Annotated in this window: 50 protein-coding genes (1 of these 50 only partly in view); 26 read left to right on the forward strand and 24 right to left on the reverse strand. The window is 67.1% G+C overall.

What is annotated here, in order from left to right; all coding sequences use genetic code 11:
• The 4 genes from KIT53_RS14405 to KIT53_RS14420 all read right to left on the reverse strand — a co-directional run.
• The coding region (locus KIT53_RS14405) for a phosphoglycerate kinase (protein WP_297753646.1) at positions 1-1193 on the reverse strand (1193 nt) is incomplete at its 3' end.
• Positions 1194-1249: 56 nt separating this feature from the next.
• Complete coding sequence (locus tag KIT53_RS14410; protein ID WP_297753649.1) at positions 1250-2950, reverse strand: phosphoethanolamine--lipid A transferase; 1701 nt, start codon at positions 2948-2950, stop codon at positions 1250-1252.
• A gap of 74 nt (positions 2951-3024) precedes the next feature.
• The gene (locus KIT53_RS14415) at positions 3025-4344 is read right to left on the reverse strand and encodes a HAMP domain-containing sensor histidine kinase (RefSeq protein ID WP_297753653.1); all 1320 of its coding nucleotides are present in this window, start codon (positions 4342-4344) and stop codon (positions 3025-3027) included.
• 29 nt (positions 4345-4373) lie between these two features.
• Positions 4374-5078, reverse strand: a complete 705-nt coding sequence (locus KIT53_RS14420) for a response regulator (RefSeq protein WP_297753656.1) — start codon at positions 5076-5078, stop codon at positions 4374-4376.
• Between the two features lie 195 nt (positions 5079-5273).
• Here KIT53_RS14420 and KIT53_RS14425 point away from each other — a divergent pair, with 195 nt between their 5' ends.
• A complete protein-coding gene (locus tag KIT53_RS14425) occupies positions 5274-5885 on the forward strand; it encodes a phosphatase PAP2 family protein (protein ID WP_297753658.1) in 612 nt (203 codons plus the stop codon).
• Positions 5886-6013: 128 nt separating this feature from the next.
• Here KIT53_RS14425 and KIT53_RS14430 read toward each other — a convergent pair whose 3' ends face one another.
• Genes KIT53_RS14430 through def form a run of 5 tightly spaced genes read right to left on the reverse strand, consistent with a single transcriptional unit; the run spans position 6014 to position 9169 of the window.
• Positions 6014-6349 carry an AzlD domain-containing protein gene (locus tag KIT53_RS14430; RefSeq protein ID WP_297753660.1) on the reverse strand — a complete coding sequence of 112 codons (336 nt, stop codon included), beginning with the start codon at positions 6347-6349 and terminating at the stop codon, positions 6014-6016.
• Positions 6342-7085 (reverse strand): AzlC family ABC transporter permease, encoded by a 744-nt coding sequence (locus tag KIT53_RS14435; protein WP_297753662.1) that lies wholly within the window; start codon positions 7083-7085, stop codon positions 6342-6344. The genes KIT53_RS14430 and KIT53_RS14435 overlap by 8 nt, the downstream gene beginning before the upstream one ends.
• Positions 7085-8092, reverse strand: coding sequence for a methionyl-tRNA formyltransferase (gene fmt / locus KIT53_RS14440; protein WP_297753664.1), 1008 nt, complete (start codon positions 8090-8092; stop codon positions 7085-7087). The genes KIT53_RS14435 and fmt overlap by 1 nt, the downstream gene beginning before the upstream one ends.
• A gap of 49 nt (positions 8093-8141) precedes the next feature.
• Positions 8142-8651 (reverse strand): hypothetical protein, encoded by a 510-nt coding sequence (locus KIT53_RS14445; RefSeq protein WP_297753666.1) that lies wholly within the window; start codon positions 8649-8651, stop codon positions 8142-8144.
• Positions 8648-9169 (reverse strand): peptide deformylase, encoded by a 522-nt coding sequence (gene def / locus KIT53_RS14450; RefSeq protein ID WP_297753671.1) that lies wholly within the window; start codon positions 9167-9169, stop codon positions 8648-8650. Before def ends, KIT53_RS14445 begins: the two co-directional genes overlap by 4 nt.
• A gap of 277 nt (positions 9170-9446) precedes the next feature.
• On the opposite strand from def, the gene KIT53_RS14455 reads away from it, so the two are divergent.
• Both KIT53_RS14455 and dprA read left to right on the forward strand, forming a co-directional pair.
• The gene (locus KIT53_RS14455) at positions 9447-10679 is read left to right on the forward strand and encodes a LysM peptidoglycan-binding domain-containing protein (RefSeq protein ID WP_297753674.1); all 1233 of its coding nucleotides are present in this window, start codon (positions 9447-9449) and stop codon (positions 10677-10679) included.
• Between the two features lie 7 nt (positions 10680-10686).
• Complete coding sequence (gene dprA / locus KIT53_RS14460; protein ID WP_297753677.1) at positions 10687-11784, forward strand: DNA-processing protein DprA; 1098 nt, start codon at positions 10687-10689, stop codon at positions 11782-11784.
• A gap of 167 nt (positions 11785-11951) precedes the next feature.
• On the opposite strand, the gene KIT53_RS14465 is transcribed toward dprA, so the two are convergent.
• From KIT53_RS14465 to KIT53_RS14485, 5 genes are all read right to left on the reverse strand, one after another.
• Positions 11952-14321, reverse strand: coding sequence for a DUF1631 family protein (locus KIT53_RS14465; protein WP_297753680.1), 2370 nt, complete (start codon positions 14319-14321; stop codon positions 11952-11954).
• Positions 14322-14404: 83 nt separating this feature from the next.
• A complete protein-coding gene (secF, locus tag KIT53_RS14470; protein WP_297753683.1) occupies positions 14405-15361 on the reverse strand; it encodes a protein translocase subunit SecF in 957 nt (318 codons plus the stop codon).
• A 15-nt stretch (positions 15362-15376) separates the two neighbouring features.
• Positions 15377-17254, reverse strand: a complete 1878-nt coding sequence (secD, locus tag KIT53_RS14475; RefSeq protein WP_297753686.1) for a protein translocase subunit SecD — start codon at positions 17252-17254, stop codon at positions 15377-15379.
• Between the two features lie 112 nt (positions 17255-17366).
• The gene (yajC, locus tag KIT53_RS14480) at positions 17367-17687 is read right to left on the reverse strand and encodes a preprotein translocase subunit YajC (protein WP_297753689.1); all 321 of its coding nucleotides are present in this window, start codon (positions 17685-17687) and stop codon (positions 17367-17369) included.
• Positions 17688-17794: 107 nt separating this feature from the next.
• Positions 17795-21391, reverse strand: coding sequence for an indolepyruvate ferredoxin oxidoreductase family protein (locus tag KIT53_RS14485; protein WP_297753692.1), 3597 nt, complete (start codon positions 21389-21391; stop codon positions 17795-17797).
• Between the two features lie 187 nt (positions 21392-21578).
• Here KIT53_RS14485 and KIT53_RS14490 point away from each other — a divergent pair, with 187 nt between their 5' ends.
• From KIT53_RS14490 to KIT53_RS14520, 7 genes are all read left to right on the forward strand, one after another.
• Positions 21579-22088, forward strand: coding sequence for an Lrp/AsnC family transcriptional regulator (locus KIT53_RS14490; protein ID WP_297753695.1), 510 nt, complete (start codon positions 21579-21581; stop codon positions 22086-22088).
• A 202-nt stretch (positions 22089-22290) separates the two neighbouring features.
• Entirely contained in the window at positions 22291-22881 is a 591-nt protein-coding gene (locus tag KIT53_RS14495) for a hypothetical protein (protein WP_297753698.1), read from the forward strand.
• A gap of 149 nt (positions 22882-23030) precedes the next feature.
• A complete protein-coding gene (locus tag KIT53_RS14500; RefSeq protein ID WP_297753701.1) occupies positions 23031-23666 on the forward strand; it encodes a hypothetical protein in 636 nt (211 codons plus the stop codon).
• The gene (locus KIT53_RS14505; protein WP_297753703.1) at positions 23663-24124 is read left to right on the forward strand and encodes a hypothetical protein; all 462 of its coding nucleotides are present in this window, start codon (positions 23663-23665) and stop codon (positions 24122-24124) included. Before KIT53_RS14500 ends, KIT53_RS14505 begins: the two co-directional genes overlap by 4 nt.
• An 8-nt stretch (positions 24125-24132) precedes the next feature.
• Complete coding sequence (locus KIT53_RS14510) at positions 24133-24954, forward strand: hypothetical protein (RefSeq protein WP_297753705.1); 822 nt, start codon at positions 24133-24135, stop codon at positions 24952-24954.
• Entirely contained in the window at positions 24951-26933 is a 1983-nt protein-coding gene (locus tag KIT53_RS14515) for a hypothetical protein (RefSeq protein ID WP_297753708.1), read from the forward strand. Before KIT53_RS14510 ends, KIT53_RS14515 begins: the two co-directional genes overlap by 4 nt.
• A gap of 187 nt (positions 26934-27120) precedes the next feature.
• A complete protein-coding gene (locus tag KIT53_RS14520; protein ID WP_297753710.1) occupies positions 27121-27609 on the forward strand; it encodes a hypothetical protein in 489 nt (162 codons plus the stop codon).
• Between the two features lie 15 nt (positions 27610-27624).
• Here KIT53_RS14520 and KIT53_RS14525 read toward each other — a convergent pair whose 3' ends face one another.
• Complete coding sequence (locus KIT53_RS14525) at positions 27625-28893, reverse strand: MltA domain-containing protein (protein ID WP_297753713.1); 1269 nt, start codon at positions 28891-28893, stop codon at positions 27625-27627.
• Between KIT53_RS14525 and KIT53_RS14530 the strand changes: the two genes are divergently transcribed.
• Positions 28826-28972, forward strand: coding sequence for a hypothetical protein (locus KIT53_RS14530; RefSeq protein WP_297753716.1), 147 nt, complete (start codon positions 28826-28828; stop codon positions 28970-28972). The two genes, KIT53_RS14525 and KIT53_RS14530, sit on opposite strands and share 68 nt — an antisense overlap.
• Here the strand turns inward: KIT53_RS14530 and KIT53_RS14535 are convergent.
• The 4 genes from KIT53_RS14535 to KIT53_RS14550 are packed head-to-tail and all read right to left on the reverse strand — an operon-like array spanning position 28967 to position 36600.
• Positions 28967-29596: a response regulator gene (locus KIT53_RS14535; protein WP_297753719.1), complete on the reverse strand. Its 630-nt coding sequence runs from the start codon at positions 29594-29596 to the stop codon at positions 28967-28969. The two genes, KIT53_RS14530 and KIT53_RS14535, sit on opposite strands and share 6 nt — an antisense overlap.
• Before the next feature lie 19 nt (positions 29597-29615).
• On the reverse strand, positions 29616-31646 hold the full coding sequence (locus tag KIT53_RS14540; protein WP_297753721.1) for a PAS domain S-box protein: 2031 nt from the start codon (positions 31644-31646) through the stop codon (positions 29616-29618).
• Between the two features lie 11 nt (positions 31647-31657).
• The gene (locus KIT53_RS14545) at positions 31658-32464 is read right to left on the reverse strand and encodes a carbon-nitrogen hydrolase family protein (RefSeq protein WP_297753723.1); all 807 of its coding nucleotides are present in this window, start codon (positions 32462-32464) and stop codon (positions 31658-31660) included.
• 50 nt (positions 32465-32514) lie between these two features.
• A complete protein-coding gene (locus tag KIT53_RS14550) occupies positions 32515-36600 on the reverse strand; it encodes a YhdP family protein (protein WP_297753726.1) in 4086 nt (1361 codons plus the stop codon).
• An 86-nt stretch (positions 36601-36686) separates the two neighbouring features.
• On the opposite strand from KIT53_RS14550, the gene glnE reads away from it, so the two are divergent.
• Both glnE and KIT53_RS14560 read left to right on the forward strand, forming a co-directional pair.
• The gene (gene glnE / locus KIT53_RS14555; RefSeq protein WP_297753729.1) at positions 36687-39527 is read left to right on the forward strand and encodes a bifunctional [glutamate--ammonia ligase]-adenylyl-L-tyrosine phosphorylase/[glutamate--ammonia-ligase] adenylyltransferase; all 2841 of its coding nucleotides are present in this window, start codon (positions 36687-36689) and stop codon (positions 39525-39527) included.
• Positions 39524-40135 carry a rhomboid family intramembrane serine protease gene (locus tag KIT53_RS14560; protein WP_297753732.1) on the forward strand — a complete coding sequence of 204 codons (612 nt, stop codon included), beginning with the start codon at positions 39524-39526 and terminating at the stop codon, positions 40133-40135. The genes glnE and KIT53_RS14560 overlap by 4 nt, the downstream gene beginning before the upstream one ends.
• On the opposite strand, the gene KIT53_RS14565 is transcribed toward KIT53_RS14560, so the two are convergent.
• Positions 40110-40964: a ferritin-like domain-containing protein gene (locus KIT53_RS14565; RefSeq protein WP_297753735.1), complete on the reverse strand. Its 855-nt coding sequence runs from the start codon at positions 40962-40964 to the stop codon at positions 40110-40112. The two genes, KIT53_RS14560 and KIT53_RS14565, sit on opposite strands and share 26 nt — an antisense overlap.
• Before the next feature lie 200 nt (positions 40965-41164).
• Between KIT53_RS14565 and KIT53_RS14570 the strand changes: the two genes are divergently transcribed.
• From KIT53_RS14570 to KIT53_RS14610, 9 genes are all read left to right on the forward strand, one after another.
• Positions 41165-41764, forward strand: a complete 600-nt coding sequence (locus KIT53_RS14570; protein ID WP_297753738.1) for a glutathione peroxidase — start codon at positions 41165-41167, stop codon at positions 41762-41764.
• A 376-nt stretch (positions 41765-42140) separates the two neighbouring features.
• Positions 42141-43493, forward strand: a complete 1353-nt coding sequence (locus tag KIT53_RS14575) for an FAD-dependent oxidoreductase (RefSeq protein ID WP_297753828.1) — start codon at positions 42141-42143, stop codon at positions 43491-43493.
• Positions 43490-44311 carry a DUF1365 domain-containing protein gene (locus tag KIT53_RS14580; protein ID WP_297753740.1) on the forward strand — a complete coding sequence of 274 codons (822 nt, stop codon included), beginning with the start codon at positions 43490-43492 and terminating at the stop codon, positions 44309-44311. The genes KIT53_RS14575 and KIT53_RS14580 overlap by 4 nt, the downstream gene beginning before the upstream one ends.
• Positions 44308-45540, forward strand: coding sequence for a cyclopropane-fatty-acyl-phospholipid synthase family protein (locus KIT53_RS14585; RefSeq protein WP_297753742.1), 1233 nt, complete (start codon positions 44308-44310; stop codon positions 45538-45540). Before KIT53_RS14580 ends, KIT53_RS14585 begins: the two co-directional genes overlap by 4 nt.
• Positions 45537-46103, forward strand: coding sequence for a chalcone isomerase family protein (locus KIT53_RS14590; RefSeq protein ID WP_297753744.1), 567 nt, complete (start codon positions 45537-45539; stop codon positions 46101-46103). Before KIT53_RS14585 ends, KIT53_RS14590 begins: the two co-directional genes overlap by 4 nt.
• Positions 46100-47443, forward strand: a complete 1344-nt coding sequence (locus KIT53_RS14595) for an MFS transporter (protein ID WP_297753745.1) — start codon at positions 46100-46102, stop codon at positions 47441-47443. Before KIT53_RS14590 ends, KIT53_RS14595 begins: the two co-directional genes overlap by 4 nt.
• A gap of 2 nt (positions 47444-47445) precedes the next feature.
• Positions 47446-48000, forward strand: a complete 555-nt coding sequence (locus KIT53_RS14600; protein WP_297753748.1) for a DUF3833 domain-containing protein — start codon at positions 47446-47448, stop codon at positions 47998-48000.
• Between the two features lie 71 nt (positions 48001-48071).
• A complete protein-coding gene (locus KIT53_RS14605) occupies positions 48072-48839 on the forward strand; it encodes an SDR family NAD(P)-dependent oxidoreductase (RefSeq protein ID WP_297753831.1) in 768 nt (255 codons plus the stop codon).
• A 6-nt stretch (positions 48840-48845) separates the two neighbouring features.
• The gene (locus KIT53_RS14610; RefSeq protein WP_297753751.1) at positions 48846-49298 is read left to right on the forward strand and encodes a nuclear transport factor 2 family protein; all 453 of its coding nucleotides are present in this window, start codon (positions 48846-48848) and stop codon (positions 49296-49298) included.
• Between the two features lie 72 nt (positions 49299-49370).
• Here KIT53_RS14610 and KIT53_RS14615 read toward each other — a convergent pair whose 3' ends face one another.
• A complete protein-coding gene (locus tag KIT53_RS14615) occupies positions 49371-49985 on the reverse strand; it encodes a glutathione S-transferase N-terminal domain-containing protein (RefSeq protein WP_297753753.1) in 615 nt (204 codons plus the stop codon).
• A gap of 116 nt (positions 49986-50101) precedes the next feature.
• On the opposite strand from KIT53_RS14615, the gene purB reads away from it, so the two are divergent.
• The gene (gene purB / locus KIT53_RS14620; protein WP_297753756.1) at positions 50102-51529 is read left to right on the forward strand and encodes an adenylosuccinate lyase; all 1428 of its coding nucleotides are present in this window, start codon (positions 50102-50104) and stop codon (positions 51527-51529) included.
• Between the two features lie 12 nt (positions 51530-51541).
• Here the strand turns inward: purB and KIT53_RS14625 are convergent, their stop codons facing one another.
• Positions 51542-51973: a DUF3717 domain-containing protein gene (locus tag KIT53_RS14625; RefSeq protein WP_297753759.1), complete on the reverse strand. Its 432-nt coding sequence runs from the start codon at positions 51971-51973 to the stop codon at positions 51542-51544.
• A 437-nt stretch (positions 51974-52410) separates the two neighbouring features.
• On the opposite strand from KIT53_RS14625, the gene KIT53_RS14630 reads away from it, so the two are divergent.
• Both KIT53_RS14630 and KIT53_RS14635 read left to right on the forward strand, forming a co-directional pair.
• Positions 52411-53163: a TerC family protein gene (locus KIT53_RS14630; protein ID WP_297753762.1), complete on the forward strand. Its 753-nt coding sequence runs from the start codon at positions 52411-52413 to the stop codon at positions 53161-53163.
• Between the two features lie 391 nt (positions 53164-53554).
• The gene (locus tag KIT53_RS14635; protein ID WP_297753765.1) at positions 53555-53905 is read left to right on the forward strand and encodes a phage holin family protein; all 351 of its coding nucleotides are present in this window, start codon (positions 53555-53557) and stop codon (positions 53903-53905) included.
• Here the strand turns inward: KIT53_RS14635 and KIT53_RS14640 are convergent.
• Complete coding sequence (locus tag KIT53_RS14640; RefSeq protein WP_297753768.1) at positions 53888-55531, reverse strand: M48 family metalloprotease; 1644 nt, start codon at positions 55529-55531, stop codon at positions 53888-53890. The two genes, KIT53_RS14635 and KIT53_RS14640, sit on opposite strands and share 18 nt — an antisense overlap.
• 57 nt (positions 55532-55588) lie before the next feature.
• On the opposite strand from KIT53_RS14640, the gene moaC reads away from it, so the two are divergent.
• Positions 55589-56080, forward strand: coding sequence for a cyclic pyranopterin monophosphate synthase MoaC (gene moaC / locus KIT53_RS14645; protein ID WP_297753770.1), 492 nt, complete (start codon positions 55589-55591; stop codon positions 56078-56080).
• A 22-nt stretch (positions 56081-56102) separates the two neighbouring features.
• Here the strand turns inward: moaC and KIT53_RS14650 are convergent, their stop codons facing one another.
• On the reverse strand, positions 56103-56859 hold the 3' portion of the coding sequence (locus tag KIT53_RS14650) for an O-antigen ligase family protein (RefSeq protein ID WP_297753773.1). 743 nt of this gene lie beyond the right edge of the window; only the last 757 of its 1500 coding nucleotides appear in the window; the start codon falls outside the window, past its right edge; the stop codon is at positions 56103-56105.

A 56859-nucleotide genomic window follows, 5' to 3' on the forward strand; every position in this document is an offset into this window, starting at 1 on the left:
GCGCGGCGGGCGAGGACCTCGAATGCGGGCAGGGTCTTGCCTTCAAGCACCTCCAGGAAAGCCCCGCCGCCGGTGGAGATGTAGCCCACCTCCTTCTCGATGCCGTACTTGGCGATCGCCGCCAGCGTGTCTCCGCCTCCTGCGATGCTGAACGCGCTGCTCTGCGCGATCGCCTGCGCGATCGCCTTCGTCCCGCCCTCGAACGCCGCGAACTCGAACACCCCCACCGGCCCGTTCCACACGATCGTGCCCGCCGCCTTGAGCTGCTCGGCCAGCCGCGCCGCCGTCTGCGGCCCGATGTCCAGGATCAGGTCGTCCGCCGCCACCTCGCTGGCCGCCTTCACCGTGGCCTCCGCGTCCGCCGCGAACGCCTTGGCCGTCACCACGTCCGTCGGTATCGGCACCTGCGCCCCGCGCGCGGCCATCGCATCGATCACCGCGCGCGCCTCGCTCACCAGCTCCGCCTCGGCCAGGCTCTTGCCGATCGGCAGGCCCTCGGCCAGCATGAAGGTGTTGGCAATGCCTCCGCCCACGATGAGCTGGTCCACGTTTTTCGCCAGGCTCTGCAGGATGGTCAGCTTGGTGCTGACCTTGCTGCCCGCCACGATCGCCACCAGCGGCCTCCTCGGATTCGCCAGCGCCTTGGCGATGGCGTCCATCTCGGCGGCCAGCAGCGGGCCGGCGCAGGCGATGGGCGCGGTCTCGGCGATGCCGTAGGTCGTGCCCTCGGCGCGGTGTGCCGTGCCGAAGGCATCGTGCACGAAGATGTCGCACAGCGCGCCCAGCTTCTTCGCCAGCTCCGGGCTGTTCTTCTTCTCGCCCACGTTGAGCCGGCAGTTCTCCAGCAGCACCACCTCGCCCGGGGCCACCGAGAAATCGCCCTCTATCCAGTTGGAGACCAGCCGCACCGGGCGGTCCATGAGCTCGCCCAAGCGCGCGGCCACCGGTGCGAGCGAGTCCTCGGGCTTGAACGCCCCTTCGCTGGGCCGCCCCAGGTGGCTGGTCACCATCACCGCCGCCCCCGCATCCAGCGCCAGGCGGATCGCCGGGATGCTCGCTCGGATGCGCGTGTCCTCGGTGATGCGCCCCGCTTCGTCCTGCGGCACGTTCAGGTCGGCCCGGATGAACACGCGTTGGCCTTTGACGCGGCCCTGGGCACAGAGGTCGGAGAAGCGAATGAAGGAGGAAGACATGGGATGCGGGGTTGGGATCGACAAGGAGGAAGCCCGCATTGTAGGAAACCCCTCGCTCAGCCGGTACGGCAGGGCTGCAGGGCGTCCAGCGCACGCTGGTGGGCCTTCGTCTGCACGTCCATCAGGCCCAGCACCGAGTGGAAGTAGTTGTCGTGCGAGATCGGCTCTGCGGCGCGCTGCCGCAGGCAGGCGGATGAGACGCCGCTGCGCTGCTGCAGGCCCGGCGAAAGCCAGGCGACCATGGGGACCCGGGTTTGCTGCTGCGGCGCCAGCGCATAGGGCACGCCGTGCAGGTAGAGCCCGTTCTCGCCAAGCGATTCGCCATGGTCGGAGACGTAAATCAGGCCAGTGTCGTACTGGCCGGCCTGGGCACGGGTCTTGAGCCACTGGAGCGAGAGGTCGAGGAAGTGGTCGGTGTAGGCGATGGTGTTGTCGTAGGCGTTGACCAGTTGGTCGGCCGGACACTCGGCCAGGTTGTTGCTGGCGCATTCGGGCTGGAAGGGCTTGCGATCGGCCGGCGTGCGCTTGAAGTAGGCCGGCCCGTGGCTGCCCATCTGGTGCATCACCAGCACCACGCCACGCGCACGGCGCGCCGGGTCGAGCGCGGCGATGCGCTCATCCAGCCCTTCCAGCATGGCCGGGTCGAAGCACTCGGAACCATCGCACAGTCCGGCCACCGGGGTGTCACCGGTGCTGGCGTGCGGCACGCGTTCGCACACGCCTTTGCAGCCCGCCTGGTTGTCGATCCAGAGCACGGCCAGGCCGGCACGTTGCAGCACGTCCAGCAGGTTCTCATGCCGCGCCGGCTTGTCCCCGCCTTCCGCACGCGACAGCGGCGAGAACATGCACGGTACCGAGACGAGGGTGTTGGTGCCGCAGGACTGCGCCTGGCTGAAGTTGGCCAGCCCCTCCTCGGCCTGCCAGCGCGCCAGGGCGGGTGTGTTGGCGCGCGCATAGCCATTGAGGCCGAAGTTCTGCGCACGCGCGGTCTCGCCCACCACCAGCAGCAACAGGGGTGGCCGCAGCTGGTGCTGGTAGCTGGCGCCCAGCTTCGCGTCCTCGCCAACCGGCAACAGCGGCTGCACCTGCTGCGGCAACCGATCGCTGGCGACGCGCACGCCCGCGTACACCGCGTTGAGCGGATTGACCATGTAGCGCAAGTCCCGGTGGTTGCGCATGAGCGAGGCCAGATCCTGGTAGCACAGCAGCGCCATGCCCACTGCCAGCGCCAGTCCGCCGAGCGCGCCCAGCAAGTTGCGCCCTGTCTGCGGCAACCAGTGGACGGCGTCAAAGGGGCGGCGCCAGATCCACCACAAAGGGGGGCCGGCCACCAGCAGGAGCGTCACCGGCAGGTGCCAGGACATCAGGTCGCGCACCTCGCGCACGTCGGTATGGACCACGTTGGCCAGCATGGTGGGGTCTATCACCACGCCGTACTGCCACATGAAATGGGTGTTGAAGGCCGTCACCACCACCAGCACGGTGGCACCCACCCGGAAGACGCGCGGCCAGGCCAGCAGGGAAAGCAGCGCCGCAATGCCTCCCACCAGAAGCAGGCCCAGCCCGACCATCAGCACCGGACGGGGCGCAGACCCGGCCAGAGTGCCCACGCGCTGCCACAGCGGCAGGTTGCCCACCGTCGCCAGCCACAGGGCCAGCAGCCAGACCGTGCGCGCGGGGCCCGACAACCACGGGCCGCGCACGGCAACGGCATCGGTGCGCCGGGAGGGTTGACGAAGCAGGAGTTGACCAGGCATGGCTGCGCGAGCAAGGCCGGCACATGCCGGCGCGCGCAGTGTGGGAAGCCCGGATTAAAGCCACCTTAAGGCGCCTACGGCCCAGGCGCGGGCCAGATCATGTTGAAACGGGTCGTCATGGGCGGCTCCCCGGTGTCGCGCTCCAGGCTGGCGCCCAGTTGCTCGGCGATGCGGGTCACCAGGCGCAACCCCAGACCCAGACCGTCCGACGGGCGCGCGGGCGCGGGGACACCAGCCCGCTGGCCATCGTCGCTGACCGAAATGCCTACGCCATCCGCCTGGCGCCACACCGCCACCACCACCTGGGTGCCAGCGGGCGTGTGACGCAGTGCGTTCTCGATCAGGTTGCGCAGAGCCAGCTCGAGCAGCAGAGGCTGGGCCCGCACGATCACCGCCTCCTTCGGCTGCTCCAGCGAAAGCTCGTGCCCGCTGCGGAAGCCGTCTGGCGCATGCAGGGCGACCTGGCGCTCGGCCAGTTCGCCCAGCGCCACGTCGGCCCAGGCCTGCTGGCCCGAGCCATCGGGCCCACCGCGCTGCGCACGCGCCAGGTCCAGCAACTGCGAAAGGATATGGCCTGCGCGCAGCGCGTTGTCTTCGACCTGGCTCAGGCGCGTGGAAGAGGGATCGCTCTGCGCAGCGCGCGCCTGCAGGGCGAGCGCCGCCAACGGCGTGCGCAGTTCGTGAGCCACGTCAGACGCGAATTCGCGTTCGCGCCGGGCACGCATCTGCAAGGAGTCGACCAGGGTGTTGATCGCCGAAACGGTGCTGGAGAACTCCCGGAAACGGTGTCCCTGGTCCAGCCGCTGGCCAGCCAGCACATCCAGACTGGCCACATCGCGGGACAGCCGGTTCAGGGGCCGCAGGCCGCGGCGCAGCGCCCACCACAGCAGCACCGCCACCAGCGGCAGCACCAGCAGCGCCGCGCGCGCCAGCTTGAACGACATGTCCCGCGCGAGGTTGATGCGGTGCCGCATGTCCATCAGCACGGCCACGCGCGCTGGGCCTTCGTCGGCCACGAAGACGCGCCAACGCACCTCGCCGGTGGGCGTGGTCTGCACGCGCTCGGAAAAGCCCAGCGACAGCGGGTAGCGATCCACGTCGAGCGCCTGCGCAAGCTGGTGGGTGTCGGTCACGAGCGCATCACCCTGCCAGCGGATGACGGCCACGTCCTGCACATAGGGGCGCGAACGCCGCTGCCCGATGGGTTCGGGCGCCACCGAGGTCGGCCCGGTAACCACGGGCAACCACAGGCGCGCCACCGCCTCCAGTTGGCCATCCGTCACCTCTTCGGCTTCGTGCTTGCCGGTGTACCAGGCAACCAGGAACAACGTGACCCACACGAGCAGCAAGACGCCGACCACCCAACCCCAGAGGTAGCGCCACAGTGTCGGCAAACGCGCAGAGGATGGATCCGCCGCTCCGGTCACGGGGGCGGCTCCTGTCTCGGCACGAAATAACCGACGCCTCGCACGGTCTTGATGAGCTGATCGCCCAGCTTGCGGCGCAGGTGGTGGATGTGGACCTCGATGGCGTTGCTTTCCAGCGCTTCGCCAAACCCATAGAGCGAGGACTCCAGGCGCGCCTTGGACAGCACCTGAGGCCGTGCCTGCAACAAGGTAAGCAGCAGGGCAAACTCCCGCCCGCCCAGGACCACCGGCTGCCCGGCGCGCAGCACGGTATGGGCGGCGGGATCGACCACCAGATCGCCATGTTCGATCACAGGACTGCTGCGTCCCCCTGCGCGGCGCAGCATGGCGCGCACGCGAGCCAGCAGCTCGCTGGCATCGAATGGTTTGATGATGTAGTCGTCCGCGCCACTGTCCAGGCCGCTGACGCGGTCGCTCACGCCATCTCGCGCGGTCATGATGAGCACCGGCATGTCACGCCTGGGCAGGCTCTGCCGCCCCGACACAGGCATGGGCTGGCGCCGCAACCGCCCCAGCAGATCCAGGCCATCGCCGTCGGGAAGGCCCAGGTCCAGGACCATGAAATCGAAAGGCTCGACCAGCAGCGCGGCCCAGCCGGCCGACAACGTGTCGCAGGCATCCACCGCATAGCCAGCCTCCCTCAGCGAAGCCTGCAGGCCGCTGGAGATGCCGGGGTCGTCTTCCACCACGAGTGCGCGCATGTCCGTTCGGGGTGTTCTTTCGAATGATCGGGTCAGAATGTCTCCGGCTCCATTATGGGCGGGTCTCTTAAGGAAGACTTAACCCGCTGGTCGCACAGTGCCGGCCTCATGCAGACCACATCCTTGCCCCCATCCGTACCATGGCGCGCCCGAGCCGGGTGGAGCGCCGCTTTCGCACTGCCCTTGGCGTGGGATATGAGCGGTCTGGACATGTCCGTGATGCGCCAGATTGGCAGCGCCAGCGGTTTTGCATTGCAGCATGACTGGCTGCTGGAGCGCATCCTTCACGAGGGCATGCGCCAGGCCGCCACGGTGGCCTTCGCCATCCTGTGGCTCTGGGCACTCTGGCCCAAGCGCTGGCGCAGCCGTGACGCGTTGCCGACCCGGGAACGGCTGACGGTGGCCGGCCTGGTGGTGCTGTCCCTGGTGGCCGTCAACCTGATCAAGAACGCCAGCCTCACCAGTTGTCCCTGGGACTGGCGAGCCTTTGGCGGCACGGCCGACCCGGTGGCACATTGGCGACTGGGTGTGCCCGACGGTGGCCCTGGACGCTGCTTTCCTGGTGGCCATGCCTCCAGCGGCTTCGCCTTCTTCGCCATATGCCTGCCGTGGCTCATGCCCCCACAAAGCGCTGGCCAACGGCGCCAGGCCATCGGCCTGCGCTGGCTGGCAGCGGTGCTTCTGGCCGGCTTCGTGGCCGGCGCCGTACAGACCCTGCGCGGCGCCCACCCACCCAGCCACACCCTCTGGACCCTGCTGATCTGCGCCGGAGTCTCGATCACAGGCTGGCGTGCCCTGCACACCTGATCAGCAGCGACCCGCGCAGCGGTGGAGCGTGGGGGCCACCGACCCCGCCGCAGGGCCGTTCCCAAGGCGGGGTCAGCCCCCTCGGGGGGCAGCGACCCGCGCAGCGGCGGAGCGTGGGGGCCTTCCCCTCACCACCCCAACCCCAGCCGCAACGGCAGGTACACCAGCATGCCGGTGACGATGGTGCCCAGCACACCGCGTTTCCAGAAGAACCAGGCCATGCCGGCCGCGGCGGCGAACAGCCGTGCGTCCTGCCAGGTCGGGACCAGCACGCCCTGGGTCGTGACGATCTCGGGAATGACCACCGCAGCGAGCGCCGCGATGGGCGCGTACTGAAGGCCGCGCTGCGCCCACTGCGGCAGTGTCCAGGGTTTGCTGGAGATGAAGAAAAAGCCGCGCGTGATGACGGTGATGCAGCCCAGAGCCACGATGGTGGCCAGGGTCATGGGGTCGATGTCAAGCATGGTGCCCCCCTTCCCCTGGACCGCCGGACCTCAGCTTGTCGATGGTCAGGCAGATGGCCACCGCGCTCGCAATGGCCACCAGGATGTTCAGCTTCAGAGGCAAGGCCCAGGCCGCGACCGCGGCCGCACCCGCCACGCCGGCCGACACGACGCGCAGCCGGGAGGTCGCCAAGGAACACAGCACGCCCAGCAGCGCCAGGATGCCGGCAAAGCCCAGGCCCCAGGACAATGGAATTACGTTGGCCAACGCGATGCCCAGCATGCTGGCGGATATCCACGCCACATAGTTCACCGCGCAATTGCCCATGAGGTAGGCCTGCTGCCGACCGAGTTCATCGGGTGTGCTGCCCACATGCGGATAGCGGCGCGAAAAGAAGACATAGCTCAGATCGCCGGTTACATAGCCGGAGACCAGTCGCTCCCAGCGCGGCAGGTGCATGAGGTAGGGCCGCAGGTGGGCGGAAAAGACCACGAAGCGCAGGTTGACACAGAACGCGGCCGCCAGGATCACCCACATGGGCGTGCCCGACACGATCATGGGAACCGCCGCAAGCTGCGCGCTGCCGGCATAGACGATGAGCGTCATGAGCACGGCTTCCGCGACCGACAGGCCGGACTGCACCATGGCCACGCCGGTCATCAGTGCCCAGGCCGCGATGCCCATGGCCACGTTGCCCTGGTCGCGCACGCCTTCCCAGAATTCGTCACGCACCCAGTGTTCGCGCAGGAAAAACATCAGCCGCCCTCCGCCTCTTGTGGTGGTGCATCGAACACCTGGCCCACCGCCAGACCAAAGCCCCGCAGAAAGTCCGCTGCCGCCAAGCGCTTGCCGCCCGCGCGCTGCAGTTCGGTCAACACCAGCACGCCTTGGCCGGTCTGCACGTGGATCCCGTCTTCGCCCAGAGCCAGCACCTCGCCGGGCTGGGCCATCGGGCCGTCGCCACCGGTGGGTGCCTGCACCTGTGCGGCCCACACCTTGATCGGCTCACCACCCAGCGCGGTGGACGCCCCAGGAAACGGATTGAAGGCACGCACCCGCCGGGCCAGCACGGGCGCCGCGGCCACCCAGTCCAGCGCAGCCTCGGCCTTCTGGATCTTGTGCGCATAGGTCACCCCGTCGGCTGGCTGAGCCTGCGCCTGGAGGCCACCACAGGCGGCCAGTTCGAGGGCCTCGACGATGAGGCGGGCACCCAGGTCGGCCAGGCGGTCGTGCAGGCTGCCCGTGGTGTCGTCGTCCTGGATGGACAGCGCTTCGTGAAGCAGCATGGCCCCGGTGTCCAGGCCCTCGTCCATCTGCATGATGGTCACGCCGGTCCGCGCATCGCCCGCCTCGATGGCCCGGTGAATGGGCGCGGCGCCGCGCCAGCGCGGCAACAGCGAGGCATGGATGTTCAGGCAACCCAGGCCGCGCCCCTGCTGCGTCATCAGCGTCAGCACCCACTGCGGCAGGATCAGGCCATAGGCCGCCACCACCATGGCGTCGGCCTTTGCGGCTTCGATGGCCTCGCGAGCACTGCGCGCATCGTCGGGGTAACGGCCGTCCAGTCGGAGGCTGCGCGGCTGGGCCAGCGTCAGGCCATGCGCCTGAGCAAGCTGCTTGACGGGTGAGGCTTGCAGCTTCATGCCCCGGCCTGCGGGGCGGTCGGGCTGTGTCAGCACCAGCGGCACCTCAAAGCCGGCGGCCAGCAACCGCTGCAGGGCGGCACGCGCGAATTCCGGCGTGCCGGCAAAAACCAGTTTCATGTGAACATTCAATGGAACCCGCCCGGACCCGCAAGCGGGGCGTGGCGGATCAGGAGCGGTCGGGCGGATCCTCGGGCGTGGGCTCGTCGGTGAACATCAGGCGCCGCACCACCCCTTCAGGATCGATGTGCACGTGCACCTGCCGGGGGGAATTCGCCTCCAGGAAACGGTAGGTCCAGACGTCGCCGCGAAAGCTGGCCACGCGTTCGATCAAGGCAGGCCGCCCGAGGTTGCGCAGCACGTCGTCGCGGGTCCAGCGATCGAGCGCGATGTTCTGCTGCAGCCAGTGGATGTCCATTACCTGCTCGACCCGGCGCAGGCGGCCACCCGCGTCGAGATCGAGGTTGTAGACCTGTTGCCCCGCCGGCTGGCGCGAGTACTGCAGGCGCAGGCCGTCGGTCAGCGGGTACACCGCGCTCGGCGCACCGAGGCGTTTTTCGATCTCCGCGCGGGGCGTACCCGGCTCGACGCGCTCCGGCATGCCCGCGCAGCCCGCGAGCAGCGCGGCGACGAGGCCGAGCCACAGCACGCGCAGCACACGGGACGGCAGCGTTCTCATGCGCGCTGCACCTCGCGCTGGGCCTTGACCAGCTTGGTCTTGATGCGCCCCTGCTTGAGCGGTGAAAGGTACTCCACGAAGACCTTGCCCAGCAGGTGGTCCATCTCGTGCTGCATGCACACCGCCAGCATGCCTTCGGCTTCGATCACCCGCTCGTGGCCATCGCCATCGAGCGCACGCACACGCACCGCGATCGAGCGCTCCACGCCGTCATAGATACCGGGCACGGAAAGGCAACCCTCTTCACCCTTGCGTTTCTCGGGGCTGGCCCATTCGATGACCGGGTTGATCAGGACCAACGGCTGATCGCGCGACTCGCTCACATCGATCACGATCACGCGTTCGTGCACGTCGACCTGCGTGGCCGCCAGGCCAATGCCATTGGCGTCGTACATCGTGGCGAACATGCTGGCAATCAGTTCACGGATGCGCGCGTCCACCGCCACCACTGGCCTTGCCACGGTGTGCAGGCGCGGATCGGGGTAGCGCAGGATAGGCAGGATGGGCGGCGGATTCATGGTCGAGATGCGACGGGGCGGGCCTTGGGCAAAAGGGGGTTCCGGGGTCGCCGGGCGACGGCTGGCGGCATGCCGGTGACAGGCGGAAGACGATGTCGCTATTTTCGCCAATTTTGCGACGGGGCGTGAAATGCCACCGCCATAAACATTGCCTAATCAATGGCTTGGGCGCAAAATCAAAAGCGACTTGTCAAGACACGAGCACCGTCGGCAAACGGCTGGCAGCCCCTCCAGGGCCCTGCCAGCGACTCCGGAGGTTGCCGCCCAGGGGCCCCAAATGCCATCGAACACCCGACCGTCCGCCGAATTCCGCGCCCCGAGCGCGCTGGCCTGCTGCACCGCGGTCGCCGCGCTGTTGCTGACCGGCGCTGCATCGGCCCAGAACTACCCCATCACGCCAGCCCAGCGGGCCACCGCCGATCAAGTGGCTCAGAGTGGCGTGCCACTGTCGGAGTTGGCACCCAATGCACCGGACAGCTACACCATCAAGCGCGGAGACACCCTCTGGGCCATTTCCGGCCTGTTCCTCAAGAGTCCGTGGCGCTGGCCCGAACTCTGGGGCATGAACCGCCAGGACATCCAGAATCCGCACCGCATCTACCCAGGTCAGGTGCTGTACCTGGACAAGTCGGGCGGTCGCGCCCGACTGACGACCCGCGCACCGGGCGAGGGAGACACCACCACCGTGCGCGTGAGCCCGCGCACCCGCTACGAGAGCCTGAGCGAGTCGGCCATCCCGCCGGTGTCGCTGCAGGCCATAGAAGCCTTCCTGAGCGAACCGATGATTGTGGACGAGGCCACATTCGCCCGCGCGCCGCGCATCGTCGCCACGCAGGAACACCGCGTGCTGCTCAGCCGTGGCGACCGCGCCTATGCGCGCGCGCTGTCGGGTGATGACATGCAAGGCGAACCGCTCACGGTGGCCGATGGCAAGTCGATCGACTACCGGGTGTTCCGCAACGCCGTTCCGCTGAAGGACCCGACCACCGGCGCCATCCTGGGCTACGAAGCCCAGTACGTGGGCAAGGCCCAGTTGGTGACCAGCGAAACGCGCCGCGACACCACCGACAGCAGCGGCAAGACCCAGAACGAACTGGTGCCCGCCGCGCTCGACGTGTTGCAGGCCAAGGAAGAAATGCGTGTGGGTGATCGCCTGCTGCCCGAGCCGGAGCGCGAGCTGTCGAACTACGTACCGCGCGCACCCGAGACCGCGCAGAGTGGCCAGATCGTCTCCGTCTATGGCAACGCCGTGCGCTACGCGGCGCAGAACCAGGTCGTGACCATCAACCGAGGCCGCGCCCATGGCATCGAGCGCGGGCATGTGCTGGCGCTTCAGCGCGAAAGCGACACACTGACCGACACCACCGACAGCGCCCGTCCGCAGATCCGGCTGCCCGGCGAGCGCAACGGTCTGATGATGGTCTTCCGCACCTTCGACAAGGTGTCCTACGCCATCGTGCTGCAGATCACCGACGGCGTGAAGGTCGGCGACCGTTTCGTCAACCCCTGAAACGGGCATGCTCAGGGAGGAGCTGGCCGCCTGGCTGAGGCTGCTGCTCACGCCAGGCGTGGGCAGCGAAACCGCGCGCAAGCTGCTGGCCGCCTGGGGTTTGCCCCAGGACATCTTCGATCAAGACGTGACCGCCTGGCAGACGGTGGTGGGACCCCACCTCGCGCGCGCGCTCGACACGCCCCCGGCCGACCTTGATGCCACGCTGGATCGCCTGCAGGCATGGCTGGCCGAACATACGCAACGCCATGTCTTGACGCTCGGCGACACGCTCTATCCGCCCGACCTGCTGGAAATGGCCGACCCGCCCTTGATGCTGTACGTGCAGGGCGACGTGCAGGCGCTGCACCACCCGCGGCGCCTGGCCATCGTGGGCAGCCGCAATCCGACACCCCAGGGGGAAGCCCACGCCCGGCAGTTCGCACAGGCCCTGGGTGAAGCGGGCCTCTGCGTGGTCTCCGGACTGGCACTGGGGATCGATGGCGCAGCGCACGAAGGCGCGCTGCTGGCTGGCGCCCCGACGGTCGCGGTGATAGGCACCGGGCTTGACCGCGTGTACCCCAAACGCCACCTGGATCTCGCCCACCGCATCGCCGAGCACGGGGCGATCGTGAGCGAATACCCCTTGGGTACACCGCCACTGGCCGCGAATTTTCCGCAGCGCAACCGCATCATCGCGGGCCTCTCACAAGGCACACTGGTGGTGGAGGCCGCGCTGAAGTCCGGCTCCCTGATCACGGCGCGTCTCGCCGCCGAACAAGGCCGTGAGGTCTTCGCCATCCCGGGCTCCATCCACTCACCGCAAGCGCGTGGCTGCCACGCGCTGATACGACAGGGTGCCAAACTGGTCGAATCGGCGCAGGACATCCTGGAGGATCTGCAGATCGCGCCTCCCCAGACACCCAGCCAAACCGTTGAGGCCAGCAGCGACAACGGTGACCCTCTACTCAACGCCATGGGCTACGACCCCGTCAGCCTCGACGCCTTGCAGGCTCGCACCGGCCTGGACACCCCACACCTGCAGGCCCGCCTGCTGGAACTGGAGCTGCAGGGCGACCTGAGTCGCCTGCCCGGAGGCCTGCTCCAACGCATGGGCAAGGCCTGACCATCCCAGAAGGCCGCCACCCCAAGGCCACCGAGCCAGCGAAGCGAGGCGCCCGACCCAAAGATGCCGAGGGTCCGGCTCCGCCGGCCCAAGGCATCGTCCCCCCTCCCAGCGCCGAAGGCGCGCAAGAGAGGGGGGAAGCCGCGCAGCGGCGCAGGGGGGAGCCCTCAGTTCAACAAACGTTCGGGATTGGCGTCGAGCTTGGCCAGCGCATCGCGGGTGGCCCGCACAGTCAGCGCTTCTTCCTCACTTGGCACCAGCAGGCCGGCCTGCAGATAGGCCGCCACACGGTTGGCCTGCACCAGGAAGCAGCGCCCGCCATTGGTGACGAAGAGGTAAAGCTGCCCCCGTTCGCTGCGCCAGGCGAGCTGCACGCTGTTGAGCTTGCCGTTGTGGTCCAGACCGAACCAGGAGCCGATCTGCAACTCGACGGCCCAGGCCCGCATGGCTTCGGTAGGCTGGCTGCCGCCCTGGTTGATCACTTCGATGTTGCCGGCGTCCACGCCGGTGATCATTTCGATGCTTTCGTTGTCCAGGTCCAGGTCGCCAACGCCGTTGGCGGGCAGGTAGTCCTCGAGATTGGCCAGGCGCTCGGACAGGTTGTCCAGGCTTTCCTGCGAGATCGCCTCGGTGCGCGACATGAAAGCGTCGGCCAGCGTGTCGCTGACCGACTTGATGTGCTGGTCTTGCAGGCCCGGTGGGAAACCCAGCAGCCCCATGCCCTGACGAAGGCGTTGCAGCAGACCCGGCAGTTGCTGAATCACGCGGGCGCGGTCATTGCGGTTGGGCTTGGCACTGGCGGCCCAGAGCAGGTCGGACGCCACCTGCTTGAGGGCGGCGGTCTCTTCGTGGCGGAGACCGTACTTCACGCTGGCCACGGCCAGCACGTCGACCCAGACCTTGAAGAGGAAATCACGCACCTCGTCGCGCACCGGCACCTCGTCGAGCAGCTTGCGCAACTCGATCGTGTACTGCACGGACAGCGTCTCCTTCTGTTCCACCTGCTGGGCCACGCTGACAAACCGGCTGGCCGTGCCCTGCTCGCTGAGGTAGGTGGAGAGAAATTTCTGGAACTCGTCGAGCACGAGCTGAAAGACGCGCCGGCCGGTTTCGGGGTATTGCTCAATGACCTGCACCACGCGCTTGATCTCGGCCTCGAGTGCTGCGGAGCTCACGTTGGACTCGAAGCCCATGACGCACGAGCCCATGCGGTCGATGAGCCGGCGGGCGGGGTGCTGCAGCGCGCTGAAGAACTCGGGCTCCGCCAGCGCCACGCGCAGCACCGGAATCTGCAGACGCGCGAACCACACGCGCACACTGGGCGGAATGCGCTCCTCGGCCAGAATGCTCTGGAACATGAGCGCCACCACCTCGATAGTCGCTTTCTCGGTCGGTGTACTGGCCGCCTGCTTGAGTTCGGCGGTGCGCTGGCGCAGCACATTCGCTGCGCGCTCGACGTGCGCCCCATCCACATAGACGGCGCCCGGACCTGAGCTGCCCGTGATGTAGAGCCCGGCGTTGCCGCTGGCCGCGGCAAAACTCGAGCGTTGCATGGCCTGCTGAAGGGCGGGCGAGGGTGGCATGACATGCGTGGCCTCAAAGTCTCCGCCCACGCGGTCGATGAGCATTCGCTTGAGACGCCCGACCACGCCCTGGGCACGCATGCGCGCTCTGGCCAACGGGGACGTCCCCGTCATCATGCGGGTTTCGTCCTGCACGCCCATGCCCGAAGAATGGGGCCCGCTGCGCCCGGAGCCAGGGAAACCGCTGGCCGAGTTCGGCGCCCCGGTGGAGGTGGCACCGGCAGCGCCTGGCTGGCCTGCCACCGGCCGCATGCCGGGGGGCAGATCCCGCCGCCCGGCCGCCGCAGGCGTGTCCGAGCGTGAACCCGGCACGCGCCGCACCAGGGCCTGCAGGTCGATCTCCTTCATCACCCCGCTGGACACCAGGAATTCGTTCGCGGCCTTGTAGGCTTCATGCAGCTTGGTGGCCAGAATGGGCGATACCGCGTCGTGCACCAGACCCCAGGCCTCGCGGGACATGTGGGCATCCAGCCATTGATCGACCAGGATGCGGGCAATCACGTCCGGCAACAGCACGTCGCCGCGCGGCAGTTCCTGACGACCCTCCAGGTGCTGCACCCGCAGGCGCAGTTCGTTGAGTTCGGTGGAGGAACGGTCCAGAACCTGCATGGCCAGGCGCGATGCCAGGATCTGGTCGTCGATCGCTCCCTCGGCCACGAGTTCCAACTGGCCGGAAACGCTGACCGGATTGCCGGAATTCGAGAAACGAGGCAGCAGGGTGCGCTGCAGGGACTTGCGGCTCTGGTTGAGCCAGGTGGTCTGGTTTTTCTGAAAAGCCGTCCAGGCATCGCGCCGGGCCTGGATCTCACGCGCGGGGCCGGCCTGATCGAGCACGGACGTCAGGCGGGTGTCACAGGCCTTGACGATTTCGGGAAGCGCGCGCCCCACGTGAACCACGAAGAGTTCACGCGCCTGTTTGGCCAGGGATGAGACGTGCTGATCGGGTGGGGACACAATGTGTTCAGTATGACACGAATGGCTTCATGGGCATCCGGTCCGCAGGCCCCCTCGAACCCCCATCGGCCCGGCGTTCGCGCTTAAACGACAGCGCCCGCGTTGGGATCACCCGGATCGCCGCCATCCTTGGTGCCGGAAGTCTTGATCAGGTCCTCGCGCTTGATGCCCAGCCACATGGCCACGGCGGCGCCCACGAACACGGACGAATAAATGCCGAAACAGATGCCGATGGTCAGCGCCAACGAGAAATAGAACAGGGTGGGGCCACCAAAAACGAGCATGGACAGCACCATGGCCTGCGTCGATCCGTGGGTGATGATGGTGCGGCTGATGGTGGATGTGATGGCATGGTCGATCACCTGAGGGGGCGTCATCTTGCGCTGGCGGCGGAAGGTCTCGCGGATCCGGTCAAAGATCACCACCGACTCGTTGACCGAATACCCGAGCACGGCCAGGGTGGCGGCCAGCACCGCAAGCGAGAACTCCCACTGGAAAAAGGCAAAGAAGCCCAGGATGATCACCACGTCGTGCAGGTTGGCGATGATGGCCGAGACCGCGTACTTCCACTCGAAGCGGAGGGCCAGGTAAATCATGATTCCCACGATGACCAAACCAAGCGCCTTCAGACCATTGCTGACCAGTTCCTGCCCCACCTGAGGGCCGACGAATTCCGAGCGGCGCAGTTCCACGGCAGGATTCTGGGCCTTGAGCGCTGCCAGCACAGCCTCGGCCTGCTGGCCGGAAGACTGCCCTTGCATCGCCGGCAGGCGCAGCAGCACGTCGCTGGAGGTGCCGAAGTTCTGGACCGGCACCTCGGTGTAGCCCAGCCCTTCGATCACCTTGCGCACGGCCTCGAGGTCGGCGGGCTGCTCATAGGCGACCTCCATGACGGTACCACCCGTGAACTCCACCGACAGGTGCAGTCCTTTGGTGACCAGGAAAAAGACGGCGGCAACAAAGGTGATGGCCGAGATCGCGTTGAGCACGATCGCGTGCTTCATGAACGGGATGTCGCGGCGGATGCGGAAGAATTCCATGGTAGGTGTCCTTGCTCAGTCGCCCTTGGCGCTGGTAGTGGCCTGGCCTTCAGGGCGCCAGACGGTGCCAATGGAGACGGTCTTGAGCTTCTTCTGCCGGCCGTACCAGAAGTTCACGACGCCGCGCGAGAAGAACACCGAAGAAAACATGCTGGTGACGATGCCCAGGCAATGCACCACCGCAAAACCCCGAACCGGCCCTGAGCCGAAAATCAACAACGCGACGCCGGCAATCAGCGAGGTGACGTTGGAGTCCAGAATGGTCGACCAGGCATGCTCGTACCCGGCGTTGATCGCTGTCTGGGGCGAAGCGCCCCGTCGTAGCTCCTCGCGCACGCGCTCGTTGATGAGCACATTGGAATCAATGGCCATGCCCAGCGCCAGTGCCATGGCCGCGATGCCCGGCAGAGTCAGGGTGGCCTGCAGCATCGAGAGCACCGAGACCAGCAACAGCACGTTGAAAGCCAAGGCCAGGCTGGAGAAAACGCCAAACACGGCGTAGTAGATGCACATGAAGACGACGATCGCCACGAAGCCCCACAGCACGCTTTTGAAGCCCTTGGAGATGTTCTCCGCACCCAGGCTGGGGCCAATGGTGCGTTCTTCGATGATTTCCATGGGCGCAGCCAGCGAGCCGGCACGCAGCAGCAGCGCCGTGTCGGTCGCCTCCACGGAGGTCATGGCACCGGAGATCTGCACGCGACCGCCACCGATCTCGCCACGGATCACGGGCGCGGTCACCACCTCGCCGCGGCCCTTCTCGAACAGGATGATGGCCATGCGCTTGCCCACGTTCTCGCGCGTGATGTCGCGGAAAATGCGCGAGCCCTTGGCGTCCAGGGTCAGGTGCACGGCGGCTTCATGCGTCTGGCTGTCAAAGCCGGCCTGGGCATCGGTGAGGTTCTCGCCGGTCAACAGCACCTCGCGCTTGACGATGACCGCCCGGCCGCCGCGCTCGAGGTAGCGTTCGGAACCGAACGGCACGGGGCCGGTGCCGCGTTCGGCCGCCAGGCCATCGGTGCTTTCATCCACCAGACGCAGCTCCAGCGTTGCGGTGCGGCCCAGGATGTCCTTGGCCTTGGCGGTGTCCTGCACACCGGGCAACTGCACCACGATGCGGTCTATGCCCTGTTGCTGGATCACTGGCTCGGCCACGCCCAGCTCGTTGATGCGGTTGTGCAGCGTGGTGATGTTCTGCTTGAGAGCCTGTTCCTGCACGCGGCGCGCTGCTTCCGGGCTGATGACGCCTTGCAGGCGGAAGTCCGGCGTGGCCGTGAAGACCAGTTCCGGGAACTGCGAGCGAACCAGATCCTGGATGGTGCCCTGCGTCTGGGCGTCACCTGCCCGCACCTCGATGTTCTGCCCACTGCGGCCAATGCCTCCATGGCGCACGCCTTTTTCGCGCAGCAGGGTGCGCAGGTCGGCCGCCAGCACGTCGACACGGCGCTGCAGGGCAGCCGTCATGTCCACCTGCAGCATGAAGTGCACACCGCCCCGCAGATCCAGGCCCAGGTACATGGGCGAGGCACCGAGCGAGGCCAGCCAGGCGGGCGTGCGCGGCAACAGATTGAGCGCGACCACATAGCTGGGTTCGGCCGCGTCAGGGTTGAGCGCCTTCTCCAGCGCGTCGCGCGCCTTGAGTTGGGTGTCCGTGTCGTCGAACCGTACCTTGACCGAGTTCAGGTCCAGTTGCACACGCGAGGTGTCGATGCCCTGAGCCACCAGCGCCCGCTCCACCTGCGTGACGGTGCCGCTGTCGATCCGGACCGTGGAACGCCCCGCCGAGACCTGTACGGCCGGCGATTCGCCAAACAGGTTGGGCAGCGCATAGATCGCGCTGACGATCAGGGCGACCAGGATGATCGCGTACTTCCACAGGGGGTAACGGTTCATGGCGAGGGCCGAATGGCGTGAAATGACGATCCAGTAACGCGGTGCATCCGGCTTTGCCGGGCCACTCGCGTTGCCCCTTGGGGGGTGACGCGCAAGGCGCGGCGCGGGAGTCTTACTTCATGGTGCCCTTGGGGAGCACTTGAACAACCGCAGAACGCTGCATCTGGACCTCCATGCCGTCCCCAAGTTCCACGCCGAGGTACACGTCACCAATCTTGGTCACCCGGCCGAGAAGCCCCCCGGCGGTCGCCACCTCGTCACCCTTGGCCAGGGCTTCGACCATGGCCTTGTGCTCTTTTTGGCGCTTGAGCTGGGGCCGGATCATGACGAAGTAGAGCACCACGAACATCAGGACCAGCGGCAGCAGGCCCATCAGGGTGGACTGGGTGTCGCCACCGGCGGCGGCTTGGGCGTAGGCAGAAGAAATGAACACAGGCGGTCTCCAGGAGATTCAGGGTCACGGGAATGCCGAAGGCCGGGGGCTCCCGAAGGGAGCCGCCGGGCAGCTTGGACTCAACCTGGCATTGTATGCGGCGGTGTTCAGGCGGCCCGAGCCATCGCCGAAGACTCCCCTGAGCGCCGCCAGCGTGCCAGCAGTGCCTCACGCTGGGTGCGCACCGCCGCCAGGTTGCGCTCCTTCACGTGGCCAAAGCCCTTGATCTGCTCGGGCAGGCGGGCGATATCCACCGCCAGAGCATGGTTGAAGGTATTGAGACCGCCGACGAGCTGTTCGATGTCGGCGCGGTACTGGGCGATCAGGGCACGCTCGGTCCGGCGCTCTTCGGTACGGCCGAAGACGTCCAGAGCGGTGCCACGCAGGCCCTTGAGGCGAGCCAGCAGGCGGAACACAGTGAACATGAATGGTCCATAGGGCTGCTTGACCAGTTCGCCGCGCGCGTTCTTCTTCGCCGTGAGCGGTGGCGCCAGATGCACCTTGAGCTTGAAGTCACCTTCGAACTGGCTGGCCAGGCGGGCGTGGAACGCCGGGTCGCTGTGCAGACGCGCAACCTCGTACTCGTCCTTGTAGGCCATGAGTTTGAAGAGGTTGCGCGCCACCGCCTCACTCAGCACCGTCTTGCCCATCGCCGCTTCGATGGTCTGCACCCGCGTGACAAAGCGTTCGTACGCGTCGGCGTAAGCGGCATTCTGGTAACCGGTCAGGAACGCCACTCGACGTGCCACGAGGTCGTCCACCGATTCGCGCTTCCTGAACTGGATCACCTGCTCGCCGCCGCGACTCCAGAGCGCCTCCACGGCCTTGAGGTCGTGCGCGGCACGGCGGCCCCACTCGAAAGCGGCCTTGTTCTTCTCGACCTGCACCGCGTTCAGCTCCATGGCACGCATGAGGGCGTCCTGGCCCAGCGGAATCCAGCCACGCTGCCACGCATAACCCAGCATCATGGGATTGGTGTAGAGGCTGTCGCCCATCAACCGGGTGGCAGCGGTCTCGGCGTCGAAGACACCCACGGCCTCATGGCCCAGGTTGCCGACCAGCGCGTCCACGCAGGCCTGGGCAGGGTTCTGCCAGTCGGGGTTGCGCACGAATGCCGCGGTCGGCGTCGCGTTGGCGTTGAGCGCCACGTGGGTGCGGCCCGCGCGCAGGCGTTGCCAGGTCTCCTTGTGCGCGCTGACGATGGGGTCACAGCCCAGGATCAGGTCCGCCGAGGCCGCCGACACCCGCGTGGTGCGGATATCTTCCTGCCGCGCACCGATGATGACGTGGCTCCAGGTGGCCCCGCCTTTCTGCGCCAGACCCGCCGCGTCCTGGGTCACGATGCCCTTGCCTTCCAAGTGGGCGGCCACGCCCAGCAACTGGCCGATGGTAATGACCCCGGTGCCGCCGACGCCAGCAACGATCACGCCCCAGGGCTCGGCGGCCAGTGTCGGCAGCGTCGGCAGGGGCAGGGCGCCGCCGGTCCACTCGGCCTTGGCGCCCTCTTTCCTGCCCTGCTTGCGCAGTTGTCCGCCCTCCACGGTGACAAAGCTCGGACAGAAGCCTTTGACGCAGGAGAAGTCCTTGTTGCAGGTGCTCTGGTTGATGGTGCGCTTGCGGCCAAATTCGGTCTCCAGCGGCTCCACCGACAGGCAATTCGACTGCACGCCGCAGTCTCCGCAGCCCTCGCAGACCAGTTCGTTGATGACCACGCGCTTGTCCGGCTCGGCCATGGTGCCGCGCTTGCGACGACGACGCTTCTCCGTGGCGCAGGTCTGGTCGTAGATGATGACGGTCGTACCCTTGATTTCGCGGAACTCGCGCTGCACGGCGTCCAGGGTGTCGCGGTGCAGAATGGCGATGCCCTCCGGAAGGCCGTTCACGCCGTCGTACTTCTCCGGTTCATCGGTGACGATGGTGATCTTCACCGCACCTTCGGCACGCATGCTCTGCGCGATCTGCACCACGCTGTGCCCTTCGGGGCGCTCACCCACCTGCTGTCCTCCAGTCATGGCCACGGCGTCGTTGTAGAGGATCTTGTAGGTGATGTTCACACCCGCAGCGATGCTCTGACGGATCGCCAGCAGTCCACTGTGGAAATAGGTGCCGTCGCCCAGGTTGGCGAACATGTGCTGGTCGGTGCTGAAGGGCTGCTGGCCCATCCAGGGCACGCCCTCGCCGCCCATCTGGGTAAAGCCGACGGTGGCGCGGTCCATCCAGATGGTCATGAAATGGCAGCCAATGCCGGCCATGGCCCGCGAACCTTCGGGCACCACGGTGCTGGTGTTGTGCGGACAGCCGGAACAGAACCAGGGCTGGCGCTCTGCGCCGGCCACGCCCTGCGTGAGCAGCGTCTGCAGGGACTGTTCCTGCGCGTTCAGGATGGCGAGTTGCGCATCGATGCGCGCCATCACGTCCTCGGGTACGTGACCCATCTTCTTGAGCCGCTTGGCGATGGCCCGCGCGATGATGGCCGGCGACAGATCGGCGTTGGCGCGCAGCAGCGTGCGCGCACTCGGGTTGGGCATGGACCACTCGCCGCCGCTGAAATCACCCTCGGCCTCCTCGAACTTGCCCAGCACGTTGGGGCGCACGTCAGGGCGCCAGTTGTAGAGCTCTTCCTTGAGCTGGTACTCGATCACCTGGCGCTTTTCCTCGACCACGAGGATCTCGCGCAAACCGGTGGCGAACTCGCGCGTGATCTGCGCCTCCAGCGGCCAGACCACGGCCACCTTGTGCAGGCGCAATCCGATGCGGCGGCAGGTCTCATCGTCGAGACCCAGATCCAGCAGGGCCTGCCGGGTGTCGTTGTACGCCTTGCCGCTGGCGATCACGCCAAAGCGGTCGTTCGGACCCGCGATGACGTTGTGGTTGAGGCGGTTGGCGCGGATGTAGGCCAGGGCGGCGTACCACTTGTGGTCGTACAGGCGCGCCTCCTGGTCCAGTGCGTGGTCCGGCCAGCGGATGTGCACGCCGCCCGGCGGCATCTCGAAGTCCGGGATCACGATGTTCACATGCTCAGGGTCGATCAAGGTGGTCGCACTGGACTCGACGATCTCCTGGATGGTCTTCATGCCGGCCCAGACGCCGCTGAAGCGGCTCATGGCAAATGCGTGCAGCCCCAGATCGAGAATTTCCTGCACCGTGGCGGGGAAGAACACCGGCAGGCCGCATGCCTTGAAGATGTGATCGCTCTGGTGAGCGGCGGTGGAACTCTTGGCAACGTGGTCGTCGCCGGCCACGGCGATCACGCCACCCAGAGGGCTGGTGCCGGCCATGTTGGCGTGCTTGAACACGTCCGAACAGCGGTCCACGCCAGGGCCCTTCCCGTACCAGATCCCGAACACGCCGTCGAAGCGATTGGTGCCCGGGGGCGCAAAGCCCAGTTGCTGCGTGCCCCAGAGTGCGGTCGCCGCCAGTTCCTCGTTCACGCCCGGCTGGAACACGATGTTCTGCGCCTTGAGGTAGGGCGCGGCCTTCTGCAGGGCCTGGTCGTAGCCGCCGAGCGGAGAGCCCCGGTAGCCGCTGATGAAGCCCGCCGTGTTGCGGCCCTGCAGCGCATCGCGCTGACGCTGCAGCATGGGCAGCTTGACCAGGGCCTGCACCCCGCTCATGAAGGCACGCCCATGCTCGAGGGCGTATTTGTCATCCAGCGTGACGGTTTCCAGCGCGCGGCGGATGTGTTCGGGCAGCGGGGCATTCATGGTTCATGTCTCCGGTTTGGGACGGATCGCTTCGTGGGCGCGTCGTGTTCACAAAAAGGGCGTGCGCGCGGGTAGGTGCACACGCCCAGTGTGGCGCACAGTGTATGCCCGGGACGTTGACAGGTGTTTGCTTTTGATGCGCATTTTCCCCATCACAAAGAATAATTCTTTCTAAAATCTCTGGATTATGGAAACACTTGATAAGTTTGACATCGCCATCCTGCAAGAACTGCAAAACGACGGCCGTCTGACCAATGCGGAACTGGCCCAGCGCGTGGGCCTGTCGGCCGCGCCATGCTGGCGTCGGGTGAGGGCGCTGGAAGAAGCGGGCTACATCCGCGGCTACCGCGCCGAGATCGACCGCGAAAAGATCGGCCTGGGTGTGCTGGCCTTCGTGCGGCTCGACGCTGACCGCAACAGCGGCGACGTGGCGCGCAGCCTGGAAAACGCCATCCGCCGTATTCCGGAAGTCGTGGCCTGCCACTACATCAGTGGCTCGGGCACTTTCGAGCTGCAGGTGGTCAGCCGCGACCTCAACCATTTCAGCCAGTTCGCGCGCGAGGTGCTGCTCAACCTCCCGCACGTCAAGGACCTGCACACCAGCTTTTCACTGGGCGAGGTGAAGGCAGGAAGTGCACTTCCGTTGTCCCACCTGTTAAGCGGAAGTTCGAACACGGCAAAAGGTGGCCGAACTTGAGAGGTTTTTGCATCCGCCTGTCCGTGATTTTTAACCGTTGATTAACAAAGTGGCCGTAAGTTGTTGAAATGTGTGCGATTTTTCCGACCCCTAAACTTGCTGGGAAACAGGCCTTTTCGTAACATCACGGCGTCATTCACCGGTGGGCCGTGTACCGGAAAGTGCTCAACCCCTCAATCTGCTCCTCCTGGAAGGAAACGTCGTGAAAAAAGCCCTGCTGCTCTCCTCTGCCCTGGCCATGGCCCTGGCTGCTCCGCTGATGGCTTCGGCCGAATCGCAATTGGTGACCGGCGCCGGCTCGGCCACCGCACGCCTGGATTTCCGTGTGGTCATCCCCCGCGTGCTGTTCCTGGGTGTGGGCACTGGCGCTGCCGGCCTGACCACGAACACCACCATCGACACCGTGACCTTCGACTACACCGGCAACCCGGCTGCCGTCGGCACCGGTGCGGCCGCCAGCACCATCACCGGCAACGTGGTGCCGGTGCGCGTCATCGGCAACAACGGCCAAGTGAGCCTGGTGGCCTCGACCACGGGCGCCTTGACCAACGCCACGGCCGACACCATTCCCTGGTCCGAGATCACCGCCACCACCAGCCTGGCCGCCCTGCCCAGCCCGGTGATTCCCAACACGGGCACCGGCACCGGCAGCAACGTGACGCTGTCTTCCGGCACCAAGATCACCGACCGTTCGGCCAACTGGACCTTCAGCTACGCCAACTCGGGGGTTGTGGCACCCGGTACCTACGGCACCACCAACGGCCGCGTCACCTACACCGCCTCAATGCCCTGAGGCGGGTCGCACCGCCTGCAGCCCCGGCGCCACTGGAGCCGGGGCTTTTTTCACACGGAGCCGCGTGGAAGTGGGTTCCGTGATTTCCGGGGCCTCCATTCGTGAAATTACCCCCTGGAGTTGCTCGCTCCGCAAGCCACAATGCCCCCATGACACGCCGAGCCCCCACTCCCACCCTGCGCCAGTTGGCTGGCGCTTGCCTGGCGGCGCTGTGCCTGGCCGACATGGCGGCGGCACACGCCTGGTCACTGACCATGACGGCGGCCTCGCGCCGGGTGTTTCTGCATGTGGGCAATGGCACGCTGGATGCCACCAATGGCACCGTCAATCTGGTGCAGGTGACCGTGCCAGCCACCGCCATCGGCAACGGCCTGGCACAGGGCATGACCAGCAACAGCACCCAGGCCAACAGCCTGTATGGCGACAACTACGCCACGTGCCCGACGCCGTCCACCCAACTCATGATCGGTGCCTCGTACCGGCGCAGCAACGCATCCAACGGTCCGGCCAGTGCCACTCTGAGCGTCACCTCCCCTCCGAGCCTGAGCAACGCCAGCGGGGACACAATTCCCTTCACCGAAATCAGCTGGACCGTGTCGGCGCCTGGCAGCAGCGTACCCAATGTGATCCCGGCCGGCACCTTCAGCGGCGGAACCCAGACGCTGGCCACCGTGCCGGCAAACACCTACATCGAGAACTGCCACACCTACAGCTACGCGAACAGCGAGGTACGTGCGGCAGGCACCTACAACGGCAGGGTGACGTACACCCTGAGCAGCCCATGATGCCCTGGCGCCGGTTCCTGGCCGCGGCGCTCGCGGCACTCGCTGCGGTGGGCGCGCAAGCCAATCCCCATCGGCTGGACGACTCGCTCAGCCACACGGTGCCGCCCAATGTGCAGATGCAATGGCGCCCGGTGCCGCCTGGCCAGTCCGACGCCGGTGGCATGGAGGCCTGGTTGCGCGTCAATATCCGCATCGACACCCGCGACTGGGTGGGCCGCAGCGGCCGTATCTACATGGTGCTCGCCCGCGACCAGGCGTCCACCATCGAAGCCGTATGGACCTCCCAGGGCCGGCTGCAGGCCGGCCGGCTGCTGTCGGGCGAGCGGGCGCTGGTGTACGCGGGGACCATTGCGGGTACCACGCTGGAGGACCAGCTGCAGGTGCGCCTGCGCTCCGGCGCCGACTGGCAGAGCGCCAGCCGCCGCCTGAATTTCCATTTCGAACTGGACGTGGACTGACAGCACGCATGACCGACCCAACGATGTCCCGCCACGGCCGGTATCTGCGCTCCTGCGGCACGGCCTTTCTGCTCGCGACTCAGGCGGCACTGGCGCAAGCCCAGGGCTTCGCGGCCTACATCACACCACCGCGCTTCGAGGTGCAGGTCGCTCCTGGCCAGAACCTGCGCCAGGTGGTCGAAATCCAGCACGTCGGTTCGCAGAAGGGCCTGTACCGCGTCTACACCAACGACTGGTCGTTTCTGCCGGACAACTCCGTCGCATTCAGCGACGCACTGGCACCCGACAGCTGCCGGCCCTGGGTGGCCGTGGAGCGGCGAGAACTCACCATCGAACCCGGCGCGCGCTACCGGTACCGGTTCGAGATCGCGCCGCCACCGGGGACGCCAGCGCGCGAATGCCGTTTCGCGCTGATGATTGAAGGCCTGGAGCCTGCGCGCCTTCAAGGCGATCTCAACTTCCCCGTCGGGGGCCGCATCGGCGTGATCGTGTATGCCACGGTGGGGGATGCCGCGCCCCGGCTGGACATCGTCGCGCGACGTGTGTCCACCATCAACGGCAAGCCCACCGCTGTCGTCGATGTGCGCAACAGCGGCAACGCCCACGGGCGCCTGGAGGGCTTCGTCAATGGCACCGATGCCAGCGGCGCGCGCCTGGAAATGGCGCCCGCCGACCTGCCCATCCTGCCGGGCGAGACGCGTTCCATCGCCATCGTCCCGCTGGCCGAAGAAGGCAAGCCCGCGCCCGAGGTCCGCTTTCCCTTGACGGTCAAAGGCAACCTGGAATGGGGCAGGAACCGTCTTCCGCTGGACGCGAGTTTCGCCCCATGAGGCGGGAGGCGCCTCTTTCCGTTCGCAGCCTGCTCGCTGTTCTTGGCGCCTCGGCGGTCCTTCAGCCAGTCTGGTCACAGACCGCCGCGCCGGCGGCCCAGGCGGACCAGGGCGCCTACGTGGACCGTGTGATCGACAACCTGCCGCCCGAGCCCGAGGACGATGCATCACCGTATGCCTACGACCGCGAGGGCATGCCACGCTTCCTGCGTCTGGAAACTCGCCTGGGCACGACGCCGTTCGACCCCACGCATCGCGCGCGCATCGGCTATGGCATATACGGGTTGCTGGAAACACCCAACCACGGCACGCTGTCGATAGACGGCACCTACGCCCCGCACGACAGCAGCGGCGCGCTCACGCTGCGCCAGCGCGGCATGCCCTGGGGCGATGGCTGGCTGGCCAACCATGAACTGGGCGTGATCACACCCGCAGCACCCCGCATCACCCGGCTGCCGGCGCGCGTGTTCCTGCCTTCGGCCATCGTGCAAGGCTTGGGTGCCGAGTGGGAAAACCCAGCCCGCGGCCTGCAGCTGCAGGCCAGCACGGGGGAGCCCGGGCGGCTGGATTTTCTGCCCGCCAGCGGTTTCCGCAAACTGCCGGGTACGCGCAGCACCCTGGGCGGTCAATGGAACCTCAACGCGGACGCCGCCAATCCGCTGTCCAGCCAGGGTTGGACCGTCGCTGTACAGCAAGAAAATGCGCGCGGCGTTTCCTATCTGGACACGCCGACCCAGGCCAGCGACTTCGTCAACGCGAATTCGACACTGCTGGCGCTGCGCCATGAAGGCGGCGAGCACCGCATTCAGGGACAGGTGGTGCACACCGAGGCCAGCAATGTGGCTGGCGGCCGCAGTGGTTTCTGGGTGGACGGCGAGTGGGACGATGGCCCCCGCCGCCACGGTGTGGGCGCCTACCGCCTCGAACCCGACCTGAGCTGGGCCAACCTGCCCATGGCCAACGACATCGTGGGCGCCTATGTCCGTTCGAGCTGGCGCACCCGGCAGTGGTCCGCCGAAGGCTCCGTGGACTGGCTGGACTCGGTCAGCGGCCGCAACGCCAGCGGCTATTTCGCCACCGGCTCGGCGCGCTGGCGCCTGAACCGCGACCATACCCTGGGCGCGGGCGCCACCGTGCGCCAATTCAACGGCAACGCCTGGAGCACCTACGGCGACTGGCGCTTCCAGAACGGCTGGGGCACCAGCGGCCTGCGCCTGGAGCTCACACGGGGCGACAACGAGGCCGACGCACGGTGGCTGACCTGGGACCAGGACTGGCGCATGCCGCTCTCCTGGTCGCTCTCCACCAGCCTGGGCGTGGGCGCGTACGACGCCCACAATGGCCAACCCGGCGAGTCGCTGTGGAATGCTGCGGTGAGCCTGGCCATGCCACTGTCCAGTCGGGCCAACCTGCGTGGCAATCTCAATACCGAGCGCAGCAATTCGGGCCAGGCCCGCCACAGCCTCAATCTCGGCGCCGACTGGCGCATCGACCAGCGCTGGAGCCTCGAAGCCAACTACAACCGCTCCACCGGCCGCAGCCGGTTCAACCCCTCGCTCGATCCGCTGGCACCCTTCCTGCCGGTGGTCGTTCCCGCATCGGACCGCTCCTTCTACGCCGTGCTGCGCTACGAGTTCGAGGCAGGCAGCCGCAGTGTTCCTCTGGGCGGCAAGCCTGCCGAAGGCGGTGGCCGCATCGAAGGCACGGTCTACTTCGACGCCAACCGCAGTGGAACGCAGGAAGCCAGCGAAACCGGCGTGCCCAACGTCACCGTCTACCTGGACAACCGGTATGCGGTACGCACCGACAGCCAGGGCCGCTTCGAGTTCCCCTTTGTCGCCGGCGGTCCGCGCACGCTGAGCGTGCGCAACGAAACCCTGCCGCTGCCCTGGTCGGTGGTCAATGACGGTCAGGTCAAGGTGGACGTGCGCGTCCGCGAGAACATTCGCCTGACCATCCCCGTGCAGCGCGCCGAGTAAATGAATAAGAAAAATTCATTGCCATAAGACGGATAGCGTCGATGTGGCCATTTCGGCATAGGCCAACACTCCAGCGCCACCAGACAGGCTGAACAAGGCACGTGCGCCTACAGCACCTGGTCAAGCCCCTCATGCTGCGCTGCGGCGAAACCGCTCAAGTTGCCCGAGGTGCGACCGATACTGGGTCATGCACCCCCTCCAACGCCTCCAGCCTCGCACGCCAGCCCTCCTGCTGGCGACGGTTTTGCTGCTGGCGCCAGTCGCAGGGGGGGCCGAGAGCAGCTTCACCAGCCCGTCGCGCGGCACCAGTGCCTCGCTGGACTTTCGCATCGTCATCCCGCCGGTCATGCAATTGCTGGAGAACAGCCACCCATCCCGGCTGGACCCGGCGCGAGACGGTGCGTTCAGCGCACAACAGAAGCTGGTGGTGGTCTCCAACCTCAAGCGCGGCTTCTGTCTGAGCATGCGCATGGCAGCGCCCGAGGTGGCGGCCTGGCGCTTGCAGACGTCCCAAATCGGTGGCGTCACCTTGAACGAGGTCGCCGACGGGTACCGCCTGTGCACCGCACGGGCAGGGCGCTACACGCTGATGCTGCAGCACGACTTCAGCGCCAGCCCGGGGCAGGCCGCGCAGGCCATGGCCTGGCCGGTACAGACCGATCTGGTCGCGCTCTGACGGCGGTCGCTCGCCTCAGCGCGCCAGTTCCCGGGGCAACAAGGCCCACATCTGCAGCGGCTGCTTGAGAGCCGCCGCCACCGTGTAAGCCTCGTCGCTCCAGCTTCCCCACCCCGTGAAGAGATCAGCGCGCACCGCGCCCACAATGGCGCCACCGGTGTCTTGCGCCATGACGAGGCGCTGCTGGTTCAAAGTGGCGCCCTGCGTCGCCAGCCAGACCGGCGTACCGTAAGGAATGCTCTGTGGATCCACCGCGATGGAGCGTCCCGGGGTCAGCGGTACGCCTTGCGCGCCACGCGGTCCGAAGCGCGCATCGAAGTCGCTCAGCGCCTCTTCGCGGAAGAACACAGTGCGCGGATTGCTCCAGAGCATCTCGTTGAGGCGGCGAGGGTTCTGTGCGGCCCAGGCCTTGATCGCATCCCAGGAGGCTTCGCGGATCGCCCGCTGGTCCAACAGCCAGCGCCCCACGCTTTGGTAAGGATGGCCGTTGTGCGCCGCGAAGGCCACACGCACCTGGCGCAACCGCCCATCGGCCTCGACCAGATTGAGCCGTCCCGACCCCTGGATCTGCAGGATCAGTGCGTCGATGGGGTCGGCGAGCCAGGCAATGGCCCTGCCGCGCAGCGCGGCCTGCGCGGCCGGATGGGTATCGATGTCCTGGCGACTGAACCAGGGTTGGTCGGGCCGCAAGCCAGGTGGTGGACCGTACAGCGGCGTGCGATGCTGCTCGGTGGGCACCCGGCTGGCGTTCATGATGGGTTCGTAGTAGCCGGTCAGCAGCCCCTGCGGCGCCGCACCGTCAGGCTCGGTCACGCGGTAGGGCAGGAAACGGCGCATCACCCAGGCCTGCTGCTCCTGACCGGTGGCGATGGAGAGCTGTCGCACCTCACTGCACAGGCCGGCCTGGCCTGGCGCGGGCCGCTCGCAGCCGCGCACCCAGGCGTTCCAGACTTCGTAGAGCGAGTCCTGGCCCCAACCGGGCAGTTCGCTCCAGCGCACCGGCGTCCAGCGGCTGCGGGCGCGCTGGATCGGGGGCGGCAACACGCTGTCGTCGGGCGGCTGGGCCACCACACCGGGTACCGGTGCGGGCGTGGGCTGGGGGTATGGCGTGGTATCGACCGCGCAGGAGACCAGGCTTCCTACAATCAGCGCTCCCAGGCCAAGGCCGCACAACCACCGCCCAGTCCCCTGGCGGGGCGATTTTTCAGACAGATCCATGACCTTGTTGTTGCTTGAAGCGCTGGGCGCGCTGGTGTTGCTGGTGTTCATCGTTTGGTGGACCATGTTCTCGGGTCGCAAGAAGGGCGAGCTGCCCGACGCGGTGGAGCGCGAAAAGCAGGAGCCCGACGACCGCCGGTCATGACGTGCGCAGCACGTTCGCGAGCTCCACGGCGGACTTCACACCCATCTTGTCGAACACGCGCGAACGGTGTACTTCCACCGTCCGCACGCTGATGTTGAGCTGATCGGCCACCAGCTTGTTGGGCAGACCGGCGATCACGAGATCCATCACGTCGCGCTCGCGCTCGGTGAGGCTGTCGAGCTTCTGCCGCAGTTCGCTCTGCGCCTGGCGCTGCGCCAGCACCTGCGCGGACTGGTTGAGCGCATGTTCCACACGGTCCACCAGGGCGTTGTCGGAAAACGGCTTCTCGCAGAAATCGAAAGCGCCTCGCTTGACCGCATCGACCGCGGTGGGCACGTCCGCGTGACCGGAGAGAAAGATGACCGGCATGCAGGCTATCCAGGGCAGGGCCAGCAGTTGTTCGAACAGGGCCAGGCCGCTCATGCCGGGCATGCGCACGTCCAGCAGCACACAGCACGGCGCCACGGGCGCCTCACGCCAGACCGAGGCCCCCTCCACGAACGCCTCGGCGCTGTCGTACCCCTCGCTGAGCAAGCGGCGCGTACGCAACAGCCAGGCCAGCGCCTCGCGCACACCCGCATCGTCGTCGACGAGGTAGATCTTGGCGTCCGGATGCTGGGTCATGCGCGGATGATAAGTGCCTTCATGCCACCGGCAGCGTGAAGCGGAAGACCGTGCCCCGTGGCATGGCGTCTTCGTGCGTGAGCGCGCCACCGTGCTGCTCGATCACGGTGCGGCACAAGCTCAGTCCCAGGCCCATGCCCTCGGCCCGGGTGGTGAAGAATGGCGTGAACAGCTTTTCCTGAACCTCGTTGCTCAGGCCTTGTCCATGGTCGGTCACCGCGAAGAAAACCCAGGTCTTGCGCGGCCGGTCATCGGGTTCAGGATTGGCATGCGCACGCGCGGGTCCCACTTCCACGCGCAGCACGCGCAGGCCCGATGAGGCTGGCGGATCGCTGGCGGGCATGGCCTGCATGCCGTTGCGCGCGAGGTTGAGCAGCACCTGTTCGACCATGGTGCGGTCGCACAGCACCGGCGGGCATTCGGGCGCGACCACGATTTGCAGCCGGATGTCCTGCTTCTTGGCCTGCAACAGCAGCAAGGGCTGGATGGCGTCGATCAGGCTCTGGGGCGTGACGGCTTCGCGCACCTGTTCCCTGCGTCGCACGAAATCGGCCACACTTTTGATGACGCGGCCTGCGCGTTCCGCCTGTTCGCCGATGCGGCGCATGGCCTGCTGCAGGTCGGTCTGCTGCACCGATCCATGCGACTGCTCCAGCAGATTGAGGGTGCCGCTGGCGTAACTGGAGATGGCCGCGAGGGGCTGATTGAGCTCGTGGCTGAGCAGGGAAGCCATCTCCCCCACCGTGGCCAGCCGGGCGGTGGCCTGCAGGCGCTCCTGCGATGCGCGGTTGAGTTCCTCGACCCGGCGCTGTTCCGTGAGGTCCAGGATGGCACTCATGAAACCGGTCTGCTTGCCCTGGGCGTCGATCAGGGGCGCCTCGATGATCAGCACGGGAAAGCGTGTGCCGTCGGCACGCTGGAACACCGACTCGAAACCTTCCCTGGGCAGAATGCGTCCCGCCAAGCGGACCGCCTGGCGTTGCCGGTACTCGTCCACCAGCTCGGGGGGCCACCAGGGAAACGGCGGCCCCGAACCCACGAGTTGCTCGGCGGGCAGGCCAACCAGTTGGCAGAACGCTGGATTGACATAGGTGATGCGCCCCTCGAGGTCGCGCGCCCGCAGGCCCGTGACCAGCGAGTCCTCCATGGCTTTGCGAAAGGCCAGCGCGTCGGCGACGTCGAGCTCCGCGCGCTGGCGCAGCCGGATGTCGCGCCCAAGCAGAAACAGCACCAGCAGCAAGGCCAGCGAAAGCGCGCCGACCACAGCGGTGAGCACATTGGGGAACAGGCCCCCGGTGCGGCGCGGCGCCTGCAACTGCAGAATCAGTGTGTGCCCCGGCATGTCGAGCACGGTACGCGCGGTGAGCGTGCGGTAAGGGCCGTGGACCATGCTGTAGAGCGCCAGCCGCGTGCCATCGACCTCGTTGAACGTCAGGCCGCGCCCACGCAGCGAGGCGTGGTTGGTCAGTTCGGAGAGGATGCCGACCAGCGAATAGGTGACGACGAGGTAGCCGTCGGCCTGTGCCGCACGAGAGACCGGCAGGCACATCTCCATCAGTTCCACGCCCTGGCCGCCGGCCATGGGCCAGAAGTAGCTGCTGGAGTACGACGGTCCGGAGATGCGGCGCGCGTTCTCGCACGCCAGGCTGACCTCGGCCGGCAGGCTGGCGCGGGTGAGCAGGCTGTAGAGATCACCGATATAGGGTGTGTCACGGGCGGCGATGAGCCGCAGGTTGTTGCTGCGCCACTCGACGCGCGCCATTTCGCGGTGGCGCGCCAGCAGTTCGGCCGCGGGCCCGTCCCAGTTCTCAGGTGCCGGCGACACGCTGTGCAGCGACTGCAGGGTCTGCACGTTGCGCACGAGGTTGCTGCGGATGTCGCTGACCAGGGTCGCCGCCTCCTGCTCCAGCGCGGCTTGGTCGCGGCCTTCTTCGTACTCGGTGGCCAGGAAGACCAGCACCACGAGCAGGATGAGCACCAGCAACAGCAGCGCGCCCCACAGCAGCCAGCGGCGCGAGCGCAGCGCTTCGCGCCAGGAGAAGCGGGGCATGGCGGGCGCGCTCAGAGGCGGCGGTGCTGCAGAGAGGGCAGCTGTTCGCGCACCGTGCGCAGGCGCTCGATGTCCAGGTCGGCCAACACCACGCCGGGCCCCGTGGCATGCATGGCCATCACCTCGCCCCAGGGGTCGATGACCATGCTGTGGCCCCAGGTGCGGCGCCCGTTCTCGTGCACACCGCCCTGTGCGCTGGCAATCACGAAAGCCTGGTTTTCGATGGCACGCGCGCGCAGCAGCACTTCCCAATGCGCCTGGCCGGTGGTGTGGGTAAAGGCGGCGGGTACGAGCAACACGTCGGCGGCGAGCATGCGGTAGAGCTCGCCAAAGCGCAGGTCGTAGCACACGCTCTGGCCGATGCGCCATGTCTGGCCTGCATGGTCGCGGCATTCAAAGACCGTGGGTGTCTCGCCCGCACGCAGCACGGCGGCCTCGTCGTAGCGTTCACGGCCATTGTCGTAACGGAACAGGTGGATCTTGTCGTAGCGGCTGGCGCACTCGCCCCGCGGCCCATAGACCAGGCAGGTGTTGGCCGCGTGGGAAGGGTCGTCGGTGGCCATGGGCAGCGTACCGCCCACGATCCAGAGCTTGAGGTCGCGCGAGGCATCGGCAAGAAAGTCCTGCACCTTGCCCAGCCCGGGCGTCTCTGCCAGCAAGAGCTTGTCCTCGTCCCGAGCCCCCATGAAACAGAAGTACTCGGGCAGAACGGCCAGTTCGGCACCGGCGGCAGCGGCCTGACGCAACAGGCGCAGGGCTTCGCTGAGGTTGGCGTCCAGGCTGATGCCGGAGACCATCTGGATCGAAGCGACTTTCATACAGGTCCATCCTTTCGCTGGGGCAGCCCACGCGCTGCCGTGCCGCGAGCTTACTGCAGCGTGCCCCGCGAGGGGTCACGCGGGGACGTTGGCTCCGGCGAAGGGCGGTCGATGCGCTCGACCTGAGGGTCCGCCCAACTGCCGGTGATCTGGAACTGCTGCGTGGTCGCACTCTGCAGCGGCTGGCGCAGCAGAAACTGCGCCAGGAAGCTGCCGATCCCGATGGCCGGGTTGATGGCGGTGGCGATCAGGGACGCGGTGCCGGCGTTGATTTCCGGCACCACCACCACCTTGATGTCCTGCTGCTCGCGCGCCAGATCGGCACTGCCCTCCATCAGCACCGCCGCGTTGACGCCTTTCATCTGCAGGTTGTTGGTGGAAAGCACGCCCTGCGAGATGCGTGCATCGCCACGCACGAAATCGAAAGCGAAGCCTTCGGAAAACACATCGCGGAAATCGAGCGCCAGCCGCCGGGGCAGGGCCTGCAGGCTGAGCACGCCCAGCAGGCGTGCGACACCGGGGTCGGCCTTGAGAAACTGGCCGCGCTCGAAATCGGCGCGGATCTGGCCGGACAGGCTGGGGTAGTCGATGGACAGGGGTGAGCCGACCCAGCCGATCTGGCCTTCGATGCGCCCCTTGCCTCCGCGCACCACGCCCTCGCGACCGAAACGCGTGAGCAACTGGCCCGAGTCGTCCACGTCCAGGGTGAAATTGAGCACCGTGCGCCGCTGCGCGGGCAGGCCCCCATCGACCTGCGCGCCCAGCGCCGCCCAGTTGCCCGTGGCGCTCAGGCGCGCTTCCGGCACGCCCAGCCGCAGCTTGGTGAGCCGCCACTCCGCCGAACGCGCGGGGCCGCCGCGGTTGAAGGCTTCAATCTCGGCGCGGCCCAGGCGGCGGCCGGCCAGGCTCAGGTCCTCCACCATGATGTCCAGCGCCGGAACGCTGCTGGGCTGGGTGAGCAATTGCTCCACTTCGCTGGCCGCGGCCGGCGCCAGGGTAAGACGCGCCAGCCGCGCATAGATGCTGCCGGCCGAGCCGCTGCCCGACTGGCGGATTTCCACATAGCCATTGAGCTCTTCGGCATCGACATTGGCCCGCCAGTGGGTGCCTTCACGGGACCCGCCCACCACCACGCGGTGGAAGTCTCTCCCCTCGACACGCACCCGGTTGGCACGGAGCGCCAGCGTGGTGGGCAGGTAGGACAGCCCGGCCGAGACCGCCTGCGACGCGGACGCGGTCGCGCCGCGAACGTCCATTCCGGTGCTGCTGCTCAGCGCCCGTTCCCAGGCGTCCAGGTCCACCTGGTCGAACTGTGCCTGCGCGTTCACGCCATCGGCAGGCAGGGCCACCGACGCGCCCTCTTCCGCGCCGATGGTCACGCTGCCGCGCAAGGCCCTGGCCTCGCTGCCGCTGACGTCGCGCTCATAGTGCAAGGCCAGCGCGGGCGCCTGCACGGGGCCCAGCTGAATGGCCAGACGGTCGGTTCGAGCGACCCCATTCGGCGCCACGTCCAGCACCGTGTTGTCGTAGCGCAGCGGCAGACTGGCCTCCGCGCTCTTGCCCAGCGGAGCGGGCAGGCTCAGCGCCATGCCCTGCAGGTTGCTGGCCACCTGCAGCTCCACGGCGCCTCCACGAAAGCCCAGTTGCGCCGTATAGGCCGCGCTCCCACTGGCGCTCTGGAAGAGACGCGAGACGAAGCCCAGACCGGCTTCGCGCAAGGCTTCCGCGCGAACCTCGCCCTGTCCACGAAACTGCACGCGCGCAACGCCACGGGCATCGGGCCGCAGACCTCCGTCAAAGCGGACCTCTCCTCCCAGCAGACGGGCCTGACCGCCACGCACGGCAAACCCGGTTTCGCTGAATGTCAGTGCGCCCTTGGCGCCGCCCAGCAGCGGAGACTCGGGGCTGATCTGCACATCGTTGCCATCGAGCTGCAGGTTGCCGCTCACCTTGGTGGCGGTGGCATCGTGCAGCGGCACTTCCAGTCCGAACCCCACCTGCGCAGCGCCACCGATGCGCGCACGCGCCAGCGCCTGGTCGGTCATGCGGTTGATCGGCGAGCGTTGCACGAACCCCAGCAATTCGCCCGCTGGACCCTGCACCCGGGCGCTGGCCACGAGCACGGAATTGCCCGCGAGGTCGGCAATGCCCACCTCGCCCTGGCTCAGGCGTGCCCCCGGGGCACCGGCCAGGCCGGCCTGGATGCCGGTGACTTTGAAACTGTTGCGGTCCAGCACGAGCTCGCCGGAAACCCCTCGCAAACCTGGCCAGGATGCTTCGCCCGCGGACTGCAGGAACGCGGGTACGTAGTCCATGTCCACCTTGCGCAGCCGTGCCGCGATGCGGAATTCGCCCTGGTCGCCCGGGTCTTCATAAGGTGCCTCCGCCACTTCGCCGCGCACACGGAAATCCACCTGGTCGGACTGGCCACCCAGCACCGCCTCGCGCACATAGCGGCGCGCCTCGGCGGGCATGGTCAGCGGCAGGTAGCGGTGCACGCTGGTGGCGTTCGCACGGGTCAGGCGGGCGGTGAGGTCGAGCACGCCGGGAAAGCGCTGACCGGCCTGTTCGCCCGTGTGCCAGCGCACCTGGGCCGTGCCCTCGGCATCGGCATTGCTCACCCGCACGTTGTCCAGTTGCACCTCGATGCGCTCGCCCTGCACGCGCCAGGCAGCGCTCGCCTCCAGGCGCTGCACCGGCAACTCGGCCTGTTCAAACACGTCGGGCAACTCCAGCACACCGTCCTTGACACTCAGGCGCGCCCGACCGCCCTGGCTGCCTGCCTCAAAGTCCACCGTGGCTCCGCGAATGCCTGGACGACCCGGCAGCGGATAACGGCCCGAAGCGGCCATGCGCCCGCTGGGCTGACCCGCGAACGCCAGGCCCACCACGCGCCCGCTGGCCTGGTAGCTGCCTTGCGCCCATTCGCCAGGGCGCCCCTGCCAGCGCATGGCGAGGTTGCTGACCTCGCCTGCCGGCTGCAACTGCGCCAGCAGCGCGTGCGCGTCGGTGGGCATGGGCAGGCGACTCGCCAGGGCCGCGAGCGCCGTCAGATCCAGGCGCTGGGCTTTGAGCGTCAAGGTCTCGTTCTGGCTGCCCGGCGGGGCTGTACGGCCCAACTGCAGGCTGGCGGCAGGCCAGTTCACGCCTTCCAGGGTGCGGAACCGCAGATCTTCGGTCACAAGGCTGAAGCCATCGTCACCCCAGGTGGCGGCCACGCGCCCCTGCAGGTTGTCAATGCCCAGCACGGGCAGTTCGGGCCCCAGCCGCGTCTGCACCTCGCGCAAGGACAGGTCGGCGGTGAGCCCGGCGAAGCGCCCACGCTCCACATCGGCCCAGACACGCAGCGCACCGTGACCAGACTGCACATCGATGCCCCAGTCCGACAGGTCCACATAGGCGTGCAGGCGTTCGGCATCGATGCGGGCGACATCCGCGTAGACCTCACCGCTCCAATGCTGCCAGGGCGTGCGCCGCTCGCGCGCCTGAAGATCAATCAGGGGCTCGCGCAGCCGACCTCGCAGACTCAAGCGCTCGCCCCATTCGGGTGGCGGGGTGGCGTCGATGCGGAACTGGTGCGTCAGCGCCGTGTTGCGCACCACGAGGTCCACCTTGTCCAGGGCCAGCGTGGGCTGCCTGCGCTGGTCATCCGTCCAGCGCAGCGTGCCCTGCCGGATGACGAACTCGTTCTGCGCAAAGAACCAATCCGCCGCCTGACCGTCCTCGTCCTGCGGCCCTGACAGGTCCAGGCCCGCCACTTCGATGCGCCCTTGCTCGGTGCGCCGCACATCCAGCACCGGCTGGTCAATCACGATCTGTTCGAAGCTGCCGTGCCAAAGCGAACGCACAGAGACGGCTGTGCGAATCAGCGGCAGTTGCAACGCGACCTCGCCGCGCGGGTCAAAGAGCCGCACGTCGCGCAGCTCGAAAGAAGGCATGAGCGGGGGCAGCCAGCCCCTTCCGGAACCGCCGCTCTCGGCGCGGATCTCGCCCACCCGTACCGGAACCCCCACCGCCGAGCTGGCCCAGCGCTCAAGCTCGGGACGCCATTCGCCGATTCGGGGCACAATCCACGCGTGCAGACCGATCCAGGTCAGCACGAAGAGGCCCCAGCCCGCCAGCACCAACCACAGCACGAGCCTCGTCACCAACGAAAGAGTCCGGGCGTTTCGCGTGACGGCAGTGATGGGAGCCGGGCTTTGATTCATGTCCACCGCAAATTATGACGGCCAGCCATTTCACGGGTTCCGAAGCGGAAGTTTCCGGTTTGTCATCAAATGTGAATGCCTGCCCGCCGCTGACGCCTGCTGACCGCCAGGCCGACCACTCCCGCTTCGTCCAGCGCATTCGTCGCCGCTATGCGGACGCGCTCGACTGCCTGCCTGAAGGCGCACCGGTGCGCGCCAGCATGCAGGCCTGTCTGGACCGCCTGCGCGAGCGCGGCCTGCCCGTGCCTGCCGCGCTGCGCGTGCTGCGACAACTCGTGCTCGAGCGCCTGGTGGTGCTGGACTGCGAACAAGGTGCACCGCTGGCCGTGGTGACCCGGGCGGTCACCGAACTGGCCGAGCTGGCGCTCGACGAGGCCTGCGCGCGGGCCTTCGCCGAGCTGGATGAGCGCTATGGCGAACCGCGCCGCGTGGGCAGCGACGGCCGCGAGCGCCGCGCCCAGCTCTGGGTCATCGGCATGGGCAAGCTGGGCGCGCGTGAGCTCAATGTGTCCAGCGACATCGACCTCATCTACATCTACGACCAGGACGGCGAGACCGCTGGCAACGCCGAGGGCCGCAACCGCATCAGCAACCACGAGTACTTCGACAAGGCGGTGCGGCACATCTACAGCACCATTGGCGAGACCACCGAACACGGCAACGTGTTCCGTGTCGATCTGGCGCTGCGGCCCAATGGCAACTCGGGTCCCAGCGCGGTCTCGCTCGGCGCGCTGGAGGAGTACTTCCTCGTGCAAGGCCGCGAATGGGAGCGTTTCGCCTGGCTCAAGAGCCGCGTCATCGCACCCAGCGCCAGTGTGCGCGACGGCAGCGCCAACGCATTGCGCGGCACGGTGCTGCCCTTCGTGTTCCGCCGCTATCTCGACTACGGCGTGTTCGATGCCCTGCGCAGCCTGCACCGCCAGATCCGGGAACATGCCGCCAAGCGCGCCGCCGGCAACCCGGGGCGGGCGAACGACGTCAAGCTCTCACGCGGCGGCATCCGCGAAATCGAATTCACGGTGCAGTTGCTGCAGGTGGTGCGCGGCGGCCAGTTCCCCGAACTGCGCACACGGCCCACGCTGGACGCGCTGCAGCGTCTGTGCAAAGCAGGCCTGATGCCTCAGGCCACGGCCACCGCGCTCGCGCAGGCGTACGAATTCCTGCGCCGGGTCGAGCACCGCATCCAGTACCTGGACGACCAGCAGACCCATGTGATGCCCACGCGCGACGACGACCTGGCCTGGCTCGCCGCCTCGCTGGACTACCCCGACGTCTGCGCCTTCCTCCATGCCCTCGATGCCCACCGCGAACTGGTGGCGCAGGAGTTCGACATCCTGCTCGGTGGTCCGACCAACGTCGGCTGCCATGGCAAGGGCTGCAACACACGCAAGGGCGCCGCTGCGCGCAGCGCGGTGGACGACCTGCAGAGCGTGCTCGCCCAGTTGCCCCCCACTTTCGCGGCCAAGGTGCAGCAGTGGTGCGAGCATCCGCGCGTCCTGGCCCTGCGCGAAGACACCCGCGCACGCCTGGTGCGGCTGGTGCAGCGCACCGGCGCCTGGCTCGACGAAGGCCGCGTGAGCGAGGAAGCGGCCCTTCGCATGGCCGACTGGATCGAGCCTCTGCTGCGCCGCGAGAGCTATCTGGCGCTGTTGCAGGAGCGCCCTTCGGTGCACGAACGCCTGCTGCGCCTGCTGGGAGCGGCCAAATGGCCGGCGCGCTACCTGCTCAAGCACCCAGGCGTGATCGACGAGCTGGCCAGCCAGCAGCTGCTGAACGAGCGCTTCGATGCCGAGCAGTTTGAGTCGGAGCTGCAGACGCGACGCGCCTCCCTGCGCGCCACGGGCGAAGACGATGAGGAAGCCCTGCTCAACCTCATGCGCCGCGCCCACCACGCCGAGGTCTTCCGCACGCTTGCGCGCGACCTCGAGAAGGTGTTGACCGTGGAACAGGTGGCCGACGACCTGTCGGCCCTGGCGGACTCGGTGCTCCGTGTCACTGCCCGCTGGTGCTGGTCCCGCCTGAAGAACCGCCACCGCGACGAACCCAGCTTTGCCATCATTGGTTACGGCAAGCTGGGCGGCAAAGAGCTGGGCTACGGCAGCGACCTGGACATCGTCTTCGTCTACGAAGACGAGCACGAGAACGCAGCGGAGATCTACGCCGCCTTCGTGCGCAAGATGATCAACTGGCTGACCGTCAAGACCGGCGAAGGCGATCTGTTCGAGATCGATACCGCCTTGCGCCCCAACGGCAACTCCGGCCTGCTGGTCACGAGTTTCAACGCCTACGCCAACTACCAGCAACAGCGCGGCAGCAACACCGCATGGACCTGGGAGCACCAGGCGATGACGCGCGCACGCTTCGTGCTCGGCAACGCGGGGCTGGCCGGCCGCTTCGACGCAGTGCGCGAAGCCGTCATCACCGCCGAACGCGATGCCGCGTTGCTGGCCGCCGAGATCACCGCCATGCGCGCCAAGGTGCGCGCTGCACACCCGGTGCGGGGCGAGCGCTTCGACGTCAAGCACAGCCCCGGCGGCATGGTGGATGTGGAGTTCGCCGTGCAATACCTCGTGCTGCTGCATTCCCGGGATCACCCGGAACTGCGGGCCAACACCGGCAACATCAACCTGCTGCGGCGTGCGGAGCAGGCCGGCCTGCTGACGCCCGGCATGGGAGAGGCCGCCGCGCGTGCCTACCGCGAGCTGCGCCAGATCCAGCACCGCGCCCGCCTGGACGAGACGCCCACCCAGGTCGATCCGGAGGTGGTGGCCGAATCCGCTGCCGCGGTGCGCGCGCTCTGGCAGCATGTCCTGGGCCGCGCCGAAGCGAGCCCATCCGTCAAACCCGGCGCATGAAATCCTCCCGCGCCTGGCTGCTCGTGTGCTGCGTGCACGGCGTGGCCAGCATGCTGCTGTGGTGGGCCCGCCCAGACGCGGTCGAAGCCTTGACCTGGCGCGCCGACCACTGGCGCGACCATCTCTGGACACTGTGGACCAGTGCCTGGGTGCACCTGAACACCCCCCATTTGATTGGCAACCAGCTTGCCCTGGGCGCGCTGACCGCCTTCGCGTGGGTAATCCGACCGCCCATGCGCTGTGCCATCGCCTGGCTGCTGGCCTGGCCGCTGACCCAGTTCACGCTGCTGGCGTGGCCACAGATCGGCTATGCCGTCGGGCTCTCCGGCCTGCTGCACGCGGGCGCCATGGTGCTGGCCGTGCAATTGCTGCTCAAGCGCATCCCCATCCGCAAAGCCAGGCGCTGGGGAGGCCTGCTGGCGCTGGGGGTACTGGTGAAAACCGCCCTGGAGCAGCCCTGGTCCTACCCCGTGGTGTGGGACCCGGCGAACGACATGTCGGTGGTGCAGGCCGCCCACCTCAGCGGCGTGGCATGGGGACTGCTGCTGGGCACGGCCCTGGCCTGGCGGCCCGGCGAAGGCTTCAGCCGGCCGCCGGTGCGGGCGTGACCGCGGCTGGCGTGATCGCCTTGCGGAAGCGGTTGAGTTCCTGCACGGTCTTGAAGCTCTGGTCCATGAGCAGGCTCATGTTGTGCAGGATGCGCTCCACGACACGGGTTTCCCACACCGCATCGAAATTGATCTGCTTGTCCAGCCAATGCTCCAGCCACTCCGGGTTGGGCAGACGGCTCTGGATGGTGTCCTTGGGAAACAGGTTCTTGTTCACGTGCAGGTTGGTGGGATGCAAGGCCTGCGCGGTGCGGCGCGCACTGGCCATCAGCACGCCCACCTTGGCAAAGGCCGCCTTGGCCTCGTTGCCGAACTTGCCAATCGCGCGCTTCATGTAGCGAAGGTAGGCGCCCCCGTGACGCGCCTCGTCCTGGCTGAGTGTGCTGTAGATCTGCTTGATCACCGGCTCGGTGTGCCATTCGCTGGCGCGGCGGTACCAGTGGTTGAGGCGGATCTCGCCGCAGAAGTGCAGCATCAGCGTCTCCAGCGGCGGCGCCGGGTCGAACTCGAAACGGATGTCGTGCAGTTCCTGCTCGCTGGGCACCAGGTCGGGTCGAAAACGCCGGAGGTACTCCATCAGCACCAACGAATGCTTCTGCTCTTCAAAGAACCAGATCGACATGAAGGCGGAGAAATCCGAGTCGTCGCGGTTGTCGCGCAGGAACATCTCCGTAGCGGGCAGCGCCGCCCATTCGGTGATGGCGTTCATCTTGATGGTCTGGGCCTGCTCATCGGACAGCGCGGAGGCGTCAAACCGGTCCCAGGGAATGTCCTTGTCCATGTCCCAGCGGACAGATTCGAGTTGCTTGAAGAGTTCAGGGTAAAGCATGCGGGTCTTTCAAAACTGCCCGCATTTTAAGCGGCCCTCAAAAATCTTCTTGAAAATCATCGTGTTGCGCGGGGGAATGGGGTAGCGGATTCAGGGTCCGCGCTCCGGTGGTCGAACGGCTGGGGCTGGCCTGCATCCAAACCGCTGCCCGCCGCGTAGTCCGTGTCAAATGAGTCCACCCTCTTTCAAGGAGCCCTGCCATGATGCCCTTTCCACACCTGCGAGAAACCCTGCGTCGCGGGACCGCCGCCATCCTGCTCGTCTGTGCGGCTACCGCCATCGGCGCGTCAGCCCAGGCTGCGGAGTCCAGTGCCTGTCCAGCCTTGCTCCAGCACCGCTTCGACCGGTTGCAGGACGAAAAACCCCAGTCCCTCTGTCAGTACAGTGGCCAGGTAGTGCTGGTGGTGAACACCGCGAGTTTCTGCGGCTTCACCAAACAGTACGAGGGTCTGGAAGCGCTGCATGCACGCTACAAGGCCCAGGGTCTGGTGGTGCTGGGCTTCCCGTCCAACGACTTCGGCAGTCAGGAGCCGGGCAGCAACCAGGCCATCGCCGAATTCTGCGAGAACACCTTCGGCGTGAAATTCCCGATGTTCAGCAAGACCAGCGTCACCGGGCGCCACACCAATCCCCTGTTCCTCCAACTCGCACAGAGCACCGGTGAGCGGCCTCGCTGGAATTTCCACAAGTACCTGATCGCTCGCGATGGCCAGACGGTCAAAAGCTACGCCAGCGGCGTGGATCCTCAAAACCCCAACTTCATAAAGGATATTGAAAAACTTCTCTCGGCTAAAAAGTGACTGTATAGTCACATTAATACCAACAAGTATGTTTTTGCACCCAAAATGCCAAGCTGCGCACTGTCAAGCTCCGGAAAGCCGACGCCAGACCTCCTGCGCCGGAACTTTTCACAACCGGCGACGCTCTCAGAAAGCAGTCGGGTCGCAAGCCCGGCTGATCGACTCCGTTTTGTACTGCGAAGCCTTTCAGGCTCTTGTGGCCTGACTGAAATCCCGAGGCGCTTCTCCTCCTCCTCCCTCCCTCCCTGGTTCGTTTCGGGGCGCTTCGCAGTCTTTTGTACACCGCCGGCCTCATGCCGGATGGCCAGCCGCTGAGGTCCGCAGCATGTACTCGGACCTGCGCCGGCCGGCCACGGCCCCATCCCCCCAACGTCCCATCCGGGTCGCCATCGTCGGCTCTGGCATAGCCGGCCTGGCGGCGGCCCACACGCTGCAAGGCCTGGCCGACCTGACCCTGTATGAGGCCGGCGACCATTTCGGCGGACACGCACACACGGTCGACATGAGCCTGTCCGACGCACATGGCCGTGCGGTGCAGTTCCCGGTGGACATGGGTTTTCTGGTGCTCAATGAGCGCACCTACCCCAATCTGCAAGGTCTGCTGGCGGCACTGGACGTGCCGCTGGCACCGTCGGACATGTCCTTTTCGGTGCAGGTGCCGGGCGCGGCACGGGATGGCAGCGCATTGGAATGGAGCGGCAGTGATCTCTCCTCCGTGTTCGCGCAGCGACGCAATCTGGCCAACCCGCGTTTCCTGCGCATGCTGGCCGACATCGTGCGCTTCAACCGCCTGACCACCCAGTTGGCGCAGCGCGGTGAAGACCTCGGCGAGCACAGCCCACTGATGCAGCCGCTGGGTGACTTTCTGCGCGCGCACGGCTTCAGCGAGGCGTTTCGCGACTGGTATTTCCTGCCCATGCTGGGTTGCATCTGGAGTTGCCCGACCGACCAGATGCTGGCTTTCCCCGTGGCGACCATGGTGCGCTTCTGCCACAACCACGGGCTGATCCAGATCACCAACCGGCCACAGTGGTTCACGGTGGCAGGCGGCTCGCGCCGCTATGTGCAGAAGATCGTCCAGGGCATAGCCGACCGCAGGCTGTCCACGCCGGTGCGGCAGGTGCTGCGAGACGAGCAGGGCGTGCGCATCGTGACCGAAGGCCTGGTCGAGCGCTTCGATGCGGTGGTACTGGCTTGCCACAGCGACCAAGCGCTGACCGTTCTGGGCAGCGATGCCAGCCAGAACGAACGCGAGGTGCTGGGCGCCATCCGCTACCAGCGCAACCGGGCTGTGCTGCACACCGATGCGAGCGTGCTGCCGGCCAACCCGCGCGCCTGGGCGGCCTGGAACTACGAGGGAGGCTCCAGCAATGCGCGCGTCTGTCTGCACTACCTCATCAACCGGCTGCAACCGCTGCCCGTGTCCCAACCCGTGCTGGTGTCGCTGAATCCGCAGCGCGAGATCTCTGCCGATAAGGTGGTGGCCACCTACGATTGCGAGCACCCGGTGTTTGATCTCGCGGCGATCCGCGCTCAGGCCCGGGTGAATGCCATGCAGGGCCAGCGCCACACCTGGTTTGCGGGGGCCTGGGCAGGCTACGGCTTCCATGAAGACGGGCTCAAGGCGGGCCTGCACGCCGCACGCGCCATCATCGATCGGCATGGTCTGGTGCCGCTGCCCCAAGCAGGCGATGTGCGCCGCGGGGCCCTGCCTGGAGTGTTTGCGTGACAGCGCAAGCGCAGATCGGGTTCGGGCAGGTGCGCCACACGCGCCACCGGCCGCGCCGCAATGCCTTTGTCTATCCGACGTACTTTCTGATGTTGCCCCTGCGCAGTCTGCGAGCCCATGGCGATGGGGCGCTGGTGCGCAACCGGCGCGGCGCGCTGAGCTTCCACGACACCGACCACGGTGATGGGCGATCGGACTGTCTGGCCTGGCTGGAGGCACTGCTGCAGACGCACGGCATCGACGATGCTCAGGGCGAAATCTGGCTGCACACCTACCCTCGCGTCTTGGGCTACGCGTTCAAGCCCGTGAGCTTCTGGTTCTGCCACCGCACCGACGGCTCGCTGCGCGCCGTGCTGGCGGAGGTCAACAACACCTTCGGCGAGCGCCACTGCTATCTGTTGGATGCCCCTCGCTACGGCGTGCCTTGCGAGGCCGACAAGGTCTTCCACGTCTCCCCGTTCTGTCCGGTGCGCGGCCGCTACCGCTTCGTGTTCCTGCGCACCGGAGACAGTGACGGATCGGGTGGGCGCACGGTGGCCCGGGTGGACTACTTCGACGACGACAACTCGGCGCACCCCCTGCTTCACACCAGCGTGAGCGGCGAGTTGCGTGCACTGGATGCGCAGACGCGGCGCCAGGCGCTGTGGTCGCATCCGGCCATGACGCTGGGCGTGGTCGCGCGCATCCACTGGCAGGCGCTGCGCCTGTGGTGGCGGCGCACCCCTTTCTTCCATCAACCACCCGCACCCAGTCGCTTCGTCACCACCGGCACGCCCCAGGTCTCCCCCTTGAACACCACCCCTTCCCGCCAACCATGAACAGCTCCACCGCCACGCCCGGCAGCGCCGCTGCCCTCGCACTGCCGCGCCATGCCCCGGCCGCGGCACGCACCACACTGCGTCTGCTGCAACGCCTGAGCCGCGGCAGTCTGACCCTGCAGTTGCCGGATGGCTCCGTGCAGCGCTTCGGCCAGAGTGAAGGGCCACACGCCAGCCTTCACCTGCACAACTGGCGCGTGTTCGGCGCGGCGCTGAAGTCGGGCGACATCGGCTTTGCCGAGGGCTACATCCAGGGTGACTGGAGCACGCCCAACCTGAGTGCCCTGCTGTCGCTGCTCGTGGCCAACCGGCGCGAAATGGAAGACGTGGTGTACGGCTCCTGGCTCGGTCGGCTGGTCTACCGGCTGCGGCACCTGCTCAACCACAATTCCCGCACCAACAGCCGCCGCAACATCCACGCCCACTATGACCTGGGCAATCCGTTCTATGCGCTGTGGCTGGACGAGACGATGAACTACTCCGCCGCCTGGTTCGAGGCGCCGCAGCAGTCCCTGGTCTCGGCCCAGCACGCCAAGGTGCGCCGCGCCTTGCGCATGGCCGGCGTGCAGGCGGACCACCGGGTGCTGGAAATCGGCTGCGGCTGGGGCGCCCTGGCCGAGAAGGCCACCACCGAATTCGGTGCCAGCGTGGTTGGCGTGACCTTGTCCACCGAGCAGCTCGAATACGCGCAGGCACGCCTGCGCGCGCTGGACCGGGACCACCGCGCGGACCTGCGCCTGCAGGACTACCGGGACATCGAAGATGCGCCGTTCGACGCGATCTGCTCGATCGAAATGATCGAGGCCGTGGGGCGTGCCTATTGGCCTACCTATTTCCAGACCGTGGCCCGGTTGCTCAAACCTGGCGGACGCGCATGCATCCAGAGCATCGTGATCGACGATGCGCATTTCGACCGCTACATACAAGGCACCGATTTCATCCAGCAGTACATCTTCCCCGGTGGCTGCCTGCCTTGCCCACGCGAGTTCCGGGCGCACGCGCAGCGCGCCGGCCTGGAGCTGGTTGATGAGTTCGCCTTCGGCCAGGACTACGCGCGCACACTCGCGGCCTGGCGAGAGCGCTTCCTGCAAGAAAGGGCGCAGGTGCTGCAACTGGGCTTCGACCAGCGGTTCCTGCGCATCTGGGAGTTCTACCTGGCCTACTGCGAGGCGGCGTTCGAGCAACGCAGCATCGACGTGGTGCAGTACACCTTGCGCAAGCCCGCATGATGCCTGCCCGCCAGCCCCAACGCCCGTCCCGGCGTACCGTGCTCGCCTTGGTGCTGGCCGCCGGCGTACCGGCCTGGGCGTCCGAGGCCGGTGACCTGGAGGCTGTACTTCAGGGCCTGCCCCTGGCAGGGCAGACACGGCTGCGCGTCTGGGGTTTCGAGGTCTACGACGCTTACCTCTACGCAGCGCCGGGCTTTGACCTCGCACGCTACGACACACAGCGCTTCGGGCTGGCGCTGAGCTACCTGCGCAGCTTCAAGGGCAGCGATATCGCCGAACGTTCGATCGACGAGATGCGAGGCATGGCCCCGCTGGCAGCGGAACAGGCCGAACGCTGGCTGCAGGCCATGGCACGCCTGTTTCCCGACGTGCGCCGGGGCGATCGCATCACCGGCGTTCACGAACCCGGCCGCGGCGCGCGCTTCTTCCTCAACGGCCAGCGCCTGGGGGAGATTGCGGACGAAGCTTTCTCGCGCCGCTTTTTCTCGATCTGGCTGTCACCGGACACCTCGCAACCCGGCATGCGCCGCGAACTCACCGCCTCGCTGCGGTCCGTCCCATGAAAACGAGCGCCGGTGCCGCTCCCAGCGCAGAGCCCATCGCCGGCTTCGGTGGGCCGGGCGCATGGCGTGATGGGCTGCGCTATGGCCTGCTGGGCATGCCGCTGGCTTTCGTGGCGTTGCCGCTGTACGTGGTGCTGCCCAACCACTATGCCCGCGAGTTCGGCGCGCCACTGGCCCTGCTGGGTGCGGCGCTGCTCGGCGCGCGCCTGATCGATGCGTTGCTCGACCCCTGGATAGGACGCTGGAGCGACCGCCTGATCGCCCGTTCCGTCACCGCCTTGATGGTGGCGACGGGAAGCGCCTCGGTGGTGCTGGCGCTCAGTCTCTGGGGCCTGTTCTTTCCACCCCCCGAGATCCTCGAACGCGGGCAGGGCGGGTTGCTGGCATGGGCTGGTGCGGTGCTGTCCCTGGCCTACACCGCCTACAGCGTGATCGCCGTGTCCCACCAGGCCTGGGGTGCGCGACTGGGTGGCAGCGAAACCCAACGCAGCCGTGTCGTGGCCTGGCGCGAGGGCTTCGCGCTGGCCGGCGTGCTGCTGGCGGCCGTGTTGCCTGGGACACTGGGCATGGGCGCGATGGTCGCGTGCTTCGCGGTGCTGCTGGCGCTGGGCTGGTGGAGCTGGAGCGGATCGCCGGTGCCACCCCGGGCCACGGCCCGCTCTTGCGCGGGCCCCTCTCCTTTGCGCCAGCCGGCTTTCCAACGTCTGCTCGCGGTGTTCGTGCTCAACGGCATCGCCAGCGCCATTCCGGCGACGCTGGTGTTGTTCTTCGCGCAAGACCGGCTGCAGGCACCGGCTTCGTTGGAGCCCGCCTTTCTGGGCACCTACTTTCTCTGCGCCGCACTGTCATTGCCTCTGTGGGTACGCCTGGTGGAACGCTGGGGTCTGGCCCGCACCTGGCTGGCGGGTATGGCGATGGCGGTGGCGGCTTTCGCCTGGACGGCGGGCCTGGGCACCGGCGACGTCCTGCCCTTCCTGCTGGTCTGCGCGGTCTCCGGCGTGGCACTGGGCACCGATCTCGCGCTGCCCGGCGCCATGCTTGCGGGCCTGATCGGTCAGCTGGGCGAACGCGGCCGGCGCGAAGGGGCTTACTTCGGCTGGTGGAACTTCGCCACCAAGATGAACCTGGCGCTCGCCGCCGGGCTGGCACTGCCTCTATTGGCCTGGCTGGGCTATGCACCGGGCGCCAGGGACGCCACCGCGCTCAACACCCTCACGCTCGCCTACTGCCTGTTGCCCTGCCTGCTCAAGCTGGCCGCCGGCGTGACCCTGTATCTGCTGGTAATACGGCCCGAGCGGCTCGTGCGCGCGACGGCGGCCGCTCAAGTTCCAACGAGGTGAAGATGGCACTGCAAAGACGACACATTCTGCTGGCCGCCGGCCTCGCTGGCACCGCGGCCCTCACGGCGGGGTGCGCAAGCCCCACCGTGGCGGACTACGCGGGCGAGAAGCCTGAACTGGACCTGCGCCGCTACTTCAGCGGCACACTCGACGCCTATGGCGTGTTCACCGATCGCGCAGGCCGGGTGGCCAGGCGTTTCACCGTGGTGATGCGCTGCCAGTGGAATGGCGATGACGGCGTGCTCGACGAGGACTTCACCTACAGCGACGGCAGCACGCAAAAGCGGATCTGGCGCATGAAGCACCTGGGCGAGGGCCGCTTCTCAGGCACGGCAGACGATGTGGTGGGCCAGGCCCTGGGTGAGCAGCGGGGCAATGCGTTCCGCTGGACCTATACGCTGCGCCTGCCCGTGGAGGGCACGAGCTATGACGTGCAGTTCGACGACTGGATGTTCCTCATGGACGACCGCGTGATGCTCAACCGCGCGCAGATGAGCAAGTTCGGCGTCCGGCTGGGCGAGGTCACCCTGTCCTTCGTGAAAAGAACCCCTCCATGAACCAGACCCCCCGCGCCTTTGTCGCCGAGCCACCGCGCGCGCATGCGAACCAGAGTTCGCTGTTCGGCCCCATGAATCCACGCATCACGCGCTGGCAAGGTCGTCGCGTCTGGCTCATCGGCGCCTCCAGTGGCATTGGCGAAGCGACCGCGCTGGCCCTGCACGCGCGTGGCGCGCAGGTGCAACTCTCCGCACGGAACACGCAAGCCTTGCAGGCGGTCGCCTCCCGCATGAACGGGCAGGGACAGGTCTGGCCACTGGATGTGACGGATGCGTCGGCCGTACAGCAGGTGGCCAATGCCATCCTGGCGCAAGGCCCGCTGGACCTGGTGCTGTACTGTGCGGGCCACTACCGCGAGATGCGTGCTCAGTCGCTGGATCTGGCCGACCTGCGGCGCCATCTGGACATCAACTACAGCGGCGCGCTGCACCTGATGCACGCGGTGCTGCCCGCCTTGATAGCCCAGGGTCACGGCCACCTGAGCCTGATCAGCAGCGTGGCCGGTTTTCGTGGCCTGCCCAAGGGCCTGGCCTATGGCCCCACGAAAGCCGCGCTCACCCACCTCGCCGAGAACCTCTACATGGACCTGCGCCCTCTCGGGCTGGGTGTGAGCGTGGTGCATCCGGGTTTCGTGCAAACGCCACTGACCGCGCAGAACCGCTTCGAGATGCCTGCGCTGATCGCCCCCGAACAGGCCGCGCAGGCCATGCTCGATGGCTGGGCGCGCGGGGCTTTCGACATCCACTTTCCACGCCGCTTCACCCGCTGGATGAAGCTGCTGCGCCTGCTGCCCTACCGCGCCTACTTTCCGCTGGTGCACCGCTTCACCGGGCTATAAACGCACATGTCCAACCCGCACGCCGTCGACCATCGCCCCGCCATCGACCGGCTGTGTGCGTGGTTCGAGTCGCTCTCTCCTTCGTCGCTGGCCCGTTTGGACGAGTTCTACACCGCCGACGCGCGCTTCAAGGACCCGTTCAACGAGGTGCAGGGGCGGCCCGCGATCGCTCGCATTTTCGAGCACATGTTTCGCAGCCTGCACACACCGCACTTCGTGGTGACGTCCCGCCTGGTCGATGGCCCTCAGTGCTTTCTGGCGTGGGAGTTCCGCTTCCGCTTCAAGAGATTCGACACCTCGACCGAGCAGGTGGTGCGCGGCGGATCGCACCTGCGGCTCGCGGCCGACGGCCGCATCACCGACCACCGGGACTACTGGGATGCCGCCGAAGAACTGTACGAGAAGCTGCCCATGCTGCGCGTGCTGATGCGCTGGCTCAGAAGAAGAGCCGCCACCTGACAGTCCACGAAACCGGAGGTGGCCGCAAAGCCCACCCCGCCTGCAGCCGCGCGCACGCAGCCCGCGAGGCCGTCAGACCGGTTTGCTGTCGATGAAGCTCTGGCGCTGGTTGAGCTTGTCCGCCAGGCGGGCCAGATTGGGATAGGAGGTCCGCCAGTCAATCACTGGAAAACGGAAATCCAGGTACCCCAGCGCACAGCCCACGGCCACGTCGGACAGGCTGAAGTGAATGCCCGAGCAGAACGCCTTGTCCCCCAGACCCTGGCTCATGGATTTGAGCGAGGCCTCCACCTTGCCAAGCTGGCGATCGATCCAGGCCTGGCTGCGCTCCTGCTCGCCGCGACCGGGCCACATGCGCTCCAGCCGCGCGAGGATGGAAGCGTCCAGCAGGCCATCGGCCAGCGCTTCCCAGGTCTTGACCTCGGCGCGCTCACGGCCCTGTGTCGGGATCAGCTTGCCCACGGGCGAGAGGGTGTCGAGGTATTCGACGATGACGCGCGAATCGAACACCGCCTCGCCGCCTTCCATGACCAGGCAGGGCACCTTGCCCAGCGGATTGGACTTGCCGATCTGGGTGTCGGCCGACCATACGTCCTCAGGGATGAACTGGTAGTCCAGTTTCTTCTCGGCCATGACGACACGCACTTTTCGCACGTAGGGGCTGGAGATGGCGCCGATCAGTTTCATGAGGGAGAGGAAGAAGTCGGAAGTCGATGGGACGTGGGAAGACGATTTTAGCCAGCCACCCGCCGCCTTGCGCTGACAACCCCGGTTCGCGTGGCCCACCCTCCTACAATCGCCGGATGCGTCCGACCACCCCACCTCCCTCCGCCTCCGCAGCGCACAACCACGCCTCGCCCAGCGCCATCTCCGCGCTCTCGCCCCTGGATGGCCGCTACGCCGCCCGCCTGGCCCCCTTGCGGCCGTTCATGAGCGAGCAGGGGTACATGCACCGCCGGGTGCAGGTGGAAATCGCCTGGTTCATCGCGCTCTCGGACGCGGGCCTGGCCGAGTTCAAGCCACTGTCGCCCGGCGCGCGCACCTACCTGCTGGGCCTGGTGAAGAACTTCAGCGAAGCCGACGGCCAGGCCATCAAGGAGATCGAGAAGGTCACCAACCACGACGTGAAAGCGGTTGAGTACTGGATCAAGTCGAAGTTCGAGGCGCGCCCGGAGTTGGAGAAAGCCGCCGAGTTCGTGCACTTTGCCTGCACCAGTGAAGACATCAACAACACCAGCCATGCCCTGCAGCTCAAGGGCGGTCGCGACGCCGTGCTGCTGCCGGCACTGGATGCCGTGATCGCCAAGCTGCGCGAGATGGCGCACGCACACGCCGCCGTGCCCATGCTCAGCCGCACGCATGGCCAGACCGCGAGCCCGACGACCGTGGGCAAGGAAATCGCCAATGTGGTGGTGCGCTTGTCGACCGCACGCGAAAAGATCGCCCAGGTGAAGCTTCTGGGCAAGATGAATGGCGCGGTGGGCAACTACAACGCCCACTTGAGCGCCTGGCCAGAGTTCGACTGGGAGGCGTTCAGCCGCAACGTGGTGGAGACACCCGAACCCCTGGGCCTGGGCCTGACCTTCCAGCCCTACAGCATCCAGATCGAACCGCACGACTACATGGCCGAGCTGTTCGACGCCGTGGCCCGGACCAACACCATCCTTGTGGACCTGGCTCGTGATATCTGGGGCTACGTGAGCCTGGGCTATTTCAAGCAACGCCTCAAGGCGGGCGAGATCGGTTCCAGCACCATGCCGCACAAGGTGAATCCGATCGACTTCGAAAACGCCGAAGGCAATCTGGGTCTGTCCAACGCGCTGCTGCGGCATCTCTCGGAAAAGTTGCCGGTCTCGCGCTGGCAGCGTGACCTGACCGACTCCACCGTCCTGCGCAACATGGGCGTGGCATTGGGCTACGCCGTGCTGGCCTACCACTCGCTGGGTGTGGGCCTGGGCAAGCTGGAGATCAACGAGGAGGCCATCGCCGCCGATCTCGACGCGTCCTGGGAAGTGCTGGCCGAACCGATACAGACCGTGATGCGCCGTTATGGCGTCCCGGGGGCCTACGAAAAACTCAAGGAAGTCACGCGCGGCAAGACCGTCACGGCCGAGGCCCTGCACGCCCTCATCCGCACGCTGGAGATTCCCGAGGCCGAGAAGGACCGGCTGCTGGCGATGACGCCCGCCAGCTATGTGGGCAAAGCCACCGAACTGGCCCGCCGCGCTTAGGGTCTGTTCACCCTAAGGCGATGGTGACATCGCCGAAGGCTCCTTGAGCGCCCGCTCGGCATAGCGGTTGAAGCGCCAGGCCCCACCCTCCAGGGTGATGCGCCGCCAGGTGCCTCGCTTCTCGGCAGGGCTCATTTCGGTCCATCGCTGTACTTCGTCGAAGCTGCGCCCGCAACCCTTGCAGATGTCATCGCCCTGGCTGGTGGAACAGATCGCGATGCAGGGTGTGTCCGGGGTGGTCTGGTACCAAGCCAGCCAAGCGTCGCGCGCCTGCGGCGGCAACGAAGCCTCGTCGGCTTCCGTTTCGCGAAAGTACACCATGAGCGCATACACCTCCGCCAAGGCACGGGTCTCCCTTGGCAACGACACACCGTCTGGCGAGGGTGAGCGCTCACGCCAGTGGTTGATGGCCGCTTCGATGTCGGTGATGTGGATGCCGGGCATGGGGAGGGGATGATAGCCACTCTGATCGCCACCTGCGCCATGGCCCTGTGGGAACTGCGTACGCAAGCGCACGGCGCCAACGGCCCGGCCGCCGGTACAATCGCGGCTCTCGAAGGGGAGTAGCTCTCCGTTCCAGCGCGGGTGGCCCTCTGCAGGGCGCCCGCTCCCGAACATCGGACCGTCGTCAGGACGAAGCACCGCACGGTGCTTCCGGTTGTCCGGACGGGTTGACCCGCGTCAGCCCGTCGAGCAAGACCTTTGATGGGCCCACCGTGGGCCGATCAAGGCACGTCTGCCCCCTTCGCCAACGCCAGCGAACGGACCATTCAGCGCCACGGATCGGCCAGCGGCCCGGCCGATTTCGAGTATGTCGGACGGACTACTGGCGGGAGGGCCAGGACTCCATCCGTTGTTGGACAAGCAACCACGAGGAATTTATGGATTTCCTGACATCGCCTGCGTTCTGGGTCGCGCTCGGACAGATCATCATCATCGATATCCTGCTGGGCGGGGACAACGCGGTCGTGATCGCGCTCGCCTGCCGCAAGCTGCCACCCGCGCAGCGCACCAAGGGCATCATCTGGGGGACGGCGGGCGCCATCGTCCTGCGCGTGATCCTCATCGCGTTCGCGATGACGCTGCTCAATGTCCCATTCCTCAAGTTGGTCGGCGCCATCCTGCTGGTGTGGATCGGCGTGAAGCTGCTGGCACCTGAAGAAGACGGCCATGGCGACATCCAGGGCAGCGACCGCCTGCTGGCCGCGATCAAGACCATCATCGTGGCCGACCTCGTCATGAGCGTGGACAACGTGATCGCCATCGCCGGCGCCGCACAGAACGCCGGCGAACACTCCATGCTGCTGGTGATCCTGGGCCTGCTGATCTCCATCCCCATCATCGTCTGGGGCAGCACCCTGGTCATCAAGCTGATGGCCCGCTTCCCCATCATCATCACCCTGGGCGGCATGCTGCTGGGCTGGATCGCTGGCGGCATGCTGGTGACCGACCCCGCCTTCGTCAACCCCGACAAGTGGACCTGGATGCCCAAGCTGGGCACGGTGGACGAAAAAGGCCTGGCCGTGATCTCCACCACGCTGTACTGGACCGCCCACATCGCCGGCGCGCTGCTGGTGCTCGCACTGGGCAAGTGGATCGCTTCGCGCCGTCCGCCGGTGACGCACGAGGTGTGAGAGAAAGAACACCCCCCTGCGCCGCTGCGCGGCTTCCCCCCTCTCTGGCGCGCCTGTCGGCGCTGGGAGGGGGGACGATGCCTTGGGCCGGCGGAGCCGGACCCTCGGCATCTCTGGGCTGAAACGCCTCGCTTCGCTCGCTGGGTGGTTGGGGCTGCGGGGCCGGACCCTTGGCATCTCCGGGCTGAGACGCCTCGCTTCGCTCGCTGGGGTGGCTTGGGCTGGTGGGGCCGGGCCCTCGGCATCTCCGGGCTGAGACGCCTCGCTTCGCTCGCTGGGGTAGCTTGGGCTGGCGGGGCCGGGCCCTCGGCATCTCTGGGCTGAGACGCCTCGCTTCGCTCGCTGGGGTGTCTGCGGACCGTGCGGTCTCGTCCGGTGCTATGCTGGCCGCATGAAACTCATACTGACCTGGCTGCTTGCGGCCTGTGCACTGCTGGCGGTGGCCTACATCTATCCCGGCGTACAGGTGCAGAGCTTCACCTCGGCGCTGATTGCGGCGGCCGTCATCGGTCTCTTCAATGCGGTGTTGCGTCCCATCCTGGTGGTGTTGACGCTGCCGGTCACGCTGGTCACGCTGGGCCTGTTCCTGTTTGTGATCAATGCCCTGCTGTTCTGGGCTGCCGCGAGCGTGCTGGACGGCTTCCACGTCAACGGCTTCCTGGCCGCGCTCCTGGGTTCGCTGATCTACTCCGCGCTGATGCTGGTGGTCAACGCAGCCGTGCGCTCAGTCCTCGCGCGTTGACTCGCGCAGCAGCGCCTCTACCTCGCGGCGACGTGCGTCCACGATGGCCAGTTCCATGCCATCGGTGCGCTGGGCTGCCGGCAAGGCTTGCGCCGCCCTGAAGCGTTCGGCCGCGCCGCTGTAGTCCAGTTGCGCCGCACGCGCCTCGGCCTCCGCGCGAATGGCACGCAAGGTCTGGCCTTGAGACGCCTGCGCGCGCGACATGGTCTGCCAGGCCAGGGCATCGCGGGAATGGGCGGCCACCCAGGTCTGCAGCCGGGCGGCCGCGCGTTCGGGCTGCCCTGTGGCCAAGGCAGCCTGCGCCCCGAGGATGACGCTGGCGCGGGCAGTCCCAGCCAATGACTGGTCGCGCAGTTCGGCGAGCAAGGCCGTCTGCGCCGCGGGCGCAGGGGGCGCTCCGGCGGCTTTGGGTGCCAGCAAAAGCTCGAGCATCAAGGCGTCTGCGGCGGGCCGGCCTTCTGTGCTGACGCTGTTGCGCAGGTTTTGCGCCAGCGTCAGCGCCTGATCGCGCTGTCCAAGGCGGAGTGCCGACAAAGCGGCCGCATAGCGCTCGCCGGGGGTGGCCTGGGCCGCCGAACCTGAAGCGAGCCAGGCACGCATCCGGTCCGGGCCGTTCTCCGACAGGACACGGGCACGCGCAGCCATCAGGCTGTGCAGGGCGCTGCTGGCACCAGCCAGAACGGGACCGCCGGCAACGTCGGGCGAGGGCAAGTCCAGGCGCAGCGGACCATCGGTTCCCCCGGGCGCCCCACCCGGTGCAGCGGCCACGGGACCCGCGTTCGCCGTCTGACGGGGGCCCTGGGGCAGGCGTGCACGCATGTCGGCCATGCGGTCTCCCGTCAGCGGGTGGCTGCGCAGATAGGGGAAAGAGCCGTCGTCGTTGTGGCGGGAGGCCTGCTGCAGGCGCTCGAACATGCTGACGAAGCCGTAGCCGTCGAAGCCGGCACCGGTGAGCACGCCAAAGCCGATGCGGTCCGCCTCGCGCTCCATGTCGCGCGAGAAGTTCAGCTGGGATTGCGCCGCCGCCGCCGTACCGCCAGCGATGGCCGCGCCGGCGGCCTGGGCGTTAGAGCCAGCCGCCAGCGCAGCGAGGATCATGGCGCCCACCATCCATGGGGCCATGCGCTCCTCTCGCGACATCATGCGCGCGATGTGGCGCTGGGAAACATGGCTGAGTTCGTGGGCCAGCACCGAGGCCAGTTCCTCCGGCCGCTCCGTCACCGCGATCAGGCCGAGGTTGACACCAAGGTAGCCGCCGGGCAGCGCAAAGGCGTTGACGCGTCGGTCACGCGAGATCATGAGCTGCCAGGCCAGGCGCTCGGCCAGTTCGGGCGGCACGTCTCCACGGTCACGCGCTGCGCCAAGCAGGGGTTGCCAGATCGACTGCAGGTAGTCGACCAGAACCGGGTCATCGAGGTAGTCGGGGTCGCGGTAGATGTCGCGTGCGATGCGGTCTCCCATGCGGCGCTCGGCCGACAGGGTCATGCCTTGGCCATCGCCAAGGCTGGGGAGAGCGCCACTCGAACTCTGGGCCTGCGATGGGGATGCCGGGCCCAGGGCCATCGACAAGGCCAGCAAGCCGGCGCCGAAGGCGCGTCGACGCCTGAACGGAGAAATGACACGCATCCCCGTATGATGCCGCCAAGTCCGAACGGTTCTGTAAAGCCATCGCAACAAGATCCCATGCCCGATACAAAGACCGCCGCCCTGACCCACTTCGATGCCCAGGGCCAGGCCCATATGGTCGATGTGGCGGCCAAGGCCAGCACCCACCGCGTGGCCGTGGCCGAAGGCCGCATCACCATGCTGGCGGCCACGCTGGTGCTCATCCAGGGCGGCACCGCCAAAAAGGGCGACGTGCTGGGCATCGCGCGCATCGCCGGCATCCAGGCCGCCAAGAAGACCAGTGACCTCATTCCGCTGTGCCACCCCATCGGCCTGACGCGCGTAGCGGTGGATTTCGAGATCGACGCCACGGCGCCTGGCGTGGTCTGCCGCGCCACCACCGAGTGCACCGGCCAGACCGGCGTGGAGATGGAAGCCCTCACCGCCGTCAGCGTGGCGCTGCTCACGGTGTACGACATGTGCAAGGCGGTGGACCGAAGGATGGTGATTTCCGGCGTGCGCCTGCTGGAGAAGCGAGGCGGGAAGAGCGGGGATTTTGTGGCGCCTTGAAGGCGCCCGGCTGCTCACCGCGTCACTTCGCGGCAGCGGCCTTTTGGAGTGCGACCCATTCCTCGTACTGCTTGGGCCAGGCCGCCTTGTAGCGGGCCATGTGGAACTCCACCAGGTCGGACCGGCCCAGCAAGGCGGCCGCTTCGATCACCCGGCGGATGATGCGCGAATCCGGCGCCGTATGGAGCGAGGCCAGCGCGCCTTCGAGCACCAGTTCTGCGTTGTCCGGCTTCAGGTCGGTCACCACGACTTGGGCGATCAACACATGCGTTCGAAACAACCAGGTGTCCTTGGACTTGTTGAACGTGTCATCCCGGTAGCGCTCCAACCGCTGGCTGGCCGGAATGTAGAGCTGGCTGACCTTGAGGTAGTCCCAGGCAACCAGCGACAGTGCCGCAACCAGCACCAGCGAAAGCAAGGCCCGCCCCCTTAGCGACATGCGTGCCTCGCCATTGCCCCGCAGGTCCTTCCTGACCCTGTAGATCTGCCAGGCGGCCAAGGCGGCCATGAGCTGGAAAACCCCGAACCAGAGCGGGTACTCCAGCAGGCTGTGCACGCCCAGCAGAGCGAGCACACCCCAGCACAGCCTTTCGGTCGGATGGCTGGCCTGCCAGGGTTTGAGCCGCCAGAACGCCACTATGGCAAGACCCACCACCGCAACCGCCACAGGAATGCCCATGGTGACCGCCAGGTGCAGAGGCAGGTTGTGGGCGTTGGACAGTTTTTCGCAGAAGCGGTGGCCACCAAAGTCGGTCACGTAGTGCGCGTACAGGAGCTCA

This window comes from Hydrogenophaga sp., assembly GCF_026125785.1.
Lineage (GTDB): Bacteria > Pseudomonadota > Gammaproteobacteria > Burkholderiales > Burkholderiaceae_C > Hydrogenophaga.

What these genes read in the sequence shown, in the direction of transcription:
- KIT53_RS14485 (WP_297753692.1), bottom strand. Translation starts at nt 21,391, where the DNA reads ATGAATGCCCCGCTGCCCGAACACATCCGCCGCGCGCTGGAAACCGTC.
- KIT53_RS14565 (WP_297753735.1), bottom strand. Translation starts at nt 40,964, where the DNA reads ATGCTTTACCCTGAACTCTTCAAGCAACTCGAATCTGTCCGCTGGGAC.
- KIT53_RS14610 (WP_297753751.1), top strand. Translation starts at nt 48,846, where the DNA reads ATGTCCAACCCGCACGCCGTCGACCATCGCCCCGCCATCGACCGGCTG.
- KIT53_RS14410 (WP_297753649.1), bottom strand. Translation starts at nt 2,950, where the DNA reads ATGCCTGGTCAACTCCTGCTTCGTCAACCCTCCCGGCGCACCGATGCC.
- KIT53_RS14630 (WP_297753762.1), top strand. Translation starts at nt 52,411, where the DNA reads ATGGATTTCCTGACATCGCCTGCGTTCTGGGTCGCGCTCGGACAGATC.
- KIT53_RS14510 (WP_297753705.1), top strand. Translation starts at nt 24,133, where the DNA reads ATGACCGACCCAACGATGTCCCGCCACGGCCGGTATCTGCGCTCCTGC.
- KIT53_RS14595 (WP_297753745.1), top strand. Translation starts at nt 46,100, where the DNA reads ATGAAAACGAGCGCCGGTGCCGCTCCCAGCGCAGAGCCCATCGCCGGC.
- KIT53_RS14600 (WP_297753748.1), top strand. Translation starts at nt 47,446, where the DNA reads ATGGCACTGCAAAGACGACACATTCTGCTGGCCGCCGGCCTCGCTGGC.
- KIT53_RS14445 (WP_297753666.1), bottom strand. Translation starts at nt 8,651, where the DNA reads ATGAGAACGCTGCCGTCCCGTGTGCTGCGCGTGCTGTGGCTCGGCCTC.
- KIT53_RS14425 (WP_297753658.1), top strand. Translation starts at nt 5,274, where the DNA reads ATGAGCGGTCTGGACATGTCCGTGATGCGCCAGATTGGCAGCGCCAGC.
- KIT53_RS14625 (WP_297753759.1), bottom strand. Translation starts at nt 51,973, where the DNA reads ATGCCCGGCATCCACATCACCGACATCGAAGCGGCCATCAACCACTGG.
- KIT53_RS14640 (WP_297753768.1), bottom strand. Translation starts at nt 55,531, where the DNA reads ATGCGTGTCATTTCTCCGTTCAGGCGTCGACGCGCCTTCGGCGCCGGC.
- KIT53_RS14615 (WP_297753753.1), bottom strand. Translation starts at nt 49,985, where the DNA reads ATGAAACTGATCGGCGCCATCTCCAGCCCCTACGTGCGAAAAGTGCGT.
- KIT53_RS14525 (WP_297753713.1), bottom strand. Translation starts at nt 28,893, where the DNA reads ATGGTCCACCAAACGATGAACACCAGCAACACCAGCGCGCCCAGCGCT.
- KIT53_RS14590 (WP_297753744.1), top strand. Translation starts at nt 45,537, where the DNA reads ATGATGCCTGCCCGCCAGCCCCAACGCCCGTCCCGGCGTACCGTGCTC.
- KIT53_RS14605 (WP_297753831.1), top strand. Translation starts at nt 48,072, where the DNA reads ATGAATCCACGCATCACGCGCTGGCAAGGTCGTCGCGTCTGGCTCATC.
- KIT53_RS14585 (WP_297753742.1), top strand. Translation starts at nt 44,308, where the DNA reads ATGAACAGCTCCACCGCCACGCCCGGCAGCGCCGCTGCCCTCGCACTG.
- secF (WP_297753683.1), bottom strand. Translation starts at nt 15,361, where the DNA reads ATGGAATTCTTCCGCATCCGCCGCGACATCCCGTTCATGAAGCACGCG.
- KIT53_RS14530 (WP_297753716.1), top strand. Translation starts at nt 28,826, where the DNA reads ATGACCTTGTTGTTGCTTGAAGCGCTGGGCGCGCTGGTGTTGCTGGTG.
- def (WP_297753671.1), bottom strand. Translation starts at nt 9,169, where the DNA reads ATGAATCCGCCGCCCATCCTGCCTATCCTGCGCTACCCCGATCCGCGC.
- KIT53_RS14490 (WP_297753695.1), top strand. Translation starts at nt 21,579, where the DNA reads ATGGAAACACTTGATAAGTTTGACATCGCCATCCTGCAAGAACTGCAA.
- KIT53_RS14500 (WP_297753701.1), top strand. Translation starts at nt 23,031, where the DNA reads ATGACACGCCGAGCCCCCACTCCCACCCTGCGCCAGTTGGCTGGCGCT.
- dprA (WP_297753677.1), top strand. Translation starts at nt 10,687, where the DNA reads ATGCTCAGGGAGGAGCTGGCCGCCTGGCTGAGGCTGCTGCTCACGCCA.
- KIT53_RS14505 (WP_297753703.1), top strand. Translation starts at nt 23,663, where the DNA reads ATGATGCCCTGGCGCCGGTTCCTGGCCGCGGCGCTCGCGGCACTCGCT.
- KIT53_RS14635 (WP_297753765.1), top strand. Translation starts at nt 53,555, where the DNA reads ATGAAACTCATACTGACCTGGCTGCTTGCGGCCTGTGCACTGCTGGCG.
- fmt (WP_297753664.1), bottom strand. Translation starts at nt 8,092, where the DNA reads ATGAAACTGGTTTTTGCCGGCACGCCGGAATTCGCGCGTGCCGCCCTG.
- KIT53_RS14520 (WP_297753710.1), top strand. Translation starts at nt 27,121, where the DNA reads ATGCACCCCCTCCAACGCCTCCAGCCTCGCACGCCAGCCCTCCTGCTG.
- KIT53_RS14515 (WP_297753708.1), top strand. Translation starts at nt 24,951, where the DNA reads ATGAGGCGGGAGGCGCCTCTTTCCGTTCGCAGCCTGCTCGCTGTTCTT.
- KIT53_RS14435 (WP_297753662.1), bottom strand. Translation starts at nt 7,085, where the DNA reads ATGTTTTTCCTGCGCGAACACTGGGTGCGTGACGAATTCTGGGAAGGC.
- KIT53_RS14540 (WP_297753721.1), bottom strand. Translation starts at nt 31,646, where the DNA reads ATGCCCCGCTTCTCCTGGCGCGAAGCGCTGCGCTCGCGCCGCTGGCTG.
- KIT53_RS14535 (WP_297753719.1), bottom strand. Translation starts at nt 29,596, where the DNA reads ATGACCCAGCATCCGGACGCCAAGATCTACCTCGTCGACGACGATGCG.
- moaC (WP_297753770.1), top strand. Translation starts at nt 55,589, where the DNA reads ATGCCCGATACAAAGACCGCCGCCCTGACCCACTTCGATGCCCAGGGC.
- KIT53_RS14570 (WP_297753738.1), top strand. Translation starts at nt 41,165, where the DNA reads ATGATGCCCTTTCCACACCTGCGAGAAACCCTGCGTCGCGGGACCGCC.
- KIT53_RS14560 (WP_297753732.1), top strand. Translation starts at nt 39,524, where the DNA reads ATGAAATCCTCCCGCGCCTGGCTGCTCGTGTGCTGCGTGCACGGCGTG.
- purB (WP_297753756.1), top strand. Translation starts at nt 50,102, where the DNA reads ATGCGTCCGACCACCCCACCTCCCTCCGCCTCCGCAGCGCACAACCAC.
- KIT53_RS14455 (WP_297753674.1), top strand. Translation starts at nt 9,447, where the DNA reads ATGCCATCGAACACCCGACCGTCCGCCGAATTCCGCGCCCCGAGCGCG.
- KIT53_RS14420 (WP_297753656.1), bottom strand. Translation starts at nt 5,078, where the DNA reads ATGCGCGCACTCGTGGTGGAAGACGACCCCGGCATCTCCAGCGGCCTG.
- KIT53_RS14430 (WP_297753660.1), bottom strand. Translation starts at nt 6,349, where the DNA reads ATGCTTGACATCGACCCCATGACCCTGGCCACCATCGTGGCTCTGGGC.
- secD (WP_297753686.1), bottom strand. Translation starts at nt 17,254, where the DNA reads ATGAACCGTTACCCCCTGTGGAAGTACGCGATCATCCTGGTCGCCCTG.
- glnE (WP_297753729.1), top strand. Translation starts at nt 36,687, where the DNA reads ATGACGGCCAGCCATTTCACGGGTTCCGAAGCGGAAGTTTCCGGTTTG.
- KIT53_RS14545 (WP_297753723.1), bottom strand. Translation starts at nt 32,464, where the DNA reads ATGAAAGTCGCTTCGATCCAGATGGTCTCCGGCATCAGCCTGGACGCC.